This is a genomic window from Pseudomonas sp. LS44, assembly GCF_024730785.1.
Taxonomy (GTDB): Bacteria; Pseudomonadota; Gammaproteobacteria; order Pseudomonadales; family Pseudomonadaceae; genus Aquipseudomonas.
Genome location: NZ_CP102830.1, coordinates 1,149,634 through 1,206,234, shown reverse-complemented (window position 1 = coordinate 1,206,234; position 56,601 = coordinate 1,149,634). Strand labels below are relative to the sequence as shown.

Sequence of the window (56,601 nt, the reverse complement as noted above, 5' to 3'; positions counted from 1 at the left end):
AGTTGATCGGGCACCAGACATCGCCGGTAATGATCAATGTTTCGCCCCAGGCCGGCGCGCCACTCGCGGCCATCAGCAGCAGAGCTGCCCATCCCTTCCGAAAGTTGCGCATCCTGCGTGACCTCTTCGTCGAACTCGTCTTTCAGGCGCCGCTGCGGACCCGTTGCACCGCATCCAGCCAGCCGGCATACAGCTTGTCGCGGTGCGCCTCCGCCATGCGCGGGGTGAACCGTTGTTGACGATGCCAATGACTGGCGATCTGCGCCAGGTCGGCATACAGCCCGGCCTGCAGGCCGGCCAGGTAGGCCACGCCCAGCGCGGTGGTTTCGGTCACTTCCGGGCGCTCGACCGGCACGCCGAGAATGTCAGCGAGGAACTGCATGACCCAGTTGTTCTCCACCATGCCGCCGTCGACCCGCAACGCGCTGGGCGCGGCGGCGCCGTCCTGACGCATGGCTTCGAGCAAGTCGCAGGTCTGATAACAGACCGATTGCAGGCCAGCGGTGACGATTTCCTTGATGCCCGTGTCGCGGGTCAAACCGAAAATCGCTCCGCGCGCCTTCGGATCCCAATAGGGCGCACCCAACCCGGTGAAGGCCGGCACCAGATACACGCCGCAGGCATCGCCGGTCTGCTCGGCCAGCGCCTCGCTGTCGCGCGCATGGGTGATCAGCTTGATGCCGTCGCGCAGCCACTGCACCGCCGCGCCAGCGACGAAGATGCTGCCTTCCACTGCGTAGGTAACCTCACCATTCAGGCGATAACCGACCGTAGTGAGCAGCCGATGCCGCGAAGCCACCGGCTGACTACCGGTGTTCTGGATCATGAAGCAGCCGGTGCCATAGGTGCTTTTGACCATGCCCGGCTGAAAGCACGCCTGGCCGATCAGTGCGGCCTGCTGGTCACCGGCCATGCCCAGCACCGGAATACTCGCGCCCAGCAAATCGGCTTGCGTGTGACCAAACTCGGCGGCGCAATCGAGCACTTCGGGCAGCAGGCTGCGCGGGATGTCGAACAGAGCGAGCAATTCATCGTCCCACTGCTGCCGATGGATATTGAATAGCAAGGTGCGCGAAGCATTGGTCGCATCAGTGCGATGCACCTGGCCGCCGGTCAGGCGCCACAGCAGAAAGCTGTCGACGGTACCGAAGCGCAGCTCACCGCGCTCGGCGCGCTCGCGAGCGCCGGGAACGTTGTGCAAAATCCAGCGCAGCTTGGTGGCCGAGAAATATGGATCGATCAGCAGGCCGGTTTTGCGCGCCACGCTCGCTTCGTGGCCGGCAGCCTTGAGTTCGGCACAGTAATCGGCCGTGCGGCGATCCTGCCAGACGATCGCCGGATGGATCAGCGTGCCGGTCTGCACATCCCATACCAGCGTGGTTTCGCGCTGGTTGGTGATGCCAATGGCGGCGATCTCGGCGACATTCAGACCGCTGTGTTCGATCGCCTCGCGACAGACCTTGAGGGTCGTCAGCCAGATTTCCTCACCGTCGTGCTCGACCCAGCCGTCTTTCGGGAAGTACTGCTTGAACTCCTGCTGGGCGCGTGCCACCGGCAAACCCTGAGCACTGAAGACGATCGCCCGAGAGCTGGTGGTGCCCTGGTCGATGGCGAGCAGGTATTGAGACATGGCGCATTTCCTTATTGTTATCGGCTGGCAGGCCGTTGAAAAACTACTGCGCTCGGCTATACCGCGTTGAAATCAGGCTCAAAATGCTCATTTACCACTCGTAAACTGCGCTTTTTCGCCTGATTTCGCCTTGTCTAGCCTTCGCTCGCTACCTTTTTCAACGGCCTGCTAGCGCGCTGCAGCGGGGTAAAGCGTTTACGAAGTGCCCTGCTCAGCCGCGGCCGATATCGGCGAAAGCGGCTTGAGTGTGCTGGGCCAGGAGGGCGGCGGTCAGCTCCACTTCCAGGCCACGGCGACCGGCGCTGACATAGATGCTCGGCTGATGCTGCGCCGAACTGTCGATAAAGGTCCGCAGGCGTTTCTTCTGCCCCAGCGGGCTAATGCCGCCGAGCAGATAGCCAGTGGCGCGCTGGGCCGCGGCGGGGTCGGCCATATCGGCTTTCTTCACTCCGGCGGCATGCGCCAGCGCTTTCAGATCGAGACTGCCGGCAACCGGTACCACGGCTACCAGCAACTCGCCCTTCTCGCTCGCCGCGAGCAGCGTCTTGAACACCCGCGCCGGCTCCAAACCGAGCTTTTCCGCAGCCTCCAGCCCATAGGACGGCGCCTTCGGGTCGTGGGTGTAACTGTGCACGCGGTGCTCAGCCTTGGCTTTCTTTAACAGGTCGATGGCAGGAGTCATGTTCGATAGTGAAAACAAAATGGTGATTTCGGCTTACCTTAGCGGCAAATCGCTGGCAACGACAGCCTATAATCCGGCAAAAATCTGGATACTTTTATGAATCTGGCACCCCGACAGCAGAGTATTCTCGAACGTGCGCGCGAACGCGGCTACGTCAGCATCGACGAGTTGGCCCAGAGCTTTTCCGTCACCCCGCAGACCATCCGCCGCGACATCAACCAACTCGCCGAACAAGGCCTGCTGCGCCGTACCCACGGCGGCGCGGCGAGCGAGGCATCGAGCATCCACAACACCGCCTACGCCATGCGCGCCGGCCTGATGCGCGATGAGAAGCAGCGGATTGCCGAGGCGATTGCCGCCCAGATTCCCGACCACGCCTCACTGTTTATCAATATCGGCACCACCACCGAAGCCATCGCCCGCGCGCTGCTCAACCATCGCGGATTGAAGGTCATCACCAACAATCTGCATGTCGCTGCGCAACTCAGTAGTAAGGCTGATTTCGAGGTGCTGGTGGCCGGTGGGACCGTGCGTGACGACGGCGGCGTGGTCGGCCAGAGCGCGGTGGATTTCATCCAGCAGTTCAAGGTCGATTTCGCCGTGGTCGGCATCAGCGGTATCGATGAAGACGGTAGCCTGCTCGATTTCGACTATCAGGAAGTTCGGGTTTCCCAGGCGATCATCCACAATGCGCGGCAGGTATTACTGGCCGCCGACTCGAGCAAATTCGGGCGCAATGCGGTGGTGCGCTTGGGCGCCATTGAACTGGTCGACCAGCTGTTCACCGACCGCGCGCCACCCGCCGCCCTCGCCCGCCTACTGAGCGAACAGAAGATTCAGCTGCATCTGGCCTGATGCGCCATGCAGCCCCTTTGGGGATCGCTGCACTCGACCTGCGCGGCCCGGCCCACGCCGCCCAATCCTCCTACATTTCAAAGAACTGCGCTGGCCGATGGCCGGGCTAGCCAGCGCTCTTTTGCCGGGCTACTATTTTCGTAAATGAACATCATCACGTTCACTTCCAACCACCAAGGACCGCGATGCCAGCCCAGCAAACCCCTACCGCGCCATTGGCCGAAGTCTACGATCTCGCTGTGATTGGCGGCGGCATCAATGGTGTCGGGATTGCCGCGGACGCCGCCGGGCGTGGCTTGTCAGTGTTCCTTTGCGAACAGGATGATCTGGCCAGGCACACCTCGTCCGCCAGCAGCAAGCTGGTTCACGGAGGCCTGCGCTATCTCGAACATTATGAATTCCGCCTGGTGCGCGAGTCGCTGGCCGAGCGCGAGGTGCTGCTGGCCAAAGCACCGCATATCGTTCGGCCGCTGCGCTTCATTCTTCCCCATCGCCCGCACCTGCGCCCGGCCTGGATGATCCGCGTCGGCCTGTTCCTTTACGACCACCTGGGCAAACGCGAAAAGCTGCCGGGCTCTCGCGGGCGACGACTGGGCGCCGGCAGCCCGCTGAAGGCGGAGATCACCCGCGGCTTCGAGTATTCCGATTGCTGGGTCGATGACGCTCGCCTGGTGGTGCTCAACGCCATGGCCGCCCGCGAACAGGGCGCACATATCCATACGCGCACCCGCTGCGTGAGCGCGCGGCGCCGCAAAGGGCTCTGGCATGTCCATCTGGAGCGTGCGGACGGCAGCCTGTACTCGATCCGTTCTCGGGTGCTGGTCAACGCCGCCGGCCCGTGGGTCGCCAGCCTGCTCGAAGACAACCTGAAACTGCCCTCGCCCTACGGCATCCGCCTGATCCAGGGCAGCCACATCATCGTGCCGCGCGTGCACGACGGCGAGCAGGCCTACATCCTGCAAAACGAAGACCGGCGCATCGTCTTCGTCATCCCCTATCTCGAGCGCTTCAGCCTGATCGGCACCACCGATTGCGAATACCGCGGCGATCCGGCGCGCGTGACGATCAGCGACACGGAAATCGATTACCTGCTGCAGGTGGTCAACGCCCACTTCAAGCGCTCCATCGCCCGCGCTGACATCCTGCACAGCTTTGCCGGGGTGCGGCCTCTGTGCGACGACGAGTCGGACGACCCGGCGGCAGTGACCCGCGATTACACCCTGGCGCTGGTCGGCCAACTTGGCGAAGCGCCGCTCCTGTCGGTGTTCGGCGGCAAGCTGACCACCTACCGCAAACTCGCCGAAACGGCGTTGGCGCAGCTCGCGCCGTATTTCCCGCGCATGCGGCCGGCCTGGACGGCCACGGCGCCACTCCCCGGCGGCGAACAACTGAGCGATCCAGAGCGGCTCACCGAGATCTTGTGTCAGCGTCACGGCTGGCTCGAGCGCAGCCTCGCCCGGCGCTGGGCACACAGTTATGGCAGTCGCTGCTGGCGCCTGCTGGAAGGCGTACGCGGGGTGACCGATCTGGGCGAAAACCTCGGCGGTGGACTCTACGCCCGCGAGGTCGACTACCTCTGCGAACAGGAATGGGCTGTCGACGCCGACGACATCCTGTGGCGCCGCACCAAGCTCGGTCTGCTCCTCAGCCCCGGCCAGCAGGCCCGCTTACGCGCTTACCTGGCCGCCGAGCGCCCGCAGCACATGCAAACCGCCTGACCCCAGCCCATCACAACTGCGCCACCCCGATCGGTCGCCGATGGGCCGCCAGATAAGGCAGCACGGCGCCCAGCAGCGGCGCCTTGAAGGCCTCCTGAAAGCGATGCGCCAAGCCCGGAATCAGGCGTAGCTGGCTGCCTCTGATGTGCGCAGCGACATGCACGCCGTGCATCACCGGCAGCAGCGGATCGGCAGTGCCATGCACCACCAGAGTCGGCACCTGCAGGCGATCCAGCAAGGCCACGCGACTGGGCTCGGCGAGGACGGCGAGCAACTGGCGCTGCGCTCCGTCGGGATTGAAGGCCCGATCATAGGCGGCGCGCGCCTGGTACAGGAGCTGCGCGCGATCGTCATGAGTCGCCGGACTGCCTAACGCGGCGAGCAAGTCGGCCTGCTGTTCGATGGCCAGCTCGCGGTTAGCGGCCTCGCGCCGGCTTAGCAGTGCCAGCAAGGCCGGGCTCGGGGCTGGCAAACCCTGGGCGCCGGAGCTGGTCATCAACAGGATCAGACTGAGCACCCGCTCGGGAGCCAGATCGGCCAGGTGTTGGGCGATCATGCCGCCCATGCTCACGCCCAGGACGTGGAAGCGCGAAACCTCCAGATGATCCATCAACGCCAGGGTGTCGCCAGCCATGTCGCGCAGACCATAAGGCGCGCTGACGCTCAGACCGAGCCGATAGCGCAGCGCTGCATAGGTCAGATTGGTTGCGGGTGCTTGCTGCACCCAGGTCGACAAGCCAACGTCGCGGTTGTCGAAACGGATCACCCGGAAGCCCTGCGCGCACAGCGCCTGGACCACTTCATCGGGCCAGTCGATCAACTGCCCGCCGATGCCCATGACCAGCAGCAAGGCCGGATCCTGCACCCGACCGATGCTCTGGTAGGCCAGGCGCACCTCACCCACTTCGGCCATTTCGGTCGGTACGGCGACATCACAACGGTTCGCCGCAAAGGACGACAGGCCGCACAACCAGGCGGCGAGCAACAGCAACAGGCGCATCGAAATTCCAGAACGCAGATCCCCAGTAGACAGAGATTCGCAGACATTCATACGAGCGCGCCGCCACAGTTCGGTGACAATTTGATGAAGAACGCCGAACGGTCGTTCGGCGCAGTTTTCACGCCGAGGATTGCGTAGGGCGGGACTCAGGAGCGTCAGCGAACAGTCCGCCATCGGCCTGGGTCCACGGCGTACTGCTGCGCGAGTACGCCCTACGCGGGTTGCGAATCTGGGCAGCTCCCATCGCGAATGAATTCGCTCCTACACGAGGCCAACCGACGCTCAGGCCAACTCGCGGCGCAGCTGCCGCGCCGCCGCCACCATGTTCACCAGCGCCGCCTCGGTCTCCGCCCAACCACGGGTTTTCAGGCCGCAGTCGGGGTTGATCCACAGGCGCTCGGCGGGAATCCGGCGTGCCGCCTTGTTGAGCAGATTGACCATCTCAGCGGTATCCGGCACCCGCGGCGAATGGATGTCGTAGACGCCCGGGCCGATCTCGTTGGGATATTCGAAGGCCTCGAAGGCGTCCAGCAGCTCCATGTCCGAACGTGAGGTCTCGATGGTGATCACGTCGGCATCCATCGCGGCGATCGACTCGATCACGTCGTTGAACTCGCTGTAGCACATGTGCGTGTGGATCTGCGTCTCGTCGCGCACGCCGCTGGCGCACAGGCGGAACGCTTCGGTGGCCCAGTCCAGGTAGGGCTGCCAGTTGGCACGGCGCAGCGGCAGCCCTTCGCGGAACGCTGCCTCGTCGATCTGCACAATCTTGATCCCGGCCGTTTCCAGGTCGACCACCTCGTCGCGAATCGCCAGGGCCAGCTGGCGCGCCTGCACCTCGCGGCTCACGTCCTCGCGCGGGAAGGACCACATCAACATGGTCACCGGGCCGGTGAGCATGCCCTTCATCACCTTGGCGGTGAGGCTCTGCGCGTAGGCGATCCACTCCACGGTCATCGCCTTGGGCCGACTCAGGTCGCCGTAGATCACCGCCGGTTTCACGCAGCGAGAACCGTAGCTCTGCACCCAGCCGAAGCGGGTGAACAGATAGCCATCCAGCTGCTCGGCGAAGTACTCGACCATGTCGTTGCGTTCGGCCTCGCCGTGCACCAGCACGTCCAGGCCGAGGCGCTCCTGCACGTCCACGGCGTGGCGGATTTCCGCGTGCATCGCCTCGGTGTACTCGGCCGCCGACAGCTTGCCCTGCTTGAAGGATTGCCGGGCCAGACGGATCGCCGCGGTCTGCGGGAACGAGCCGATGGTGGTGGTCGGGAATGCCGGCAGTTGCAGGCGCGCACGCTGTTGCTCGATGCGCTGGGCGAAGGGCGACAGACGCTGGCTGTCCTGCGCCTTGACCGCCGCCAGCCGCGCCCGCACCGCCGGCTTGTGGATGCGCGGCGAGGCGGCACGGCCGGCCTGCACCGTGCGGCTCGCGGCCAGGGCGGCCTGCACTGCGGCACTGTGCGGATCGTTGAGCGTGGCACTGAGCACGGCGACTTCGCCGCACTTCTGCACGGCGAACGCCAGCCAGCTGTGCAGCTCGGCATCCAATTGGTCTTCGCGGGCCAGGTCGACCGGGCTGTGCAGCAGCGAGCAGGACGGCGCCACCCACAGGTTGGCGCCGAAGCGCTGCTCGGCCTCGCGCAGCTGTTCCAGGGCCTGGTCGAGATCGCAGCGCCACACATTGCGGCCGTTGACCACGCCGAGCGACAGCACCTTGTAGGTCGGCAGGCGGTCGAGCAGCAACGGCAACTGCTCCGGCGCGCGCACCAGATCGACGTGCAGGCCATCCACCGGCAGGCCGACGGCCAGGCCGAGGTTGTCCTCCAGACCGCTGAAATAGGTGGCGACCAGCTTCTTCAGCGGCGCGTACTGCAACAGGTGGTAGGCGCGCTCGAAGGCGTTCTTCCAGGCCTGCGGCAGGTCGAGGGTGAGGATCGGCTCGTCGATCTGCACCCACTCGACGCCCTGAGCGGCCAGGCGCCCGAGGATTTCGCCGTAGATCGGCAGCAGGCGTTCGAGCAGGTCGAGCTTGTCGAATGCATCGCCCTTGGCCTTGCCCAGCCACAGGTAGGTCAGCGGGCCGATCAGCACCGGCTTGACCTTATGGCCCAGTTCACGGGCCTCGGCGACTTCCTCGAACAGCTGCTCCCAGCTCAGCTGGAAGCGCTGGTCTGCGGAAAATTCGGGGACCAGGTAGTGGTAGTTGGTATCGAACCACTTGGTCATTTCCTCCGCATGCGCACCACCACAGCAACCCTGGCTGACGCCGCGGGCCATGCCGAACAGGGTGTCGAGGCTCGGCTGGCCGCTGTGCGGGCGGAAACGCTCGGGGATCACGCCGAAGGTCAGCGAATGAGTCAGCACCTGGTCGTACCAGGCGAAGTCGCCGACCGGCAGCAGCTCGATACCAGCGTCCTTTTGCAGCTGCCAGTGGACGGCGCGCAGCTGGCGGCCAACGGCGCGCAGGCCGGCCTCATCGAGATCGCCTTTCCAATAGGCTTCGAGCGCTTTTTTCAGCTCGCGGTCGCGACCAATGCGGGGGAATCCGAGGTTATGGGCCAGGGCCATGGCGTTGTCTCCTTCTGATCAATGAATGGCCGCCATTCTCGACACCCATCGCATCATGAGACAAACTCAACATATTCTTGATGATCACAAGGTTTTCTCATGATCGTCTTGTAGGAGCGAATTCATTCGCGATGACTATCTCCGCCGATCGCGAATGAATTCGCTCCTACCCCAACCTATATGTAGGGCGGGTGAAACCTGCGGGTTGCACCCGCCCTACATCATTGATCGCCAATGAACTCGCTCCTACTCATCACCGAACGCCATGAGGTTGCCCATGCTGGAAATTCGCCATCTGAAAACCCTGCACGCTCTGCGCGAGGCCGACAGCCTGGTGGAAGCCGCCGAGCGCCTGCATCTGACCCAATCGGCGCTGTCCCATCAGTTCAAGGAGCTGGAAGAGCGCCTGGGTATGCCGCTGTTCGTACGCAAAACCAAGCCGGTGCGCTTCACCAGCGCCGGCCTGCGCCTGCTGCAACTGGCCGACAGCCTGTTGCCGCAACTGCGCACCGCCGAGCGCGACATGGCGCGCCTGGCCGGCGGCACCGCGGGCCGTTTGCACATGGCGATCGAATGCCACAGCTGCTTTCAATGGTTGATGCCGACCATCGACCAGTTCCGCGATGCCTGGCCGGAAGTCGAACTGGATCTGGCCTCGGGCTTTTCCTTCGCCCCACTGCCGGCCCTGGCGCGCGGCGATCTCGACCTGGTGGTGACTTCCGACCCGGTCGAGTTGGCCGGCATCACCTATGTGCCGCTGTTCACTTACGAGGCGCAACTGGCCGTGGCCAACCAGCACCCGTTGGCCAGCAAGCCCTACGTGGTGCCGGAAGACCTGGCCAGCGAAACACTGATCACCTATCCGGTGGAGCGCGACCGCCTGGACATCTTCACTCGCTTCCTCGAGCCGGCCGACGTCGAGCCGGCGCAAGTGCGCACCTCGGAACTGACGGTGATGATGATGCAGTTGGTGGCCAGCGGACGGGGCGTCTGCGGCCTGCCCAACTGGGCCATGCACGAGTACAGCGCCCGCGGCTATGTGACGGCCAAGCGGCTCGGCGACAAGGGCTTGTACGCCACGCTTTACGCCGGAATCCGCGCCGACATGCTCGACGCGCCGTTCATGCGCGACTTCTTGCTGACCGCTAAGGACACTTCATTCGCCACACTGGAAGGGGTGAGCGCGGCGCGTGGCTGACCACATACCGGCGGCTCAGCGCGTAGAAAAATGCTGCGGATGGCCGCCGGTTGCCCTTGGCGGCTTTTGCCAACCATTACTTGGCGCCAGCCGAACACAGCAAAGCGCAGAGCAAACCGGATATTTCGATTTAAATTTTCACACAGACAAATATGCCGTTCCCTGACACTTTGTCCCACGGCACTATCTTTTCGTAGTCATGTTCAAAAACATGGACTTCGAAATAAGGTTGCAATAACTCTTGCCACTCATCAAAACCTAAAGCCACCATGGCATGTTCATCTTCCCATGACTGTTTAACATCCAAAGTGGTTTTCTCAATACTGAGTCGTAGTGATTGTTTCTCGCCATGACCGCAGTAGTTCCATCCCGAGCTGAAAGCAAAGTGACTGCCGCCATGCTCTACCGTATGCCGGGCGAATGAATTGTTATCGATCTTATGTTTATCCACAGCATTAAAGCAGAACACGCCATCGGCTTTTAGCGCCTTGTGGACGCTGGCGATGCACGCTTTCAGCCTGTCAATCTCGCCACTGTAATGAATGGAGTAGAGGAAACAGGTGACCAGATCGACCGGTTCATCCACGCTAAAAGCACACATATCCTGCAAGGTAAATTGGGCTTCCGGGCAGCGCAGTTTAGCGATGTCCAACATGGGTTGATTAATATCCAGCCCACTACTGCTGTAGCCAAAGTCTATGAAATACCGAACATGTGGCCCGGTGCCACAGGCCAAATCGATATGATCCTTGCCTGCACTGCCGAATAGCTGATGAAACCTACGCACACTATTGCTTTGCGCTTGGTAGTCGATGTCAGCACACATCAAATCGTAATAGCCGGACAGATCGGTATATAAAGCATTGGTGGACATAGCAACCCTAACAACCCAAACAAGAATTTCGATAATTCATGAAGCAATCAGTGTATTCATGAGCGCTAGCATAAAAACACGTCTGTGCTATGACCCTACTAGAAAGCAATGAGCGCTAGTGTACAGAAACAATATTCCACCTTAACGCCAGGTACTCGCGGAGTCCCCATGCCACTGGTCACCGTCACCGTTCGCAAGCCGAAATCGACAGCATTCAAGGCCACCGTAGTCGACGCCGTGCATGCGGCTCTGGTGTCCTCGGGCGTGCCGGCCACCGACAAATTCCAGCGTGTGTTGGAACTCGACACCGAGGACTTCCGCTTCGACCCCAGTTATCCAGATTTGCAGAACGAGCGCGGCGAGAGCTTCGTGCTGATCGAAATCCTCTGGTCGGTGGGGCGCAGCGTGAAGGTGAAGAAGAAACTCCTCGAAGAACTGATGACCACGTTGGCCAAGGCCAACTTCGACACGGAGCAGATCATGGTCTGTTTCAAGGAGACGTCGTGGGAGAACTGGTCGTTCGGCGGTGGACGGCTCATCCACACCTGATCCCCTTCGCTGGCCGCCCCGCCTCACACGGTTTAGGCTCTAAGCGGCCGATCTCCGGCGAGGAGCTTTCATGAATCTGTCCCTGCTCAGCCGCTACGCATTCTTCGCTTTCTGCGTGTTATTCACCCTATTCAGCCTGCCCTTTCTAGTCGCCCACGACTGGCTGTGGCCACTGACGCTGCTCACCGGGGTGCTGAGTCTGATTGGTCTCGGCGATCTGTTGCAGACGCGCCAGGCAGTGCGGCGCAACTATCCGATTCTCGGCAACATCCGTTATCTGGTGGAGGGGATCCGCCCGGAGATCCGCCAGTACCTGCTGGAGGGCGACGCCGAACAGCTGCCGTTTTCCCGCGCACAACGCTCGCTGGTGTATGCGCGGGCGAAGAATGAGAGCGCGGACAAGCCGTTCGGCACCCTCACCGACGTGTATCAGAACGGTTTCGAGTTCATTGGCCACTCGCTGCTGCCGGCCGATCACGCCGACCCGAGCAGCTTCCGCGTGACCATCGGCGGGCCGCAGTGCAAGCAACCCTACTCGGCCTCGGTGTTCAATATTTCGGCAATGAGTTTCGGCTCGCTGAGCGCCAATGCGATCCGCGCGCTGAACCAGGGCGCCAAGCTTGGCGGTTTCTACCACGACACCGGCGAGGGCAGCATCAGCCTCTACCACCGCGAACATGGCGGCGATCTGGTCTGGGAGCTGGGCAGCGGCTACTTCGGTTGTCGCGATGACGACGGCCGTTTCGACCCGGCGCGCTTCAGCGAGCAGGCCAGCAACCCTCAGGTACGGATGATCGAGATCAAGCTGAGCCAGGGCGCCAAGCCCGGCCACGGCGGCATCCTGCCCAAGCACAAGGTCACCGCGGAAATCTCCCTGACCCGCGGCGTGCCAATGGGCCAGGACTGCATCTCGCCGGCGCGGCACAGTGAGTTCTCCACCCCGGTCGAGATGATGGCTTTCATCGCCCGCCTACGCGAGCTATCCGGCGGCAAGCCGGTCGGCTTCAAGCTGTGCCTGGGCCATCCGTGGGAGTTCATGGGCATCGCCAAGGCCATGCTGGCGACCGGCATCCTGCCGGACTTCATCGTCATCGACGGCAAGGAAGGCGGCACCGGCGCGGCGCCGCTGGAGTTCACCGACCATATCGGCGTGCCGCTGCGCGAGGGCCTGCTGTTCGTGCACAACACCCTGGTCGGACTCAACCTGCGCGACAAGATCAAGCTCGGCGCCAGCGGCAAGATCGTCAGCGCCTTCGACATCGCCAGCGTGATGGCCCTGGGCGCAGACTGGGCCAACTCGGCGCGCGGCTTCATGTTCGCCATCGGCTGCATCCAGTCACAGAGCTGCCATACCAACAAATGCCCGACCGGCGTGGCCACCCAGGACCCGCTGCGCCAGCGCGCCCTGGTGGTGCCGGACAAAGCCCAGCGGGTGCACAACTTTCACCGCAACACCTTGAAGGCGCTGAGTGAAATGATTGCCGCCGCCGGCCTCAGCCATCCGTCGCAGATCGAGGCCAAACACCTGGTGCGGCGCCTGTCGGCCAGCGAGATCAAGCTCTACTCGCAGGTGCACGTGTTCCTCAAGCCGGGCGAGCTGCTCAGTGGCGAGATTTCCGGCGAGTTCTATCGACGCATGTGGCAGATGGCGCAGGCCGAGAGCTTCGACGCCCTGCCGATCTAAGTTCTGGCAAAAATGGTTCCGGCAGAGGCGCCGCGGGCTGGACTAAAGTGAAGGTCAGCCCCGCCAGAGGAAACCGCCATGCGTCCACTTAACTGCCTGTCGTTACTGATCTGCCTGTCGCTCGCGAGCGTCGCGGCATCCGCCGCCGATCGCGGCCTGATCCAAGAGCGAATACAGGAGCATCTGCAAGCGCGTATCAAAGCCATGGACAGTAACGGCGACGGGGCTATTTCGCGCGAGGAATATCTGACCAACGCCGAGAAGCAATTCCAGCGGTTGGATAGCAACCACGATGGCAAGATCACTCAGGAAGAAATGGCCACCACCGGGCAAAACCTGCTACCACACGACGAACGGGAACCTGATTAAAGCCCTGAAGGCGCGCTTGCGCGGCGATGCGGGGGCTTTTGCTTTTTATCCCCTCGCCCCTCCGGGGAGAGGGTTAGGGAGAGGGGACGTGCCGACCACGCTGTTCCTGCCTGCCCCCCTCTCCCCCACCCTCTCCCATAAATGGGAGAGGGAGTCAGAACGGCGTGCAGCAAATATCTCCATATTGCCCTTCGTGGCGAGCCAACCGACACCGCGAACACCTTCCGCAGCACCTTAAGTTTTACCCATCCGGGTCGACATAGTCGGTGACAGAGCCTGCCGACTGCCAACCGCCTTCCGATAATAAGATCCGGAGTAACACCAATGCCCAGCCTACGTGCCATCAGTATTCGCAAACGACTTTGGCTGATCCTCGCCGTGGCCTTGGTGATGCTCGTGCTGCAAGGCGGCTTGATGCTCAAGCAGCTCTATACCGGCCTCTACCAGGGCAAAATCGAGAAAACCCAACATCTGGTGGAGAACACCCAGGGGGTTTTGCAGTACTTCCATGGCCTCGAACAAGCCGGCACGCTGTCGCGCGAAGAGGCGCAGAAGCAGGCGCTGACGGCGGTGCGCGGGCTACGTTATGCACAGAACGACTACTTCTGGATCAACGATCTGGAACCGCGAATGCTCATGCATCCGACCAATCCGAAGCTCGACGGGCAACCGCTGGCCAGCCTGAAAGACCCGGATGGCAAAGCCCTGTTCAAAGACATGGTTCGACTGGCGAAAAGCCAAGGCCATGGCTCACTGGACTATCGCTGGCCCAAGCCGGGCGCCAGCGAGCCGGTGCCCAAGGTTTCCTACATCGCGCTGTTCGAGCCGTGGGGCTGGGTGCTCGGCTCAGGTATTTATATCGACGACATGCTCGCCGAATTCCGCGCCCAGGCCATGCAAGCCATCGGCATTGGCGTGCTGATCATCCTGCTGATGGCCGCGCTGATCATGCTGATTACCCGCAGCATCAGCCAACCGCTAGATACCGTGGTGCGCGCCATGGCCGACATCGCCCACGGCGAAGGCGACCTGACCCGCCGCCTGGAAGCCCACGGCCATGACGAACTGACCGCGCTGAGCGAGCACTTCAACGGCTTCACCCAGAAGCTCAGCCAGGTCATCCGCAAGCTGCTCGAAGCCACCGCCGGCCTGCAACAAGCGGCCGGCGAACTGGGCGGTATCGCCAGCAATGCCCAGCAGTCCAGCCAGCGCCAGTCCGAGCAGATGGAACTGGTGGCCACGGCGATCAACGAAGTCACTTACGGCGTGCAAGATGTAGCGAAGAACGCCGAACATGCCTCCGGCGAAGTGCATTCGGCCGAAGGTCAGGCGCAACAAGGCCAGAGCAATATCGACAGCAGCCTGCAGCAGATCGACCAGCTGTCGACGACCATCAGCCAGGCGGTGCAGGTCATGCAGTCGTTAGCCGAGGAAAGCACCCAGATTGGCGGCGTACTCGAGGTGATTCGCTCGATTGCCGACCAGACCAACCTGCTGGCCTTGAACGCCGCCATTGAAGCCGCCCGCGCCGGCGAACAAGGCCGCGGCTTTGCCGTGGTTGCCGACGAGGTGCGCCTGCTGGCGCAGCGCACGCAAAAATCCACGGCGGAAATCCAGGTGATGATCGAGCGCCTGCAGAACAATTCCGGCGCCGCGGTGAAAGTCATCAACGAAAGTAGCCGCAATTCGCAGCTGACCGTGGAGATGGCCGGTCAAGCCGGTCATAGCCTCGGCCAGATCGCCCAGTCGCTGCGCACCCTGACCGGCCTGAACGCCTCGATTGCCAGCGCGACCCTGCAGCAATCGCACGTGGTCGAGGACATCAACCAGAACGTCACCGCCGCCGCCGGCCTGGCCCGCGAAAACGCCGACGCCGCCGAAGCCACCGCCGCCGCCAGCCAACGGCTGGGCGTGCTGGCCGGGCAATTGGGCGGTTTGATCGGGCAGTTCAAGGTGTGATGGAAGGGGCGCATGTAGCCCGGATGCAATCCGGGGAGGTCGGAGATATTCCCTCCCGGATTGCATCCGGGCTACGTCCCTGCATCCACCTGCCAACACCGGTAGGCGCAGGCTTTATCGGCGAACAGCGACAACTCCGCGCATCCCATCGCGAATGAATTCGCTCCTACTCGTCCTGCGCGACTCGTCCCCTAAACCATCTCCAGGGCGAGCTTGCGATGCGCTGGCGGGTAGGCGGCGTCGATCAGGGCCAGGTCGTCGGCGCTCAGGCGCAACGCGGCTGCCGCGGCGTTTTGCCGGACATGGTCGGCGTCTAGCGCCTTGGGAATCGCCAGCACCCCGTCACCGCGGATCACCCAGGCCAGCGCGACTTGCGCCGGGGTTGCTTGATGGCGATGGGCAACCTCGAGCAAGGCCGCATTCTCCAGCAGCTCCCCGCCCTGGCCGATGGGACAGTAGGCCATCAGCGGCATGCCTCGGCCGCGTTGCCACGGCAGCAGGTCGAACTCGATAGCGCGCGCCTCGGGGTTGTAGAGCACTTGGTTGGCCGCGCAGGCGTTGTCGCCGAGTTCGTGCAGATCGTCGACATCGAAATTGGATACGCCCCACTGGCCGATCTTGCCCTGCTCGCGCAGTCGCTCGAAGGCTTCGATGGTTTCCGCCAGCGGGTGAGCACCGCGCCAATGCAGGAGATACAGGTCGATCCGTTCCGTGCCCAGGCGCCGCAAGCTGCGTTCGCAGGCGGCCGGTACGCCTTGGCGACTGGCGTTGTGTGGATAGACCTTGCTAACCAGAAACACCTCGTCGCGGCGACCCTGAATCGCCTCGCCGACCACGTCCTCGGCACCTCCTTCGCCATACATCTCGGCGCTATCGATCAGGCTCAGGCCCTGCTCAATGCCCAAGCGCAGCGCCGCTACTTCACGCTTGCGCGCGCTGCGGTCCTCGCCCATCCGCCAGGTGCCCTGACCTATCACCGGCACGTGGGCGCCGGCCAATTCCATTGTGCGCATGTCATTCCTCGTCTATTCGATGCCGCAAATCAGACTTCCACCCAGGGATCGTAACTGCCAAAGCTCCACACATGCCCTTCCAGATCGAGACAGGTGAAGCCGCGGCCACTGTAGTCTTCATCCTTGATGTCGATGACGATCTGCGCGCCGGCTGCCTTGGCCCGCGCATACAGCTCGTCGACCCGTTCGACCACCCGATACACACTCTGGGTGTTACCGCCCGCCTGATCTGACTGGCGCATCAGCTTGCCGTAAGCCGATTGTTCGTCGAGCGAGCCGAGCATCAGCATGCCGGTGCCGCAGTCGAGCTGGGCATGGGCGATACCGCCGTACTCGCTGGGCACTACCAAATGCTCGCTGAAGCCAAAAGCCTTACACAGCCAGGCGATGGCCGCTGGCGCGTTGCGGTAGCGCAGACAGGGAATCAGGTTGGAGCGGGTGTTGTGGGCATGATTGATCATGATGGCCGGCCTCAAGCAGGAGCGTCGCAGACCTCAGCGTAGCCCCGACCTTGCCATTGCAGCAGGCAGAAACCGTGGCCGAACGGGTCGGCGTACTGGGCGATGCGCCCCCAGACTTGACTGCGGATGGCCGGCTCGCAGCAGATCGTAAACAGGCTCTTAGCGGGGCGCGGAGTGCAGCAGCAACAGCAGCGAAACCGGTTGCTCGCTCTCCGGGTGCAGCGGTTCCTGCATCCATTCCAGGCGCCAGCCGGTTTCATGCAGCAAGGCCAGCCAGGATTCCAGGGTGCGGAAGAACCACGGCATCGGTTCCTGGAAGCCTTCACCGAAGCCGGCGAAGGTCTCGACCCGCCAACCGTCCTGATAAGGGCCAGTCCCCCGCGCGCTCCACGGATGCAACGTTTGGATCAGCAGCGAACCGTGCGGCGCCAGAAGACCGTGCAAGGTCTCAAGCATCGGCGCCAGCGGCTCTTCGAGCAGGGCGAAATTGCACACCAGCATGTCAAATTGACCGAGCAGATCGGCCTGGTTATCCAGCTCGGCATAGCCGCATACGCGGTATTGCGCAGAACCGGCGGCACGCGCCACCTCGATCAGCGGCGCGGATGCGTCGACGCCGACCGATTGGATGCCATGCGCCGCCAGCCCGCGACACAGCCATCCTTCGCCACAACCGATATCCAGCACGCGCTTGGGCGCACAGGCGAGCACCGCGCGTAAAATCGCCGCATCGGTGACCAACCGGCGACTTTCGATACGTTGCTCGCGCACCGCCGCGGTCCAGGCATCGGCGTTGGCCTGCCAGCTGTGTTTTAGCTGTTCGCGATGATCGTGCTGCATAGCCTGTCCAAATGGGTTCTGGGCCTGATCGAATAGATCTATTTCAGCCGTTGTCGGGGCAAACTGACAAGATGACCTTAGCGATTCTAGGCTAGGAGTGGCACCTCGGGAGAATCTTGTCAGGAGCTTCGCAGAGACCGACAAGAGCCTCTACGCTCTAGGTAAAGGCATCAAACGTGTAGCCAGGATCACCTCCCTATGGGCGCACTATGGCAATCCGATGCACAACAGACCGCTCCAGCTGCGAGCGGGCTCCCAGAACCTCATTCCCCTAAACCCGCCCCCCGTTCCCAGCTACGTCGCTACTTCTGGTTTCTCTTGTTGCTACTCGCTATTGGCCTTGGCGTGCTGCTGTACGGCGAGGTGCGCACGGCGCGCCTGCAGTCCAGCGAACTCAGCAATTACGCGCAACGCCTCGATTACCGCGTAGAGAGCGGCCCGAGCAGCGCTATCGAGTTTCCCGACGCGGGACCGTTCGACCGCCGCCTCGGCTATGCCTACCTGCCGCAACTACTCGACCGACTGCAGAGGCGCGGCTATCTGATTCTCGCCCAGGCCCAATTTTCCCCGGCGCTGCTTAATTACAGTCAGCGCGGCCTGTTCATTCCCTACCGCGAGAAAATTCAGGCCGGCCTGGCGATTGCCGATTGCAGTGGCGTACCGCTGTACGGCTTCAGCTACCCGCAACAGTTCTATCCGAACTTTGCCAGCATTCCGCCGTTGGTGGTGGGCAGCCTGCTGTTCATTGAAAACCGCGAGCTGCTGGACGAGAAACAACCGCTGGCCAACCCAGCCGTGGACTGGCCGCGCTTCCTCCTGGCGGCCTGGAGCCAGGTCGGCAAGCACGTCGGCCTGGCCGGCCAGTCCGCCGGCGGCAGCACACTGGCCACGCAACTGGAGAAATACCGCCACTCGCCGGAAGGTCGCACCGGCTCGGCCGGCGAGAAGCTCAAGCAGATGATGTCCGCCAGCGTACGCGCCTATCAGCAGGGGCCACAGACATTGGCGGCGCGCCAGGACATCATCCGCGACTACCTCAACAGCGTGCCGCTATCCGCCGCACCGGGGCATGGCGAAATTCATGGTATGGCCGATGGCTTGCGCATCTGGTACGGAGCCGGTTTCGCCCAAGTCAACGCCGCGCTCGCCGATGAGCGCGCCGCCAACCTACCCGCCCGCGCCCTGGCGCTACGGCAGGTGCTGTCGCTGATGATCGCTCAGCGCCGCCCGTCCTATTACTTGGCCCGCGGCCGCGACGAGCTGAACCAGCTAACCGACAGCCACCTGCGCATCCTCGCCAATGGCGGGGTGATCGACAGCGCGCTGCGCGATGCCGCGCTGGCCAGCCAGCTGCGTTTCCGCAACTTGCAGCAGGAGCCGGCGCTGCAGGCCAACGAGATCAACAAAGGCATCAGCGTGGCTCGCAGTCGCCTGTCAGCGATGCTCGACCGGCCGCTATACGACCTCGACCGCCTCGATCTATCCGCCACCACGACGCTCAATGGCACCCTGCAGCAGCAAGTCAGCGAATACCTGCGGCGTCTCGCCGATCCGACCTTCGCCGAGCAGATCGGTCTGTATGGCGAACGCCTGCTGTCACCGGAGAAAACCGCCGAGGTCAATTACAGCTTCACCCTGTTCGAACGCACCACCGACGGTTCACGGGTGCGCGTGCAGACCGACAGTACGGTGCAGCCGTTCGACATCAACGAGGGCAGCAAGCTGGAACTCGGCTCCACCGCCAAGCTGCGCGTACTCACCACCTATCTGGAAGTTATCAACGAACTGCATACGCGCTTCGCCGCCGTGCCGGCAGCCGAACTGCGCAAGGTCGAAGTCGCCGATCCGGATCACTTGACTCGCTGGGCCGTCGACTACCTGATCGATGCCAAGGACCGCAGCCTGCCAGTGATGCTCGAGGCGGCCCTGGAACGCAAATACTCAGCCAGCCCCTATGAAGGCTTCTTCACCGGTGGCGGCATGCACACCTTCAATAACTTCCGCAAAGAAGACAACGGCCGCCGGCCGACCCTGCGCGAAGCCCTGCGCGAATCGATCAACCTGCCGTTCATTCGCCTGCTGCGCGATCTGGTGCGCTACAGCACCTATCAAGGGTCGAACAACAGCGCCGAGCTGCTCAAGGACGATAGCAACCTACGCCGCCAGGAGTATCTGGCACGCTTCGCCGACCGCGAAGGCCGCGTATTCCTGCTGCGCTTCTGGCGCAAATATCAGGGCAAAAACGCCGCCGAACGCCTCGAGACCTTTCTCGACGGCCTGCGCCCAACGGCCTCGCGGCTGGCCGCGGTACACCGCTACCTGATGCCGGGAGTCGACGAACAAACCTTCGGTGCGTTCGTCAATGCGCATCTGCCGCAGGAGAAGATCGGCGAAGAACGCATTCACGAGCTGTATATGAAGTACCGGCCCGGCGCCTTCGATCTGCCTGACCAAGGCTATATCGCCCGCGTGCACCCGCTGGAGCTGTGGCTGCTCGGCTACCTGCTGGAGAACCCGCAAGCCAGTTACAAGGACGCCGCCAACGCCAGCGAATTCGAGCGCCAGGAGGTGTATGCCTGGCTGTTCAAGAGCCGCCACAAAAGCGCACGCGACAGCCGCATCCGCACCATGCTGGAGGTCGAGGCGTTTCTCGATATCCACAGCCGCTGGCAGCGCGTCGGCTACCCGTTCGACCACTTGGTGCCGTCGCTGGCCACCGCCATCGGCAGCTCCGGCGACCGCCCCGCCGCGCTCGCCGAGCTGATGGGAATCATCCAGAACGATGGCGTGCGTCTGCCCACCGTGCGCATCGACAGCCTGCAATTCGCCACGGACACCCCCTACGAAACGCGCCTGGGTATCGACCCGGACCGCGCCGAGCGGGTGCTGCCCAGCGCGGTGGCCGCGGCCCTGCGCGGCGCCCTCGCCCAGGTGGTGGAAGCCGGTACGGCACGCCGTTTGGTCGGGAGTTTCACCCAGGCCGACGGCCAGCCGCTGGTGATGGGCGGCAAGACCGGCACTGGCGACAACCGCATCGAGAGCGTCACCCGCGGCGGCTGGGTGAAGAGTTCGAAGGCGATGAACCGCACCGCGACCTTCGTGTTCTACCTCGGCGACCACCACTACGGCACGCTCACCGCCTTCGTCCCCGGCCGTGCGGCGGAAAACTTCCGCTTCACCTCGGCGTTGCCGGTGCAGGTGCTCAAAGGCATGGCACCGATTCTCCAGCCCTATCTGCAAGGCAGCAGCCCTGGCCAGTGCATGACGCCGAATTCGGGCATGCAGGTCAGCCATCGATAAGTGTTGTAACGCTCCCGCCAGCCCGGTAGCCCGGATGCAATCCGGGGGAAAGCAGGCAACCCCGCTCCCCGGATTACATCCGGGCTACGAACTCAGAGTACGCAGCGGCTAATCCGCAGCCACTAAGGCATGTTGCCGATGATTTTCCTGATCTCCTGCTCGGAGAACCCACGCAGTGTCTGCGTCCGCACATTGCCGAGCGAGCCGGCTTTCAACAGCACGGTGGTTGCGGCCTCGTCGCTCCCCTCGGTGACCACCAGCAGGTCATAGCTGCCAACGGTCCAGTAGACGGCCTTGACGGCCACCCCCAGCCCCTCGGCCATCGCCTTGAAGGCTTGGAAACGATCGGGTGACTCTTTGACCGAGCGAATGCCCTGGTCGGTGAAGTTCAGTAGCGAGATGAAGGTTGCCATGGTCTTACCTCTGGCGAGGTTGATTGATGGCGGTCAGCGAGTCGGCCGCGATTGCCTAGAGGAGGGCCGCCATTCCTCCGAATCCGCGAGTCCGACCGAACGTTGCGCGTACTTGCCATATCACCCTGCGGACGCAGCATGGCTGCTTCGCTGCGGCAGAGAGTCTTGGTAGGCATAGCAGCAGACTGCGACCTGCACATGACCGGTGATCCGCTAAAAAACCGGCCTGCTCAGAGCACGGCAGTGGAGGGCCGCAGCGCGGCCGCCAGCAGGCGGGGTTGCGCGCGGCACCTCCCACGGGGGCCGACAGCCGGCTCCTCCCCAGCCGGCCCGTCACCGCTCAAAAAAATGGCGAGCATCACTACAACCCCGCCACTCCCGCTACGATCAGGGCGACGGCGACCAACTTGGTCGCCGTCAACGCCTCGCCCAGCAACAGCACGCCGAGCGCCGCGGCGGCGACCTCCAGCACGCTCGGCAGCGGCCGGCTGAAAACCTCGGCGTATGGCGAACAGCACCTCGAACGCCGCGCCAGCAGCAGAAACAACCAAGCCATCTCAGAAGCTCCCGGCCAGCTCGGCCAAAGCGCGCTCGGCGCGGGCGTAAGAGTCGGCGAACGACTGGCCGCCGTATTCGTCGTCCTCCACTGCGATCACCGTTACGTCGTCGATGCCGATGAACTCGAGCACCGTGCGCAGGTGGGTGTCGGCGTGGTTGCGCGCGGCGTAAATTGCACCCGGCCCGTAGCCGTGATCGCCACGGGTGGTAACGATCAGCGCCTTCTTGCCGAGCAGACGCGGCGTATAGGGGCTGCGGGGGTTCCCCGGATCGAAATCGAAGGTGCGGCCGATGCGCACCACCTGGTCGACCCAGGCCTTCACCCCGCTGGGCACGCCGAAGTTGTACATGGGCGTGGCGATCACCAGGCGGTCGGCGGCGAACAGCTCATCCACCAGCGTTTCGCTCAAGGCCAAGTCGGCCTGCATCACCTCGTCACGCTCGCCCTCTGGCTGGAAGGCCGCGGCTATCCAACTCTCGTTGATCGGCGCAATGGCCACCCGGCCGACCTCGCGGCGCAGCACCGCGCGCTCACGGTCCTGGGTCTGCCAGGCCAGCAGGAAGGACTCCAGCAGACGCCGGGAATGGGACCGTTCGCCTCGCGGGCTGCCTTGTACGGCAAGAATCTGACTCATCTCAAGCTCCTCTTTCCACGTGATTCGACAAGCGTTTCGTTTGGATGAAACTCAGGAGCTAAGCTATTGCCAGCCGTAACAGCGGACAAATGAGGATTAGTTCACCAAGGTGAATTCAACTCACCCATGGAGCCACGATGTTCGCCAACCTACCGCTCACCGCCCTGCGCACCTTCGAGTCCGCCGCGCGCCTGTCCAGCTTCAAGGCGGCGGCGGCGGAACTGGCGGTGACGCCTACCGCCGTCTCGCACCAGATCCGCAGCCTGGAAAGCTGGCTCGGCGTGCCGCTGTTCGAGCGCCTGCCGCGCAGCGTGCGCCTGACCGCCGGCGGCCAGCGGTTGTTCGACAGCCTGCACGGCGCCTTGCTGGACGTGACCCAGACCCTCGACCAGTTGCGCCCGCAACGCAGCGCCGGCAGCCTGACGCTGTCCACCACCCCGGCCTTCGCCGCGCTGTGGCTGATCCCGCGGCTCGGCCGCTTCTACGCCGAATACCCGGACATCAACCTGCGTCTGGATGCCAGCACGGTGCTGGTCGACCTGCAGCAGGACGCCAGCGTCGACCTGGCGATCCGCTACGGCGTCGGCCAGTACCCGACCCTGCACAGCCAGTGCCTGCTCAACGAGCGCTTCGCGGTCTATGGCTCGCCGACGCTGGTGGCCGGCCTCGGCGACGAGCTGCCGACGCTGATCACCCTGCGCTGGCGCAGTTCGGGCCTGTATGCCTTGGGCTGGCAGGCCTGGTGCGCGGCGGCCGGCGCCGAGCATTGGCTGGTCGGGGCACCGCAGCGCGAGTACGACGAGGAGCACTACGCGCTGCAGGCGGCCATTGCCGGCCAGGGCCTGGTGTTGGCCAGTTCGATCCTAGTGTCGGAGTCGGTGGCGAGCGGCCTGCTGGAGCAATACCGGCCGGAAATCAGCGTGCCCGGCGCGGGCTATTCGGCGTTGTGCGTGCCGGGGCGGGAACGCCATCCGCCGGTCAAGGCCTTCCTCGCCTGGCTCGGTCGCGAGGTGGGCTGAAGCGGCGGCACCCCACCACCCGTAGGAGCGAATTCATTCGCGAATTGGGCAACTCCGTGCGACTCCATCGCGAATGAATTCGCTCCTACAAATAATCGCGGGCCGCTTTACCAGTGCGATCCGGGCAAAAAAAACCGGCCCAGGGGGCCGGTTGAAGCACATCGGGTCGCGGAGGGAGAGTCCCGGAACCAGGCATGAAGGACCTCGTTCCAGGCCGTCAGCCGCGGTGCGACCAGGCCGCGGCGACGGTTGTAGCCACAGAGCGCACTCAGATATGCGCGTCCTGGTATTCCTGCTCGGCCTCGTCGAAGTTCTTCAGCATGGTCGGCGACGGGCCGTTGCCGATGCGGCTGAAGATCAGGATGGCGAGGGTGGCGAGGATGAAGCCGGGGATGATTTCGTACAGGCCCAGGCCGATCCAGTTCTTCCACACGATCACGGTGACCGCGCCGACCAGCATGCCGGCCAGCGCGCCGTTGCGGGTCATGCCCTTCCACAGCAGGGAGAGGATCACCACCGGGCCGAAGGCGGCGCCGAAGCCGGCCCAGGCGTAGGACACCAGGCCGAGCACGCGGTTATCCGGGTTGGCGGCCAGGCCGATGGCGATCAGCGCGACCAGCAGGACCATGGCGCGGCCGACCCAGACCAGCTCGGTCTGGCTGGCGTCCTTGCGCAGGAAGGATTTGTAGAAGTCCTCGGTCAGCGCGCTGGAGCACACCAGCAGCTGGCAGCTCAGGGTGCTCATGATCGCGGCGAGGATGGCGGACAGCAGGATGCCGGCGATCCACGGGTTGAACAGGATCTTGGCCAGTTCGATGAACACCCGCTCGGGGTTCTCGCCCACCGCGCCAGCCTGATCCGGATGCGCGGAGAAGTAGGCGATGCCGAAGAAGCCCACGGCCACGGCGCCGGCCAGGCAGAGGATCATCCAGGTCATGGAGATGCGCCGGGCGGCCGGGATGGCCTTCACCGACTCGGCGGCCATGAAGCGCGCGAGGATGTGCGGCTGGCCGAAGTAGCCCAGGCCCCAGGCCATCAGCGAGATCACGCCGACGAAGCTGGCGCCCTTGAGCATGTCGAGGTTGGCGGCGTCCTTCAGCTCGATGGCGGCAATGGTCGGATCGACGCCGCCGGTGGCGAGCAGCACGATGACCGGGGTGAGGATCAGGGCGAAGATCATCAGCGTCGCCTGCACGGTGTCGGTCCAGCTCACCGCCAGGAAGCCGCCGATGAAGGTGTAGGCGATGGTCGCCGCGGCACCGGCCCACAGCGCGGTCCCGTAGGACAGGCCGAAGGTGCTCTCGAACAGGCGCGCGCCGGCGACGATGCCGGAGGCGCAGTAGATGGTGAAGAACACCAGGATCACCACCGCGGCGAAGATGCGCAGGATCTTGCTGTTGTCCTCGAAGCGGTTGGTGAAGTAGTCCGGCAGGGTCAGGGCGTTGCCGGCGTGCTCGGTCTGCACGCGCAGGCGACCAGCGACGAACAGCCAGTTGAGGTAGGCGCCGACGATCAGGCCGATGGCGATCCAGCTTTCCGAGATACCGGCGAGGAAGATCGCGCCGGGCAGGCCCATCAGCAGCCAGCCGCTCATGTCGGAGGCGCCGGCGGACAGCGCGGTGACGAAGGCACCGAGGCTGCGGCCGCCGAGGATGTAGTCGGACAGGTTCTTGGTGCGCAGATAGGCGTACAGGCCGATGAGAACCATCGCGGCGATGTACACCACGAAAGTGATCAGCATGGGGGTGCTGGCTGTCATGGGGGGATTACCCTCTCGAGTTGTTGTTATTGCGCCGCGACGGATAGTCCGCGACATGGGTTGGCACAAATGCCCGCTTGTGGCGGGCTAACCCCCCTCGCCCATGAATGGGAGAGGGGCCGAAGGAAAGGGTAAAACGCCCCTCTCCCTAACCCTCTCCCGTAAACGGGAGAGGGGACAAAAAGCGTCGATCTGGCCGCTTTGGTGGCTTAGCCGCGTAGCGGCGTAATCCACCGGCGTCCAGCAAAGCTGGTGGGTTACGCCTACGGCTAACCCACCCTACGAATCGGATACCAATCAGTCAGGCCCCGATGCCATCCGGGCTACAGATTAACCCTCTCCCGTAAACGGAAGTGGGGGGACAAAAGCCAAGGCATCCTGCCAGGCACTCCCCTCTCCCACTTGTGGGAGAGGGGCCGGTGAGAGGGAAAACCGGCAGCACCGCCCTCTCCCGCCAGGTCCTTCCAACTTTACAGCGCTCGCTTGCGTAGCCCGGATGCAATCCGGGATTTCTCGGAACCGCTGCCCCGGATTGCAATCCGGGCTACTACTTACGACTCCGCGTCGCCCAGCGACAGCAGCGAGGCGTTGCCACCGACCGCGGTGGTGTTCACCGAGGTGCTGCGTTCGTTGACGAAGCGCAACAGGTAGCTCGGCCCACCGGCCTTCGGCCCGGTGCCGGACAGGCCGCAGCCGCCGAACGGCTGGACGCCGACCACCGCGCCGATCTGGTTGCGGTTGACATAGAGGTTGCCGACCCGCGCCAGCGCCTCGATGCGCCGCGCGGTTTCCTCATTACGGCTGTGCACGCCGAGGGTCAGGCCGTAACCGGTGGCGTTGATCGCCGCGACCACCTGCTCCAGCTCGCTGGCCTGGAAGCGCACGAGGTGCAGTACCGGGCCGAAGTTTTCCTTCTTCAACTCGTGAATGCCAGCGATCTCGAACGCCACCGGGGCGACGAAGTGGCCGTCCAGACCGGCCGGCAGCTCGGCTTCGGCAATCAGCTTGCCCGCGCCTTTCAGCTGCTGGATATGCGCCAGCAGGCCAGCGCGGGCTTCGGCGTCGATCACCGGGCCGACGTCGCTTTCACGCAGGTGGGTCGGGCCGATCTTCAACTCGGCCATGGCGCCCTTGATCAGGTCGATGACCCGCTCGGCGATGTCCGCCTGCACGTACAGCACGCGCAACGCCGAGCAGCGCTGGCCGGCGCTGGTGAAGGCCGACTGCACGGCGTCCTTGACCACCTGCTCGGGCAGCGCGGTGGAGTCGACGATCATGGCGTTCTGGCCGCCGGTCTCGGCGATCAGCGCGGCGATCGGGCCGTCTTTCTCGGCCAGTTGGCGGTTGATGACCCGCGCGGTGTCGGTGGAGCCGGTGAAGCACACCCCGGCCAGACGCGCGTCGCGGCAGAACACGCCGCCGAGGGTGGCACCGTCGCCGGGCAGGAAGGCGATCACGTCCTGCGGCAGGCCGGCTTCGAACAGCAGTTCCAGGGCGCGCGCGGCGATCAGGCTGGTCTGCTCGGCCGGCTTGGCCAACACGCAGTTGCCGGCCACCAGCGCGGCGCTGATCTGCCCGAGGTAGATGGCCAGCGGGAAGTTCCACGGGCTGACGCAGGCGAACACGCCGCGACCTTCGTGGAACAGCTCGTTGCGCTCGCCGGTCGGCCCTTGCAGCTCCTCGCGGCCGAGGCGCAGGCGCGCCTGCTGGGCGTAGTAGCGGCAGAAGTCGACCGCCTCGCGCACTTCGTCGATGCCATCCTGCAGGCTCTTGCCGGCTTCCAGGGTGCACAGCGCCATCAGCTCGGCACGATAGCTTTCCAGCAGGTCGGCCAGACGTTCGAGGATCGCCGCGCGCGCATCGACCGGGGTGGCATTCCAGCGCGGCCAGGCGGCGCTCAGCGCCTCCATGGCCTGCTTGGCCTGGGCGGCACTGGCGAACTGCGCGGTGCCGACCAACCGGCTCAGCTCATAAGGGCAGCGCACTTCTTGCGCGGTGCCAGGCAGGGCCTGCCCATTGATCACCGGCGCGGCTTGCCATTGACGATTGAGGTGCGGCTGGTAGGCGCGCTCCAGTTCGGTCCACTGGGTCTGGATGTTCATGTTGAGGCCTTGGGAGTTTTGCCGCGCCGCGCCGAACAGCTCTGCCGGGAGCACGATCTTGTCATTAGCGAGGGTTGTGAACTTGCGCAGTTGCGTCACCGGATGATCGATCAGGGACGCCACCGGCACGCTGGGGTCGACCAGCTGGTGGACGAACGACGAGTTGGCGCCGTTCTCCAGCAGGCGGCGGACCAGATAGGGCAGCAGGTCCTTGTGCGCGCCGACCGGGGCGTAGATGCGCACGTTCTTGCGGTGTTGCTCGAGGATGGTGTCGTACAACGCATCGCCCATGCCGTGCAGGCGCTGAAACTCGAAATTACGCTCCTCACCGGTGCGGCCCTTGGCCTCGGCGGCCATGGCCAGGATGCAGCTGACGGTGTGGGCGTTGTGGCTGGCGAACTGCGGGTAGATCACCCCGCGGGTGAACTCCGAGAGCAGGTAGCGCGCGCAGGCCAGATAGGAGGTGTCGGTGCCTTCCTTGCGGGTGAACACCGGGTAGCCATCCAGGCCCCACTGCTGGCACTGCTTGATCTCGCTGTCCCAGTAGGCGCCCTTGACCAGGCGCAGCGGCATCTTGGCGCCGAGCTCCTTGCCCAGCAGGGTCAGCCACACCAGCACCGGCAGGCAGCGCTTGGAATAGGCCTGCACCACCAGGCCGAACTCGCCCCAGCCGGCGATGGCCGGGTCGCGCATGAGCTTCTCGTACAGCTCCAGCGACAGCTCCAGGCGATCGGCTTCCTCGGCGTCGACGGAGATGCCGACATCCAGCTTGCGCGCGCGGATCGCCAGCTCGCGGACGTTGGCGAACAGCTCGGTGAGCACACGCTCGCGCTGCGCCACTTCGTAGCGCGGGTGCAGGGCGGACAGCTTGATCGAGATCGACGGCCGCGGGCCGGGGCCGACCTGCGGCTCGGCGCCGACGGTGTCGATGGCCTTGCGGTAGTCGGCCATGTACTTCTCGGCGTCGGCGGCGGTCAGCGCCGCTTCGCCGAGCATGTCGAAGGAATAGGTGTAGCCCTGCTCGCGCTGCGGGCGGCCGTTCTTCAGCGCTTCGCTGATGGTGCGGCCGAGCACGAACTGCTTGCCCATCAGCTTCATCGCCTGGTTCATGGCGGCGCGGATCACCGGCTCGCCGGAGCGCTGGAGCAGCTTGCCGAGCACGTTCTTCGGCCGGCCATCGGCGGTTTCCGGGTCGACCACCTTGCCGGTCATCACCAGGCCCCAGGCGGCGAAGTTGACCAGCACGTTGTCGCTCTTGCCGAGGTGGCGCTCCCACTCGGCGGCGGAGAGCTTGTCGCGGATCAGCGCGTCGGCGGTGGCGGCGTCCGGCACGCGCAGCAAAGCCTCGGCCAGGCACATGAGCATCAGCCCTTCCTGGGTATCGAGGCTGTACTGACGCAATAGGGCGTCGAGGGTATCGACGGCGTTGTCCCGGCTACGGACGTCTTCGATCAGGGTCCGGGCCTCTTGGCGGATGGCCTCGATGCCGGCGTCACCGGGGTCGGCGAGCTGCAAGAGTTCTTGGAGATAGGCGGCCTCGTCAACGTTGTAGTTGGCGCTGATCTGGGGAAAGAAATCGGCTGCCTTTTGGGACGCGATCCGGGTCAGGAAATCGGCCTGCAAGACGTGACTGGCTTTGAACATCACGCCCATCCTCTTGTGGAGTCTGTTGTTATGGGTCTAGCAGTAATTTCAACGACCTACCCATAACTGTTCGGCTTAAGTGGCCTGGCATTCAAACGGATGGGGAATTTACTGAGGAAAGACGGCTAGCTCTTGCGACCTGGCGCCGCTGCCGACAAGCTAGTCGCCTGTTTTCAAGGATTAGGAAGTCGCTATGCGCATTCTGGTAACCGGCGGCGCCGGGTTTATTGGCTCGGCGGTGGTTCGCCACTTGATTCAAGACACCGCCAACGAGGTCGCCAACCTCGACAGCCTGACCTATGCAGGCAATCTGGAATCACTGGCGGAGTCGGCCAATTCACCGCGTTATCGCTTCTATCAGGAGGACATCTGCGACGCCCCCGCGCTACAGCGGGTGTTCAGCGAATTCCAACCCGACGCCGTGATGCACCTGGCCGCCGAGTCGCATGTCGACCGCTCGATCGATGGGCCGTCGGAGTTTATCCAGACCAATATCGTTGGCACCTACACCTTTCTGGAGGCGGCTCGCCAGTACTGGAACGGCCTGGATGCGCAACGCAAAACCGACTTCCGCTTCCACCACATTTCCACCGATGAGGTGTATGGCGATCTGCAAGGCACGGATGATTTGTTCACCGAAACCACACCGTATTCGCCCAGCTCACCATACTCGGCCTCCAAGGCCAGCTCCGACCACTTGGTGCGCGCCTGGCAACGGACTTACGGCTTGCCGGTACTGATCACCAATTGTTCAAACAATTACGGGCCGTACCATTTCCCGGAAAAACTGATCCCGCATGTGATCCTCAACGCCCTGGCCGGCAAACCCCTGCCGGTGTATGGCGATGGCTCGCAGATTCGCGACTGGCTCTATGTGGAAGACCACGCCCGGGCGCTGGTGCAAGTGGTCAGCCGTGGCCAGGTTGGCGAGACGTACAACATCGGCGGGCACAACGAGAAGCGCAATCTCGAAGTGGTGCAGAGCATCTGCGCTCTGTTGGATGAGTTGGTGCCGCTGAGCCAGGCAAGCACCGGGCAGCGTTCGTACCAAGAACTGATCACCTTCGTGAAAGACCGCCCCGGCCACGACCGCCGCTACGCCATCGATGCGTCGAAGATCGAGCGCGAGCTGGGCTGGGTACCGCAGGAAAGCTTCGAGACCGGGCTGCGCAAAACGGTGCAGTGGTACCTGAACAACCGTCAATGGTGGCAGCGGGTATTGAGTGGCGACTATCGACTAGACCGCCTCGGCGAGCACGCCTGAGCAAACCCCTGGAATTAGTAGAGGCAGGAGAAAACATGAAAGGAATAATTCTGGCCGGCGGCTCCGGTACCCGTCTGCACCCCATCACCCGGGGCGTGTCGAAGCAGCTATTGCCAATCTATGACAAACCGATGATCTATTACCCGTTATCGGTGCTGATGCTGGCGGGAATTCGCGAAGTCCTGGTGATCTCCACACCCGAGGACCTACCCAGCTTTCGCAATCTGCTCGGCGATGGCAGCGAGTTTGGCATCTCTTTGAGCTATGCCGAGCAGCCATCCCCGGACGGGCTGGCTCAAGCCTTTCTGATTGGCGAAGAGTTCATCGGCGACAGCAGCGTGTGCCTGGTTCTGGGCGACAACATTTTCTATGGCTATGGCTTCAGCGCCATGCTGCGCGAGGCCGCCAATCGCCCTAGCGGAGCCACGGTGTTCGGTTATCACGTCGCCGACCCGGAACGCTTCGGCGTGGTCGAGTTCGATGGCGCCGGCAAAGCCATCTCGATCGAGGAGAAGCCCAAGGCGCCGAAGTCCCACTATGCGGTCACCGGGTTGTATTTCTACGACAACTCGGTGGTGCAGATCGCCAAGCAGGTGCGGCCCTCCGCGCGCGGCGAGCTGGAAATCACCGATGTGAACAATGCCTATCTGCAGCGCGGCGATCTGCATGTCAGCCTGCTCGGCCGTGGCTTCGCCTGGCTCGACACCGGCACCCATGACTCGCTGATGGAAGCCGGCCATTACGTGCAAACCATCGAAACCCGTCAGGGCCTGAAAGTCGCCTGCCTGGAGGAGATCGCCTACCACCAGGGCTGGTTGTCGGCAGAGCAGCTCGGCCGCCAGGCTAAAGCCTTGAGCAAGACCGGTTATGGCCAGTATCTCCAGCGCCTGCTGGAAGAGGAGAGTACGCAGTGAAGGTGATTGAAACGGTTCTGCCGGGCGTGCTGATCATCGAGCCGAAAACCTTCGGCGACGCGCGCGGCTTTTTCCTGGAAAGCTTCCAGGTCGAGCGCTACCGCGAGGCCGGTATCGACCTGCCGTTCGTCCAGGACAACCACTCGCGCTCGCAACGCGGCGTACTGCGCGGCCTGCATTTTCAGCGCACGCGGCCGCAGGGCAAGCTGGTCAGCGTCAGCCGTGGCGCGGTGTATGACGTGGCGGTGGACGTCGACCCGGCCTCACCCACCTGCGGGCGCTACGTCGGCGTCGAACTGAATGACGACAACCACCGCCAGCTGTGGGTGCCGCCAGGCTATGCGCATGGCTTCTGCGTGCTCAGCGAAGTCGCCGACTTCCAGTACAAGTGCACCGATCTGTATTTCCCCGAGGATGAAGGCGGATTGCTCTGGAACGACCCGGACGTGAACATCCCCTGGCCGATTACCGAACCCTTGCTGTCCGAGAAGGATCAGCGCAATCCCCGTCTGCGCAACCTCACGGGCAGGGAATGACGATGAAGGTATTGATCACCGGCGCCCACGGTCAGGTCGGCCATGAACTGCTGCGCCACGCACCGGCTGACTTCGAAGTCCACGGGCTGGGCTCGGCCGAGCTGGACATCGCTGACGCCGCGCAGGTGCAAGCAGCCGTCGAACACCTGCGCCCGCAACTGATCATCAACGCCGCCGCCTACACGGCGGTGGACAAGGCCGAGAGCGAGGCCGAGCGCGCCTATGCGGTCAACCGCGACGGCGTGACCCATCTGGCCCGCGCCGCAGCCGAACTCGGCATTCCGGTTCTGCACATCTCCACCGATTACGTGTTCGCCGGTGACGCCGAGCAGCCCTACCGGGAAACCGATGCGACCGCGCCAAGCGGCGTGTACGGCGCCAGCAAGCTGGCTGGCGAGCAGGCGCTGAGTGAACTGTGTCCGCAGCATCTGATCCTGCGCACCAGCTGGGTGTTTGGCGCGCACGGCAACAACTTCGTCAAAACCATGCTGCGCCTGGGCCGCGAGCGGGACACGCTGGGCGTGGTGGCCGACCAGCGCGGCGGCCCGACCCCGGCCGCCGCCATCGCCGACGCGCTCTGGCAGCTGGCGACGCGCTATCGCGAGCAAGGCGCTCTGCACTGGGGGATTTTTCACTTCAGCGGCACGCCAGCCTGCACCTGGCATGCCTTCGCGGTGGAGATCTTTCGCCAGGCCGCCGAACTGGGTTTGCTGGAGCGCGAGCCACAGGTCAATGCGATCAGCAGCGCGGCCTACCCGACTCCAGCCAAGCGACCGGCCTGGTCGGTGCTCGACGGCGAGCGGCTGCGGCAAGCCCACGGCATTGGCGCGCCGGACTGGCGGCTGGGTCTGCGCGAGGTATTGCTAGAGCTGGCGGAGCGCTATTGATCAGGCCCGCTGAAGTTTGAACTTTCAGCCGGCAGTCCGCAGTCGTAGGGCGGGTTAGCCTCGTAGCGGCGTAACCCGCCATGGATGTCGGCAGGCATCCCAGTGGCCGGCCCTGCGACCAGTCGGTGGGTTACGGCCTGCGGCCTAACCCACCCTACGAAAATCAAGAAATCAAAGGGCCGGATCAATAACAGGCCGCCTGCTAGGTCGGAACCGACCAGCGTCTCGCGAGATCGTCACCATTGAAATCACTCGTGGGTCGACCCATCTACAAGGGAGACCATTGAGCGCAAGGTGCCGAATGAGCGATCAGGAATCCAATCCAGACGTCCTCGAAGAGACTTCTGTCCGTTATCCGAAAGGTTTGACCCTGCATGCGCAAACGCTGCCGGATCGTCTGCACGTCATCCCGATTCACAACCGCCCGTTCTTTCCCGCCCAGGTGTTGCCGGTCATCGTCGACGAGAAGCCCTGGGCCGAGACGCTGGAGCGCGTGGCCAGCACCGAACACAAGTGCTTGGCGCTGTTTTTTGTCGATGAACCGTTCACCACCGAGGCGCACTTCGACCCCGACGCCTTGCCTACCCACGGCACCCTGGTGCGCGTTCACCATGCCTCGAAGGAAGGTGGCAAGCTGCAATTCGTCGCCCAGGGCCTGCAGCGGGTGCGCATCCGCAACTGGTTGAGCCGCAAGCCGCCCTATCTCGCGGAAGTCGACTATCCCGCCAGCCCGGTGCAATCCAAGGACGAAGTGAAGGCCTATGGCATGGCACTGATCAATGCGATCAAGGAGCTGCTGCCGCTCAACCCGTTGTACAGCGAAGAACTGAAGAATTACCTGAACCGCTTCAGCCCCAACGACCCGTCGCCGCTGACCGACTTCGCCGCCGCGCTGACCACCGCGCCGGGCGCCGAGCTACAGGAGGTGCTGGACTGCGTGCCAATGCTCAAACGCATGGAGAAGGTCCTGCCGCTGCTGCGCAAGGAGGTCGAGGTCGCGCGCCTGCAAAACGAGCTGTCCGCCGAGGTTAATCGCAAGATCGGCGAACATCAGCGCGAGTTCTTCCTCAAGGAACAGCTGAAGATCATCCAGCACGAACTGGGTATCACCAAGGACGATAAAAGCGCCGACGCCGATGAGTTCCGCGCTCGTTTGGAGGGCAAGACCCTGCCGGCGCAGGCACAGAAGCGCCTCGATGAAGAGCTCAACAAGCTGTCGATCCTCGAGACCGGCTCGCCGGAATACGCCGTCACCCGCAATTATCTGGACTGGGCCACCGCCCTGCCCTGGGGTGTGTACGGCAAGGACAAGCTCGATCTCAAGCACGCACGCAAAGTGCTCGACCGGCACCACGCAGGGCTTGGCGACATCAAGGATCGTATCCTCGAATTCCTTGCTGTCGGCGCCTTCAAGGGCGAAATCGCCGGTTCCATCGTGTTGCTGGTCGGGCCGCCCGGGGTGGGCAAGACCAGCATCGGCAAATCCATCGCCGAATCGCTGGGTCGGCCGTTCTACCGCTTTAGCGTCGGCGGCATGCGCGATGAGGCAGAGATCAAGGGCCACCGCCGCACCTACATCGGCGCCCTGCCCGGCAAGCTGGTGCAGGCCTTGAAAGAGGTCGAAGTGATGAACCCGGTGATCATGCTCGACGAGATCGACAAGCTCGGCGCCAGCTATCAAGGCGACCCGGCCTCGGCGCTGCTGGAAACCCTCGACCCCGAACAGAACGTCGAATTCCTCGACCATTACCTGGACCTGCGCCTGGACTTGTCCAAGGTGTTGTTCGTCTGCACGGCCAACACTCTGGACTCGATCCCCGGGCCGCTACTCGACCGCATGGAGGTGATTCGCCTGTCCGGCTATATCGCCGAGGAAAAGCTCGCCATCGCCAAACGCCACCTGTGGCCCAAGCAATTGGCCAAGGCCGGGGTGCCCAAAGAGCGCCTGGCGATCAGCGATACCGCACTGCGGGCGGTGATCGAGGGCTACGCTCGCGAGGCCGGGGTGCGCCAGTTGGAGAAGCAACTGGGCAAGCTGATTCGTAAGTCGGTTGTTCAGTTACTGGAGAATCCCGAGACCAACGTGAAGATCGGCGCCAAGGATCTGGAAAGCTATCTCGGCGCACCGGTGTTCCGCACCGAACAGGTGCTTTCCGGCGTCGGAGTGATCACCGGGCTGGCCTGGACCAGCATGGGCGGCGCGACCCTGCCGATCGAAGCGACGCGCATCCACACCCTCAATCGCGGCTTCAAGCTCACCGGTCAACTGGGCGATGTGATGAAGGAGTCGGCGGAAATCGCTTACAGCTACATCAGTTCGCACCTCAAGCAGTACAAGGGCGACCCGACGTTCTTCGACCAGGCGTTCGTCCACTTGCACGTACCGGAAGGCGCGACACCAAAAGACGGCCCCAGCGCTGGCGTGACCATGGCCAGCGCCCTGCTGTCGCTGGCGCGCAACCAGGAGCCGAAGAGGGACGTGGCGATGACCGGCGAGTTGACCCTGACTGGTCAGGTGCTGCCAATTGGCGGCGTTCGGGAAAAAGTCATCGCCGCGCGGCGCCAGAAGATCTTCGAATTGATTCTGCCGGAGCCCAATCGCGGCGACTTCGAGGAGCTGCCCACCTACCTCAAGGAAGGCCTGACCGTGCATTTCGCCAAGCGCTTCAGCGATGTCGCCAAGGTGCTTTTCTAAGAACCTGCTTACGATCTCGCGAGCTAGAGCCAGACAAGGCGAAATCGGGCGAAGAAGCGCAGTTTACGCGTTGTAAATGAGCATTCTGAGCCCGGTTTCAACGCCGTATGGCCGACGCGCAGCAGATCGTAAACAGGTTCTAAGCCATCGCCCTGCCCCGGACGCCAAGTGCAGGGCGCAACACCCGCCAATCAGGTTATTCTCGGCCACTCGAACGATGGATAAGGACTTGCCTGTGACCGCTGCCCGCCTGTTATTGCCCATTGGCCTTGCCCTGCTCGCCGGCTGTGCGCAGCACTCGGCGACCGTGTCGCTGCAGGAAGACCAGCAAAGCAAATGCCCGCTGCAGTTACACGACGGCCAGACGCTAGTTCTGAGCCTGCCGAGCAATCCGACCACCGGCTATCGCTGGGAGTTGAAGGACGCCGCCTCACAGGTGCTGCGCAGCCTCGGCCCGGAGGTCTACAGCAACCCGGAAGATGTCGGCCTGGTCGGCGGCGCGGGTCTGTCGACTTGGCGCTTCTTCGCCAACATTCCTGGCGATGGCCGCTTGCTGTTGGTCTATCAGCGCCCGTGGGAAGCTGATGTAGCACCGGCAAAAAGCTTCGATTGCGCGATCAGCGTCAAGTAAGCCGGGCGCCAGTGGCCGCTCCAGCGAATGGCGCTCCCTGAGCCATTCGCGGCCACCGGCGCCAAGTGAAGACCGTCAAGCCTGTTCACTCCGAAAGCCGCTCTCGTCGACCTGCCGCTCGCCTCCCGACTTCCAGCTTCCTCCACCGCCCCGGCGCCATATGCGCGTTGTTTTGGCACCCGCTGCCTGGGCGAACCCACTCGTGGCGGGGCATAGTGCCCGCCATTCATTAAGGAGGAGGACGAATATGCGCTGGCTGATTCTGGCAGTACTGGGTGGTGGGGTGTTTCTGTTTAGCCGCGCGAGCGGAATGGAATGGCTCGGCCTGTTGAGCAAACCGCTGCCGGTCATCGCCCTGCTGCTGTGGCTGCGCAGCGCGCCCAGCGGCCAGTATCGACGCTGGATCAGCCTCGGTCTGGTGGCATCGTTGGCGGGCGACATCCTGCTGCAGTGGCCGACCGATTTATTCGTCTTCGGCCTAGGCGCATTCCTGCTCGCCCACCTCGCCTATCTGGTTGCCTACCTGGGCGATAGTCGCCGGTTGGCGCTCGCCGCGTTAGTGCTGGCCGTCGTCGTCGGCGTGGCGATTTTCAGCCTGCTGGCCAGTCGCGGTCTGGGGCCGTTGCTGATACCGGTCGCACTGTATGCCCTGACCATCAGCGCCATGCTCTGGCGGGCTCTGGGTAGACTTGGCAGCCCGCTGATCAGTGCCCGTTCAGGCTGGTTGGCCGCCGGTGGCGCGCTGCTATTCGTGCTGTCCGACAGTCTGATCGGCATCAACCGCTTCGTCGTGCCGTTCGAAGCGGCACCCTACGCAATCATCCTCACCTACTGGCTGGGTCAATGGGGCATCGCCGCTTCAGTGATCTATCGCCAGCCGATTACGCAAGCCAATTCGTAACGCCGCCGGCAAAGCGCCGACAAATCGTCTATAGGAGTAAGACGGCCAACGGAGAGTACGTGATGAGCGGTGGACTACGCGGCGGTTGGATGATGTGTGTATGCCTGTTCCTCTCCGCCTGTGGCAGCCTGCTGCCCAGCGAACGCGACGAGGTGATGTCACCTTTTAATGACTATCTGGACACCGAGGGGCGCTATTCGCAGGTGATCCTGGGTAAAACCACGCGCTCGGAATTGTTCGCCCTGGGCTTCGATCCGCTGGCCGAAGGCAACGGCCGCATGCTGTCGTTCGTCGACGTGCGGCTGCTATTCATCCAACCGAATATTCCCATCGCCTACCTGCCGGATGGCTTGGTGACGTGCCTGGAGGCGAAGGATCGCTGCATCGCCTACTCCTTCGAATTCTCCAAGACCGATACCCAGCGGGTCGGCAGCTTCTGGGCCGACGTGCTGAATTTCAGCAAGCGTCGCGAGGTCAAGGGCTGGTCGTTTCGCACCGTGTTCGTGCTAGTTGACGACGTGCTGGTGCACAAGGTCAGCAATGGCGAGCCAAACATCCGACGGATGATGGTGAAGAAGAATCCGCTGGGGCCGATTCAGGGCGCCGGCGAATTCTTCTCCGACCAGCTGAAGTGATCACGGTTTGGTTCGCCGCGAGGCCCGGCTAGAATAGGCGGCTTCCCACTCTGCGCCCGAACCACCGTGACCAAAGAATCCGATCGCCTCTTCGCCCAGCCCCTCGCCCAGGTGCCTGACTTCGTGTTCAACGAGGCCGTGGTGCGGGTATTTCCCGACATGATCAAGCGCTCGGTCCCGGGTTACCCGACCATCGTCGAGAACATCGGCGTCCTCGCTGCCCAGTTCGCCCAACCGCACAGCGTGCTCTACGACCTGGGCTGCTCGCTTGGCGCCGTGACCCAGGCGCTGCGCCGCCATGTGCAAAGCGCAGACTGCCGGGTGATCGCGGTGGATAACTCCCGCGCCATGGTCGAGCGCTGCACCGAATACCTGCATGGCCAGGACTCGATGTTCCAGGAGTTGTTGCCAGTCGAGATCATCGAGGCCGACATCCTCAGCCTTGAGTTGCAGCCGGCCTCGCTGGTAGCGCTGAACTTCACCCTGCAATTTATTCAGCCGGAACAGCGGCTGGCGCTGCTCAGCCGGATTCGCCAGGCCTTATTGCCCGGCGGCGCGCTGATCCTCTCGGAAAAACTGCGCTTCGAGGATGCCGAAGAACACGCCCTGCTCGGCGACCTGCATATCGCCTTCAAGCGCGCCAACGGCTATAGCGAGCTGGAGATTGCTCAAAAGCGCAACGCCATCGAGAACGTGATGAAGCCCGACAGCCTCGAACAGCACCGCGAGCGCCTGCTGGCCGCCGGTTTCAGCAAAGTGGTGCCGTGGTTCCAGTGCCTGAATTTCGCCTCGCTGATCGCCCTGCCATGATCTCGCGCCTTGACCTCGACAGCCTGCAACAACGCCTGGCCGGCACACCCTTGCAGGAGTGGGCCGCCGATCTGCCGGGCCAGCTCGATGAGAAACTCACCATCGGCCATGGCGACCTCGAACGCTGGGGCGCAGCATTGAATGGCCTGCCGCCGCTGAGCGCCACGCAGATCGATCTACTGCACGGCTTGAGTCTCGACGGTCAGAGCGATGAGAGCAGCCGCGCCGCGTTGAAAAGCGCTCTGCAAGGGTTGATCCCCTGGCGCAAAGGGCCGTTTGACTTGTTCGGCGTGCACATCGACACCGAATGGCGCTCAGACTGGAAGTGGACGCGGGTCGCGCCGCACCTCGATCTCGCCGGTCGCCGCGTGTTGGATGTCGGCTGCGGCAACGGGTATTACCTGTGGCGCATGCTCGGCGCCGGCGCCGACAGCGTGGTCGGTGTTGATCCCAACTGGCTGTTCCTCTGCCAGTTTCTCGCCCTCAAGCAGTTCCTTCCTGAACTGCCAGCCTGGCACCTGCCGCTAACGCTGGAAGAGCTACCAGAACGCCTGGAAGGCTTCGACACGGTGTTTTCCATGGGCGTGCTGTATCACCGCCGCTCGCCCATCGACCATCTGTTCGCGCTCAAGGATTGCCTGCGCCGCGGCGGTGATCTGGTGCTGGAAACCTTGGTGGTCGAAGGCGATGGACAGCAGGTGCTGGTGCCCGAAGATCGCTACGCGCAGATGCGCAACGTCTGGTTCCTGCCGTCGGTACCGGCGTTGGAACTCTGGTTGCGGCGTGCCGGTTTCGTCGACGTGCGCTGTGTTGACGTGAATGTCACCAGCGTCGAGGAGCAGCGCAGCACCGAGTGGATGCGCTATCAATCGTTGCCCGAGTTCCTCGATCCGCGCGACCACAGCCGCACCGTTGAAGGCTTGCCGGCACCGGCGCGGGCCGTGCTGACCGCCAGAAAGCCTTAAACCACGACCGGTAAGGCGGACTCGCACAGCAGTCCGCCGCTAGCGGCTAACCGCGCGCTGCCGCCGCGACGATCAGTGCCTTCATTTCCGCCACCGCGGCTTTGAAGCCGACGAACAGCGCGTGCGCAACGATGGCATGACCGATGTTCAGCTCGTTGATACCGGCAATCGCCGCGACCGGCTCGCTGTTGTGGTAATGCAGGCCATGGCCGGCATTGACGATCAGGCCGTGCGCCAAGCCACAGGCCACGCCATCGCGGATGCGCGCCAGCTCGCGGGCAGCCTCCGCCGGCGTATGGGCGTCGGCGTAACGCCCGGTATGCAGTTCGATGGCCGGCGCACCCACCCGCTTGGCGGCTTCGATCTGCTGCTCATCGGCATCGATAAACAGCGATACCTCGCTACCGACCCGGCTCAAGCGTGCGACCGCAGCACGAATCCGCGCCTCCTGACCGAGCACATCCAGCCCCCCTTCGGTGGTCAACTCGGCGCGGCTTTCCGGCACCAGACAGACGTGTTCGGCGCGCATGCTTTCGGCAAAAACGAGCATCTCTTCGGTGACGCCCATCTCGAAGTTCATTCGCGTTTGCAGGGCTTCTTTGAAGCGGCGCACGTCGTGATCCTGGATATGCCGGCGATCTTCGCGCAGGTGCAGGGTGATGCCGTCGGCACCGGCTTCCTCGGCATCCAGCGCGGCCTTCAGCGGATCGGGATAACGCGTGCCACGGGCTTGCCGCAAGGTGGCGACATGATCGATGTTCACGCCGAGGAGAATGCGGTTGGCGTCAGTCACTTGGGTGTCTCCTTAAGCGTCATGAAGAGTTCGCGGCTGACCAGCGGGCGGCCGCCCAGATGCGGGGCGAGGGCTTGGCGCATCAGGCGTTTGGCCGCGGCCAGCGCGCCGGGCGCGGACCAGTCGGCATTGGCCAGGGCCAGCAAGTCGGCACCATGAAAGACTCCGGGTTGGAATTGACCGACCGGTTCCAGCCCCGCGTCCGACCGCAGGCGATAAAGCCCGTCGGCGGCGACAGGCTGACCCTGCAGGTCGCGGTCCAGAGCGAAACCATAGCCCAACTCGTCGAGCAATCGCCACTCGAAGGCACGCAGCAACGGCTCCAGCGGCCGGCCGAGCGCCAGGGCCTGGACGGTCAGATCGTAATGCTCGAAAACGGCGGGATGCGGGTCTTCCGCCGGCAGCAGGCGGATCAGCAGCTCATTCAGATAGAGGCCGCTGAACAGCGCCTCGCCGGAAAGCAAATTGGGGATACCGGCACTTTCCAGACGGGCGACATTCTTCAGCTCGCCGCGCCCGCGCAACTCGAGATCCAGCGGCACGAACGGGCGTGCCAGGGTGCCACTGCGGCCCCGCGCATTGCGCAACACGGCGCGCAAGCGGCCCTGCGGGGTGAGGAAATCCACTAGCGCGCTGCTTTCCTTGTAAGCTCGGCTATGCAGTACGAAAGCCGTACAGGCGCTGGTTTGCATCGATCAGATGTCGGTGTAGCCCAGTGAACGCAGGGCGCGCTCATCGTCGGACCAACCATCCTTGACCTTGACCCAGAGGTTGAGCATGACCTTGCTGTCGAACAGCACTTCCATGTCTTTGCGCGCTTCGGTGCCGATGCGTTTGATCCGCTCGCCCTTGTCGCCAATGATGATTTTCTTCTGCCCGTCACGCTCGACCAGAATCAGCGCATGGATATGCAGCGTGCGGCCGTCCTGCTTGAACTCCTCGATCTCCACCGTGATCTGGTAAGGCAGTTCCGCACCCAGCTGGCGCATGATCTTTTCGCGCACCAGTTCGGCGGCCAGAAAGCGGCTGGAACGGTCGGTGATCTGATCATCGGGGAAAAAGTGCTCGCCTTCCGGCAGATGCCCGGCGACGACCTTCTCCAGCGTGTCGAGGTTGTACCCCTGCTGCGCGGAAATCGGCACGAGCTCGGCGTTCGGCAGCTGTTGTTGCAGCCACTGCAGATGCGGGACGAGATCGGCTTTGTCCTCGATGCGATCGGTCTTGTTGATCGCCAGCAGCACTGGCCCCTGCACGTACTGAATGCGCTCGAGGACCATCTGATCCTCTTCGGTCCAGCGTGTACGGTCGACCACGAAAATCACCACATCGACGTCTTTCAATGCCGCCGAAGCCGTTTTGTTCATGTAGCGGTTGAGCGCTTTGTCGCCATGTTTGTGCAGGCCAGGAGTATCGACGTAGATCGCCTGCACGGCGCCTTCGGTCTTGATCCCAAGCATGTTGTGGCGGGTGGTCTGCGGCTTACGCGAGGTGATCGCCAGTTTCTGCCCCAGGATGTGGTTAAGCAGCGTGGATTTACCCACGTTGGGACGGCCAACGATGGCGACATAGCCACAGCGGGTTACCGGTGAATCAGTCATGGCCATTCTCCACGCCCAGGGCGATCAGGGCGACGGTAGCGGCGACCTGCTCAGCAATACGCCGGCTGGCGCCTTGCCCCTGGGTCTTGTCAGTTAACAGAGCGATTTCGCATTCCACCACGAAGGTGCGGCAATGCGGTTCACCCTGGATATCCAGCACGTTATAGCGCGGCAGTTCACAGCCGCGCGACTGGAGGAATTCCTGCAGACGGGTTTTCGGGTCCTTGTTGGTATCGACCAAGGTCAAACCATCCAACTCGCCAGTCAACCAGGCCAACACGCGCTGACGCGCGACATCCATACCGGCGTCCAGATAGATCGCACCGATCAACGCTTCAAGAGCATCAGCAAGAATCGACTCGCGACGAAAGCCGCCACTTTTCAATTCGCCGGAGCCCAAGCGCAGGTATTCACCCAGATCGAAGCCGCGCGCTAGACGAGCTAGAGTCTCGCCTTTGACCAGGCGCGCACGCAGGCGCGATAGCTGCCCTTCGCGGGCCTGCGGAAAACGCTCGAACAGTGCTTCCCCGGCAACGAAGTTGAGGATCGCATCGCCGAGGAACTCCATGCGCTCGTTGTTACGCCCGGCGAAGCTGCGGTGGGTTAGCGCCAGGACCATCAGGTCCTGGTTAATGAAGGAATGGCCGAGCTGACGCTCTAGACGACTTAAGGGTGAGCTCACGGCATACGCACACGGAATTCTTTGTCGAACCGGGCGACCAGATCGAGATTCTGGATCAGCGGTTCGCGCTTTTCATATTTAAGGTGCGCGCGGAACTCATTGTTCTCGAACTTCACCACCAGAATTTTTTCCAGCTCCAAATCGCGGATGCTATTGACCTGCATGGACTTGCTCATATGGCTGTAGAAGTCCGGCACGGTACGGATATCAGCGGCCCTGTCGGTTTCTACCGAGGTAATGGCTTTCTCCAGCGACATGAAGTCGAGATAGTGCGGAAGCATTTTGAATACCGCGCTGGCGACAAAAGCCACCACAGCCAATGCCATCAACCAGCCGAGAAGCGACAACCCTTTCTGCGAACGCACAAACGCCATGATCGACCTCAATGTCTGTTTTTATAGGAAAGTCCCGCCAATCTGTAGCGAGACTATATATAGCCCGTGGCGCTGAAATGAACAGCGCCACGGTTTTCAAAAAGCCCGCCTGATCAGTGGATCAGACCAACTCGGGAGAAGTCCGGCACATTGCGCAGTTTAGGCTCGGACCAGCTGAGCCAGACGGCGAAGGCTTTGCCGACGATGTTCTGGTCCGGCACCATGCCGAGCAGATCCTTGGGGATCTTCGGATCATTCCAATAGCGGCTGTCGTTGGAGTTGTCGCGGTTGTCGCCCATCATGAAATAGTGCCCGGCTGGCACCTTCCACTGGCGACCCGGCTCGATCCGGTAACGGCTCAATTCCTGGCGAATCAGATGTTCTACTTCGCCAAGCTTTTCCTTGGACAGCACCGCGGTGCCCAGCGAGCCCGGTTCTGACCCCAGCAGCGCGGTGGCGACCGGCTTGCCGTTGATGATCAGATGCTTGTCACTGGTATAGCGAATCTCGTCGCCAGGCAGACCAATCACCCGCTTGATGTAATTGATGTTCGGATCGCTCGGATAGCGGAACACCATGACATCGCCGCGCTGCGGGTCACCGACTTCGATCACTTTGGTATCCAGCACCGGCAGGCGGATGCCGTAGGCAAATTTGTTGACCAGGATGAAGTCGCCCACTTCCAGAGTTGGCTTCATCGACCCGGAAGGAATCTGAAACGGCTCGACCAGAAACGAGCGCAGTACCAGAACAATCGCCAACACCGGAAAGAACGACTTGCCGTATTCGATCAGCAATGGTTCTCGATTCAATTGCTCGAGCACGACTTCATCGGGCTCGCCGACCTGCCCCGCGTATGTCGCAATCGCTACCCGGCGACGAGGCGCCAGCACGAGCAGATCGACCAGCGCCAACACACCGCAAACCGCCACGGCAATGACTAACAACAACGGAAAATTGATCGACATAGCCTCTACTTTTCCAAGTCCTTAACTGTCCAGCCTGAGTACGGCGAGGAAGGCGTCTTGTGGAATTTCCACGTTGCCGACTTGCTTCATCCGCTTTTTACCGGCTTTCTGCTTCTCCAGCAGCTTGCGCTTACGGCTCACGTCACCGCCATAACACTTGGCCAGTACGTTCTTGCGCAGCGCTTTGACGGTAGTGCGCGCGACAATCTGACCGCCGATCGCCGCCTGAATGGCTACGTCGAACATCTGTCGAGGAATCAGTTCTTTCATCTTCTCGGTCAGCGCGCGGCCTTTGTAATGGGCGTTGTCGCGGTGCACGATCAACGCCAGCGCATCGACCTTATCGCCATTGATCAGCACGTCCAGCTTGACCAGATTGGCCGACTGGTAACGGTCGAAGTGATAATCCAGCGAGGCATAACCCCGACTGACCGACTTCAGACGATCGAAGAAGTCCAAAACCACTTCGTTCATCGGCAAGTCGTAACGTACTTGTACCTGGGTGCCGAGGAATTGCATGTCGCGCTGTACGCCGCGCTTTTCGATGCACAAGGTGATGACGTTGCCCAAGTGCTCTTGCGGGACCAGGATATTGGCCTGAACGATGGGCTCGCGCATATCCTCGATAGAGGAGAGATCCGGCAACTTCGATGGGTTATCGACGTAGATTGTCTCGCCGTTCTTCATCACCACTTCGAAGATAACGGTCGGCGCCGTGGTGATCAGGTCCAGATCATATTCACGCTCCAAGCGTTCCTGGATGATCTCCATGTGCAGCATGCCAAGGAAACCGCAGCGGAAACCAAAGCCCAGCGCATCAGAACTTTCTGGCGAATACTGCAGCGACGAATCGTTCAGGGTGAGCTTTTGCAGGGCTTCGCGGAAATCTTCAAAGTCATCAGAACTGACCGGGAACAGACCGGCGTAAACCTGCGGCTGAATACGCTTGAAGCCTGGCAACACTTCGACATCGGGGGTACTGCTGAGGGTCAGCGTGTCACCGACCGGCGCACCATGAATGTCCTTGATGCCGGCGATGATGAAACCCACCTCACCAGCCTTGAGATCCGCGGTTTCGAAATGCTTCGGGGTGAATACACCGACGCTGTCGACCAAGTGGATCTTGCCGGTGGACTTCACCAACACTTTGTCGCCTTTCTTGATCCGGCCGTGGCGCACACGCACCAACGAGACAACGCCCAAGTAGTTGTCGAACCAGGAGTCAATGATCAACGCTTGCAGAGGCGCGTCGATATCGCCGGTTGGCGCGGGAATGGCCTGCACCAGACGCTCCAGCACCTCATCGACGCCCATACCGCTCTTGGCGCTGCAGGCCACGGCATCCGTGGCATCGATGCCGATGATATGTTCGATTTCCTCTTTGACGCGATCCGGATCGGCTTGTGGCAAATCCATTTTGTTCAGCACCGGCATGACCTCAAGACCTTGCTCGATGGCGGTGTAACAGTTGGCCACCGACTGGGCTTCCACCCCTTGACCGGCATCGACGACCAGCAAGGCACCCTCGCAAGCCGCCAGGGAACGACTGACTTCATAAGTGAAGTCGACATGCCCGGGGGTGTCGATGAAGTTCAGTTGATAGGTTTTGCCGTCTTTGGCTTTGTAGTGAAGAGTGACGCTGTGGGCCTTGATGGTGATCCCGCGCTCGCGCTCGAGATCCATGGAGTCCAGTACTTGTGCCTCCATTTCACGCTCACTGAGGCCACCGCACATCTGGATGAAGCGATCAGCCAGAGTCGACTTGCCATGGTCGATGTGCGCGATGATGGAGAAATTGCGGATATGACTCAGGTCACTCACGGATCAACACTCAAAAAGACCGCGGGCAGGCTGCCCAGCGAAAAATAGCCGGGAAGTTTAACCGATGGTCCCTAATGCGTCACGCGCAGGCGCTGATCGGCAGGCATGAAAAAAGGCGGTAAAAACCGCCTTTTTACTTACCCGGCGCGTTACTCAGCGAGCTTAAAGGTAATAAAGCTGGCCCGACCCTCGCGCAGCACACGCATGGAGACCGAGCGATTCTTCGGTAACGCCTGGGCAACCTTGGTGAATACAGCAATCGAGTCAATGGCCTGATTATTCAAATGGGTAATCACATCGCCCGGGCGCAAGCCAATCAGCGCCGCCGGACCATCGAGCACCTCTTTGATCACCACGCCGCCCTTGATATCGAGCGTCTTCTTGTCCTCATCGCCCAACTCAGCGACTGTCACACCCAGGCGGTTATTGCTGCGCTCCATGCCAGGGGTTCCGCTGGCAGCCAATTCCTCACCCTCGGCCGGCAATGTACCGACAGTTACCTGTAGGGTCTTACGCGCCCCCTCACGCACCACCTCCATGCTGGCCTTGTTGCCCGGCTTCATACCGCCAACCAAATGAGGCAGATCGGCGGACATGATGATCGGCTGGCCGTTCAGACTGAGGATCACATCACCTACCTGCAGACCGCTCTTGGCTGCCGGACCGCCTTCCATGATCTGCGCGACCAGCGCACCAGCCGGCTTATCCAGACCGAACGACTCGGCCAGATCTTTGTTCACTTCCTGAATCACCACTCCCAGCCAACCACGACTGACCTTGCCATCGCTCTTCAGCTGATTGGCAACGTCCATCGCCACATCGATCGGAATGGCGAACGAAAGCCCCATGAAGCCGCCGGAGCGAGTGAAGATTTGCGAGTTGATACCGATCACTTCGCCATCCAGATTGAACAGCGGCCCGCCGGAATTACCCGGATTGATCGCAACGTCGGTCTGGATGAACGGCACATAACTTTCATTCGGCAGGCTGCGGCCTTTGGCGCTGACGATACCGGCGGTTACCGAATGGTCGAAGCCAAAGGGCGATCCAATGGCCAACACCCACGCACCCACTTTCAGATCTTCCGATTTGCCGAGCTTGACGGTCGGCAAACTCTTGCCCTCGACCTTGAGCACCGCCACATCGGTACGCGGGTCAGCGCCAACCAGCTTGGCCTTCAGCTCGCTACGATCCGACAAACGCACGATGATCTCGTCGGCATCGGCAACCACATGATTATTGGTCAGGATGTAGCCATCCGCGGAAATGATAAAACCCGAGCCAAGCGATTGTGCCTCACGCTGACGACCACCGGGGCTGCGCGGCTGCTGTGGCATATTGCGCTCGAAGAACTCACGAAACATCGGCGGCAATCCTTCCAGATCGGGCATCGCCGACTGCCCACCCGCCATGCGCTCGGGCATTTTTTGACGGGTGCTGATGTTCACGACCGCAGGTGCCGCTTGCTCGACCAGTGGAGTGAAGTCGGGCAACTGAGCATTGGCAGTCAAGGACTGACCGAGCAGGACCAGACCCGCTACGAGAGACATATAAGACTTCAGGCTAGCTATCGACATACCACTCCCCGTCAATTCAAGCGAATAGAACTCAAGACAGACGCGCTGAGCCAGCCAGCATGGCGCGAAGCACCACCGGCTGCAACGCAGGATCATGCGCCTTATAGCGGCTATACCAACGCACGACAATACCGGCCAAGGCGAGACCGCCCAAACCGCAAACAATAATCAACGGCTCACTGAAGGCCAACCACTGAGCAAACATCGCAAAGGCGAAAAAAATCAGAAGTGGCAGCAGATAGACCAATAGCGAGGCGCGCAGCAGATGATCTTCGCGCACGCCAATGATCACCGAATCGCCCACTGCAAGCTGTAGATTGCACAACGCCCGCACATAACCGCGACGCGCACCAATACCCAACTTATCCATCAACCCTTGGCCGCAGCCACTATTCGCGGAACAGTTGGAGCAAGTGCTTTTGCGCAACGTCTCGACCCAAACCGCATCGAGATCAACGGCAACCACCCGCCCCACCTGTTCGATCATTGCTTTACTGGACTCTGGTTTTCGCCCGCGCGCATCGACAACGCCACTCTTTCGGCTGTGCCTAAGGGTATTTCACCAACTACCGTGACCATCACATCACCATCGTTAGTCGTCATCCGCTTCGCTACCGCCACGGTGGGGCCAAACTGGGTCCGCGCATCTTCCACGGTAACGCCGTGCAGTGGCTCAAGGAAGACTGAGAAACGTGCCAGTCCGTCGCCATAAATCAAACAAACAACAGGCTCACTGGACACAGCACTCTTGCGCTCAAGGATCCGATTCAAGCTGAAGCCGGGCGGCAGCCATTCCGAGCGCCATGCGTCGGGTAGCGTCTTCGTAGCCTCTACAACCTTGACTGGGCTGCAGGCTGATCCTGGCTTGAGTTCGTCGTCGCTAGGAGCAGTGGTTTCTAGATGGGAAAACTGAAAGCGTTCGAGCAGCTGACCCTTTTCGTTCAGCAGTAACGACTTCAGCACCAGCCCGCTTTCACGATCGAGATGCAGCTCGAAACCGTAGCGATGCTGGTCGCGCGGAGTAACCGCCAATACGATCGCCGGCCGACCGGCAACGCGCGAATCGCCCATTACACGCAAGTCGTACCAGGCTTCCAATTGTTTAGGATCGAAACTGCGGGAAAGCCACGGCTGACCATCGGTCAACTGATCAGCTAAAGCGCCGCTCACACATTGCACCTGCGAATCGACCCGGACAACCTCCTGGCTTGCGCCGTCTAGCTGCAACAAGCGCTCACGCACCTTGCCACCCCCTTCGACCCGATGCCAGATGCTATGGGTCGAGAAGCTGCCGTTACGCTCGTAAACGAAGGTGCCCTGGAAGCTCTGCTGGCGCTCCGCCTCATTCATGCGGAGCAACCAGTCTTGTGCGTCTGTGGCGTGGGCCGGCAGTGCCAACCATGTACCCAACAGAAAGGATAAAGGGATGGCGCGCATGTCTCTCCTTAGCGACCTTCCAAACTAGCAGCTCGCGCGTATGGTAGAGCGCCTTCACCAGCACTCATCGCAGCCTGCTGAGCATGCTGGCGCAGATAAGAAGGCAGACGCTGCTCATGCCAGCTCGCTTGGCCGTCTACACCTTGGGAAAGCATCGGCGACGGCGCTTTCTCGACACCCTCGGTGTAACCCGCCAAAACTGCCGAGCCATGCACCGACGGTGCACTCACCGAAGGCTGTGGCGCTTGCTGAGCCAATTGATTGCCACCAATGGAGTCCTGATTGTAAAAACGCACACCTGCCAACACGGCCAACGTGACCGAGGCCGCTACCGCCACACGACCTAGCGTGCGCCAGCGCTTGGCGAGAGTTTGCGGAGCGTCCATCGAATGGGGCGGCTCGCCAGACAGCGCTGCCGAGACAGCAGACGCGATATCCAGGCGAGGTATCAACAGCTCTTTATGCATCACTGCACGAGCGATCTGATAACGCGACCAAGTGGCACGCAATTCAGCATCGTCACAGGCATTTAGCACACGACGCAATTCAAGCTCGTCCGCCTCGTTATCCATCACCGCGGACAGCGATTCATGCAGGGCTTCACGACTCATGGCGTTTCCTCTCTTGGCTTTCGCCGCTGTCTCAGTCTTCTTGCAACAACGGTTGCAGGGTTTTATCTATGGCCTCTCGCGCACGGAAAATCCGCGAACGTACGGTGCCAACAGGACACTGCATGACATTGGCAATATCCTCGTAACTCAAGCCGTCGAACTCTCGCAACGTCAAAGCCGTGCGCAAATCCTCCGGCAATTGCTGAATGGTGCGATGGACAGCACCTTCGATCTCATCCCGCAGAACCAACCGTTCCGGCGATTCGATATCCTTGAGGTAATGATCACCCTCGTAGAACTCGGCATCCTCGGTACTTACATCGCTATCCGGCGGGCGTCTGCCCCGCGATACCAAATGGTTCTTCGCCGTATTGATGGCAATACGATATAGCCAGGTATAAAAAGCACTATCACCGCGAAAATTCGGCAGTGCTCGGTAAGCCTTGATAAAAGCCTCTTGAGCAACGTCCTGGGCTTCGTGGGAGTCGTGTACAAACCGTACGATCAACCCGAGAATCTTGTGCTGATACTTCAGTACCAGCAGATCAAAAGCTCGCTTGTCGCCACGCTGTACCCGCTCGACCAGTTGCTGATCATCTTCCTGGGTTAGCATGAACTCTCCTCGATAAGCCTGGAGGGTTGCCGCACCAGCAAGACAGTCTTCCTGCCAAAATAGACTCGCGACTCATGCAAAAGTTCTCCCCTCCACGCAAGCTTCTTGCAGAACATTTCTGTCACCGCACGAAACGGCGCAACAAAGCCTCTGGCCTTGCTGCGCAGATAATCTTATCGCCTGACTCTGTTGATAGATGGAGACTCCGAGCGAGCCCCCATGACACACCGACTTAGCAGACGCCGCCTCTTAGTTCCAGCGACCTGTTATTGAGCATCGGAGCTAAGAAAAGTTCCAATGCCCCAGGTTCCGGCATAGCTGTTGCTGCTGTTGCTATTGTGCCGCTGCCCCCCTCTATATACTAGGTTGCCTTCTAGTGGGATCCGACATGAGCCAACACCATCAGCACGACGTTCTGGTCATCGGCAGCGGCGCAGCCGGTCTAACGCTCGCCCTTACCCTGCCGCAGCACCTGCGTATCGCAGTGCTTAGCAAAGGGGATCTAGCCAATGGTTCGACCTACTGGGCGCAAGGCGGTGTCGCCGCGGTGCTCGACGATACCGACACAGTCGAATCACATGTCGAAGATACCCTGAATGCCGGTGCCGGCTTGTGCCAAGAAGACGCCGTGCGATTTACCGTTGAGCATAGCCGCGAGGCGATCCAATGGCTGATCGACCAGGGCGTCCCCTTCACGCGCGACGAGAAGAACTCGCCGGAAGATGGCAGTTTTGAATATCACCTGACGCGTGAAGGTGGCCATAGTCACCGCCGCATCATTCATGCCGCCGATGCCACTGGCGCAGCGATCTTCAACACCCTGCTGGCCCAGGCCAGACAACGCGGCAATATCGAACTGATTGAGCAACGGGTCGCAGTCGACCTGATCACCGAGCAGAAACTGGGGCTGACTGGCCAGCGATGCCTGGGCGCATACGTGCTGAACCGCGCCAGCGGTGAGGTCGACACCTATAGCGCGCGCTTTACCGTGCTGGCTTGTGGCGGCGCAGCCAAAGTATATCTGTACACCAGCAATCCCGATGGTGCCTGCGGGGATGGTATCGCCATGGCTTGGCGAGCAGGCTGCCGAGTGGGCAATCTGGAATTCAACCAGTTCCATCCCACCTGCCTCTACCACCCGCAAGCCAAAAGCTTTCTGATTACCGAAGCTCTGCGCGGCGAAGGCGCGCTCCTCAAGCTGCCGAATGGCGAACGCTTCATGCCGCGCTTCGATTCGCGCGCCGAGCTCGCCCCGCGCGATATCGTCGCCCGCGCCATCGACCATGAAATGAAGCGCCTCGGCATCGACTGCGTCTATCTGGACATCAGCCATAAACCCGCGGAATTCGTCAAAGCGCACTTCCCCACGGTTTACGAACGCTGCCTGGAGTTCGGCATCGACATCACCCGCGAGCCGATCCCCGTGGTCCCGGCGGCCCATTACACCTGCGGCGGCGTAGTGGTCGACCCGCACGGACGCACCGACGTGCCTGGCCTGTACGCGATTGGCGAAACCAGTTTCACTGGCCTGCACGGCGCCAATCGCATGGCCAGCAACTCGCTGCTGGAATGCTTCGTCTATGGTCGCTCGGCAGCCGCCGACATCATCGATCAACTCCCTAAGGTACCGATGCCGGGAGCGCTGCCCGATTGGGATGCCAGCCAGGTGACCGACTCGGATGAAGACGTGATTATTGCGCACAACTGGGACGAATTACGCCGCTTCATGTGGGACTACGTCGGCATCGTGCGCACCAACAAGCGCCTGCAGCGCGCCCGTCATCGGGTACGCCTGCTGCTGCATGAAATCGACGAGTTTTACAGCAACTACAAGGTCAGCCGTGACCTGATCGAGCTGCGCAATCTAGCGTTAGTCGCCCTACTGATGATCCGCTCAGCCATGCGCCGCCATGAAAGTCGCGGCCTGCATTACACGCTGGATTACCCGGAGCAATTGCCTGAGGCACGCGACACCATACTCACCCCACGGCAAACCGACGCTTAGAGCCTGTTCACGATCTGCTGCGCGTCGGCCGTACGGCGTTAAAAACCGGGCTCAGATGCTCATTTACAGCGTGTAAACTCCGCTCTTCGCCCGCTTTTCGCCTTGTCCAGCTCTAGCTCGCGAGATCGTGAACAGGCTCTTAAACAGGACTGGCCCAGCGCCGCCGGCTGAACTTCAAGCGCACCCGCAAGCGCCGGTGCAGCTCAGCCGGCAACGCATCACGCGGGATACACAAAGCGCGTGTGCGCCGCTCGTCACGCAGGCGAAAGCGCAGCACCACCATCAGCGGCAAGGCCAGGCTGTCTGGACGCAACTGCACCGCGCGCCAGCCGTCTCTCGGAGTCCACAACTGCCAGCCCAAGGCATCATGCCGCAGGCCTCGGAAAGCGCCGCCGTCGGCGAGCAACACATGCCGCGGCAGCGTCCAGACGGCATGCCCGATACAGAGCAATAACCCGATCACTCTGCCAGCGAGCGGTATATCCGCCAGCAACAACGCGAACCAAGCCAATATCTGGGCGCATAGGTACGCCACCAACAAGCCACGAGACGCCTGCCAGCGGCATTCGAAGGTTTTACTTGGGTTGGACACGATCCAGAATCATGCGGACGATGCGGCGCAGATCGGCGTCTTCCGGCTCGCAGCGCTGCATGAACCAGCCGAACATGTCCTGATCCTCGCACTCCAAGAGCTTGCGGTAGCGCTCCTGATCTTCCGGATCGAGGTTCGAGTACACCTCTTTGACGAAGGGCACCAGCAGCACATCCAGTTCGAGCATGCCGCGGCGGCTGTGCCAAAAGAGTCGATTCAGTTCAGTATTGTCGGCCATTGGACGGCTCCTTGATTCAGGCCGGCAGTATAGCGGCGTCGCCCGCTTGCCGGCACCCGCTGACAAGCTACCGGGCTCGGCTCTATGATGACGCCCCTAACTTTCTTCCAGCGACTCCCGATGGCCGACTCCGCACTTTTCTGCACGCTTTCCCATGAGGGCGTTCTAGCCGTTCGCGGCCCCGACGCCAGCAAGTTCCTGCAGGGTCAATTGACCTGCAACCTCGACTACCTGAATGACGCCAACGCCGGACTTGGTGCTCGCTGCACCCCCAAGGGCCGCATGCTGTCGAGCTTTCGCATTCTCAGTACCGCGGACGGCTACCTGCTGGCCATGGCCAATGAGCTGCTGGAGCCCCAGCTCAGTGAGCTGAAAAAATACGCCGTGTTTTCCAAGGTCACGCTGGCCGACGAGAGCGCCCAATGGCAGCGCTTCGGCTTGCTCAATGCCGATCAAGCGCTCACTGCCTTAGGCCTGGAGCCGCCCTGCGAGGTCAGCCAGATCTCTCGCCATGATGGATTGATCGCCATCCGCCTGAACGCTGGCCACACCGAGCTATGGGCGCCGGTCAGCGCCGCTCAAGCCGTCAAGGATCAACTGAAAACAGTCGCAGCCGAAGCGCCCCTCAACGAATGGCTGCTCGGGCAAGTACGCGCCGGCATTGGCCAGGTGTTCGGCGCCACGCGCGAGCTGTTCATCCCGCAGATGATCAACTTGCAGGCGGTCGGCGGGGTTAGCTTCAAGAAAGGCTGTTACACCGGCCAGGAAATCGTCGCGCGCATGCAGTACCTGGGCAAACTCAAACGCCGCATGTATCGCCTGAGCCTGCCCAGTGGCGAGTTGCCGGCACTGGCCTGTGAACTGTTTTCCCCGGTGCACCGCTCGAGCGTCGGCGAAGTGGTGCTTGCCGCGCAGGCCGAGCAAGGCATCGAATTGCTCGCTGTGTTGCAGGAAGACGCCGCCAGCGATGGCCGCATCCATCTGGGCAGCGAAGATGGGCCACTGCTGAGTTTGCTCGAATTGCCTTACGTCCTGGATCGCGACCGTGAAATCCAGCGCTAACCATAACTACTCCAACTGCGCCATTTACCGAGACCCGACATGAGCAAACTTGCTGAGAAAGTCCAAGAGGAGCTGATCCAGGCCATCGACAACGATGAGTTGGTGCTGCCCACCCTGCCGGAAGTGGCCCTCAAGGTGCGCGAGGCAGCTGAAGACCCGGACGTCAGCATTGCCGCTTTGAGCAAGGTAATCGGCAACGATGCGGCCCTGACCGCGCGCATCATCAAGGTGGTGAACAGTCCGCTGCTACGCACCAGCCGCGAGATCACCGACTTGCAGATGGCAATCAGCCGCCTGGGTATCAACTACACCTGCAACCTGGCTACGGGCCTGGCCATGGAGCAGATGTTCCAGGCCACCTCCGATGTAGTCGATCGCAAAATGCGTGAAGTCTGGAACAAAAGCACGGAAATCGCCGGCATCTGCCATGTTCTGTGCAAAAGCTATACACGCCTGATGCCCGATCAGGCAACCCTCGCTGGCCTGGTGCATCAGATCGGTGTGCTGCCGATTCTCACCTATGCCGAAGAGAGCACCATGCTGCTGTCGGATTCGATCAGCCTCAATCACGTCATCGAACGTATCCATCCGATCATCGGTGAAAAAATTCTGCGCGCCTGGGACTTCCCGGAACAGATCGCCTGCATCCCCAACGAGCATCTGAATTTCAGCCGCAACTCGGCCAAGGTCGACTATGTCGACATCGTCCAAGTCGCCACACTGCAGAGCTACTTGGGCAGCGAGCATCCCTACACCCAGCTGGACTGGAGCACGATTCCGGCGTTCGCCAAACTGGGCCTCGATCCGAGCACGGACCTGCATGCCGACGAAGATCTGTCGGCAGCCATGGAAGCGGCGATGAGCATGCTTCAGTAGTCCACCTGCAGAAGTCGCCGGCGGCTGCGCTGGTGATTTCGCACGACCAACCTGCACTTTATCGAAGCGGCGCAACGTCGCTTCAGCCATCTCCTCTTGGCAATCAGCCATCCCCGGCATTCCGCCATCCGCACATCTCGACAGACGGTCAGGCTTCGCTCAAGCTCCGATCACCAGGGCGCGGCCAGCGCCTGGCGACCTCCCAACCGGACTGGAGCATTGCAATGATTGCGTACGTAACCCTTGGTACCCGCGACATGGAGAAAGCCAAGACTTTTTATGGCGAACTGCTCGCCTCGATGGGCGCCAAGTTGACGGTCGATATGGGCCGTCTCGCCCTGTATGGCCAGGAGCGCGGCAAGCCGATGTTCGGCATCTGCTCGCCTTATGACGGCCAGCCGGCACAAGCGGGCAACGGCACCATGGTCGCCTTGCCAGTGTCCACTACCGAAGAAGTCGATGCCTTGTACGCCCAGGCCCTGGCTCTCGGCGCCACCGACGAAGGCGCGCCAGGGCAACGCATGCCAACCTTCTACGGCGCTTATGTGCGTGACCTGGATGGCAACAAATTGGCTTTCTGCAAACTAGGCTGAGCCGCCCGCAACACCGCGACCGGGCGCGCCAAGGCGCCGGTCGCCACAGCCACGCGATCGCGGACCGTCAGGAAGGGATGTCCATGCCCAACATCCGTATCGCGCTGCCCCTGCTGCTCATCCTGGCGCTGACCAGCTGCAGTCGCCTGGACTTGGCCTACCGCAATCTCGACCGCCTGACGCTCTGGTGGCTCGACGACTACCTAGACCTCACCAGCACACAGAAACGCTGGCTGGAACCGCAGATTCAGGCCGATCTGCAATGGCATTGCCGCACCCAACTACCCGCCTATGTCGACTGGTTTGGCGAACAGCAACGCCTGCTCGCCCTAGGCCCGCTGCAGCCGGAGGAGATCGAAGCGCAATTTTCCGTGCTCAACCACGCCTCACGGGCCATCGCCGAACGCATCACCCCAAGCAGCGTCGAGTTGCTGCGCGGACTCAGCGCCGAGCAGATGGAAAACCTCGATCAGCGGCTCGAAAAAGACATTCAGAAACTCCACGAGGAATACCTCGAGCCGCCGGCGCAAAAGCAAATCGCCACCCGCGTCAAACGCATGGAGAAGCGCCTGCGCCCATGGTTCGGCAGCCTGAGTGATGCCCAACAAGCGCGTGTGCAGGAATGGGCCGCGCAGACCAATGCCACCACGCCGATCTGGATAGACAATCGCCAACGTTGGCGAGATGCCTTTATGGCAGCGGTAGACACCCGCGCCGCGAAGGATTTTCCGCAGCGCCTGAGCAACTTGATCCAGCAGCGCGACAGCCTGTGGACGCCGGCTTACCGCGAGTCATTCCCGGACATGCAGCGCAAGCTGGCCGAACTGCTCGCCGATCTGCTGAATGGCGCCAGCGACAGCCAGCGCGCCCATCTGCTTACGCGTCTCGGCGCGCTGCGCGACAAGATCCACAGCCTCGATTGTCAGGGCTGAGCGGGAAGGCGCCAGTCGATCGGAGCTAACCCCTGCTGGGCGAGGAATTTGTTGGTGCGACCGAAGTGGCCGTTGCCGATGAAACCGCGGTGCGCCGACAGCGGCGAGGGATGCGGTGAGCGCAGAATCAAATGCTTGGTCGGGTCGATCAAACGCTCCTTGCTTTGCGCATGCGCACCCCAGAGCAGAAACACCAGATGCTCGCGCTGCTGACTGACCAGCTCGATCACCCGATCGGTAAAGTGCTGCCAGCCGGCCTTGGCGTGTGAGGCGGCATTGGCCTGCTCGACCGTCAGCGAAGTGTTGAGCAACAACACACCCTGATCCGCCCAATGCTGCAAATAACCATGCGCCGGCGGATCGATATTCAAGTCGCGCTTGAGTTCCTTGTAGATGTTCTGCAACGACGGCGGCACCGCCACGCCCGGTTGCACGGAAAAACACAGGCCATGCGCCTGGCCGGGTCCGTGATACGGGTCTTGGCCGATGATGACGACCTTGACGTCATCCAGCGGCGTGGAATTCAGCGCGTTGAAGATCAGCGGTCCAGGCGGAAAGATCACCTTGCCGGCGGCTTTTTCGCGCTGCAAAAAGGCCCGTAACTCGTGCATATAGGGCTGCTCGAATTCCCCGCGCAGGGCTTCTTTCCAGCCTGGCTCGAGCTTGATGCGTTCGTCGGCGCTCATATCTGGCCCCCTGCGGAAAACGGAAACGGCACGCTAAGGAAGCCCCACCGGCAAGTCAAGCGCGGGCCGGCG

The 56,601-nt window shown here is 62.2% G+C and carries 53 protein-coding genes and 2 pseudogenes (2 of these 55 cut by a window edge); 25 read left to right on the top strand and 30 right to left on the bottom strand.

What is annotated here, in order from left to right; all coding sequences use genetic code 11:
• From NVV93_RS05345 to ybaK, 3 genes are all read right to left on the bottom strand, one after another.
• Positions 1-112: the 5' end (the start) of an ABC transporter substrate-binding protein gene (locus NVV93_RS05345; RefSeq protein WP_258253411.1), read on the bottom strand. It extends 665 nt beyond the left edge of the window; only the first 112 of its 777 coding nucleotides appear in the window; its start codon is at positions 110-112; the stop codon falls past the left edge of the window.
• A gap of 30 nt (positions 113-142) precedes the next feature.
• Complete coding sequence (gene glpK, locus NVV93_RS05340) at positions 143-1,630, bottom strand: glycerol kinase GlpK (RefSeq protein WP_258253410.1); 1,488 nt, start codon at positions 1,628-1,630, stop codon at positions 143-145.
• A gap of 211 nt (positions 1,631-1,841) precedes the next feature.
• A complete protein-coding gene (gene ybaK, locus NVV93_RS05335; protein ID WP_258253409.1) occupies positions 1,842-2,312 on the bottom strand; it encodes a Cys-tRNA(Pro) deacylase in 471 nt (156 codons plus the stop codon).
• A gap of 96 nt (positions 2,313-2,408) precedes the next feature.
• Between ybaK and NVV93_RS05330 the strand changes: the two genes are divergently transcribed.
• Positions 2,409-3,167, top strand: a complete 759-nt coding sequence (locus NVV93_RS05330; RefSeq protein WP_258253408.1) for a DeoR/GlpR family DNA-binding transcription regulator — start codon at positions 2,409-2,411, stop codon at positions 3,165-3,167.
• Between the two features lie 185 nt (positions 3,168-3,352).
• Positions 3,353-4,885 carry a glycerol-3-phosphate dehydrogenase gene (gene glpD / locus NVV93_RS05325; protein WP_258253407.1) on the top strand — a complete coding sequence of 511 codons (1,533 nt, stop codon included), beginning with the start codon at positions 3,353-3,355 and terminating at the stop codon, positions 4,883-4,885.
• Positions 4,886-4,895: 10 nt separating this feature from the next.
• On the opposite strand, the gene NVV93_RS05320 is transcribed toward glpD, so the two are convergent.
• Positions 4,896-5,885 (bottom strand): alpha/beta fold hydrolase, encoded by a 990-nt coding sequence (locus NVV93_RS05320; protein ID WP_258253406.1) that lies wholly within the window; start codon positions 5,883-5,885, stop codon positions 4,896-4,898.
• A 282-nt stretch (positions 5,886-6,167) separates the two neighbouring features.
• Positions 6,168-8,456: a 5-methyltetrahydropteroyltriglutamate--homocysteine S-methyltransferase gene (gene metE, locus NVV93_RS05315; protein WP_258253405.1), complete on the bottom strand. Its 2,289-nt coding sequence runs from the start codon at positions 8,454-8,456 to the stop codon at positions 6,168-6,170.
• Between the two features lie 277 nt (positions 8,457-8,733).
• Between metE and metR the strand changes: the two genes are divergently transcribed.
• Positions 8,734-9,654, top strand: coding sequence for a transcriptional regulator MetR (metR, locus tag NVV93_RS05310; RefSeq protein ID WP_258253404.1), 921 nt, complete (start codon positions 8,734-8,736; stop codon positions 9,652-9,654).
• A gap of 130 nt (positions 9,655-9,784) precedes the next feature.
• Here the strand turns inward: metR and NVV93_RS05305 are convergent, their stop codons facing one another.
• Positions 9,785-10,528 (bottom strand): class I SAM-dependent methyltransferase, encoded by a 744-nt coding sequence (locus NVV93_RS05305; protein WP_258253403.1) that lies wholly within the window; start codon positions 10,526-10,528, stop codon positions 9,785-9,787.
• A 168-nt stretch (positions 10,529-10,696) separates the two neighbouring features.
• Here NVV93_RS05305 and NVV93_RS05300 point away from each other — a divergent pair, with 168 nt between their 5' ends.
• The 5 genes and pseudogenes from NVV93_RS05300 (at position 10,697) to NVV93_RS20145 (ending at position 15,089) form a co-directional block, all read left to right on the top strand.
• Entirely contained in the window at positions 10,697-11,077 is a 381-nt protein-coding gene (locus NVV93_RS05300; RefSeq protein WP_258253402.1) for a tautomerase family protein, read from the top strand.
• Between the two features lie 70 nt (positions 11,078-11,147).
• A complete protein-coding gene (locus tag NVV93_RS05295; protein WP_258253401.1) occupies positions 11,148-12,761 on the top strand; it encodes an FMN-binding glutamate synthase family protein in 1,614 nt (537 codons plus the stop codon).
• 78 nt (positions 12,762-12,839) lie between these two features.
• Positions 12,840-13,130, top strand: a complete 291-nt coding sequence (locus NVV93_RS05290; RefSeq protein ID WP_258253400.1) for a hypothetical protein — start codon at positions 12,840-12,842, stop codon at positions 13,128-13,130.
• 324 nt (positions 13,131-13,454) lie between these two features.
• Positions 13,455-14,183: pseudogene (locus NVV93_RS20150) on the top strand (cache domain-containing protein); the annotation flags it as partial.
• Positions 14,184-14,354: 171 nt separating this feature from the next.
• Positions 14,355-15,089 carry a methyl-accepting chemotaxis protein gene (locus tag NVV93_RS20145; RefSeq protein WP_375162925.1) on the top strand — a complete coding sequence of 245 codons (735 nt, stop codon included), beginning with the start codon at positions 14,355-14,357 and terminating at the stop codon, positions 15,087-15,089.
• A 191-nt stretch (positions 15,090-15,280) separates the two neighbouring features.
• Here the strand turns inward: NVV93_RS20145 and NVV93_RS05280 are convergent, their stop codons facing one another.
• From NVV93_RS05280 to NVV93_RS05270, 3 genes are all read right to left on the bottom strand, one after another.
• On the bottom strand, positions 15,281-16,102 hold the full coding sequence (locus tag NVV93_RS05280; RefSeq protein ID WP_258253398.1) for an aldo/keto reductase: 822 nt from the start codon (positions 16,100-16,102) through the stop codon (positions 15,281-15,283).
• Positions 16,103-16,131: 29 nt separating this feature from the next.
• Positions 16,132-16,563 (bottom strand): VOC family protein, encoded by a 432-nt coding sequence (locus NVV93_RS05275; RefSeq protein WP_258253397.1) that lies wholly within the window; start codon positions 16,561-16,563, stop codon positions 16,132-16,134.
• Positions 16,564-16,722: 159 nt separating this feature from the next.
• Positions 16,723-17,403 (bottom strand): bifunctional 2-polyprenyl-6-hydroxyphenol methylase/3-demethylubiquinol 3-O-methyltransferase UbiG, encoded by a 681-nt coding sequence (locus tag NVV93_RS05270; protein WP_258253396.1) that lies wholly within the window; start codon positions 17,401-17,403, stop codon positions 16,723-16,725.
• A 198-nt stretch (positions 17,404-17,601) separates the two neighbouring features.
• Here NVV93_RS05270 and NVV93_RS05265 point away from each other — a divergent pair, with 198 nt between their 5' ends.
• On the top strand, positions 17,602-20,703 hold the full coding sequence (locus tag NVV93_RS05265) for a transglycosylase domain-containing protein (RefSeq protein WP_258253395.1): 3,102 nt from the start codon (positions 17,602-17,604) through the stop codon (positions 20,701-20,703).
• A gap of 122 nt (positions 20,704-20,825) precedes the next feature.
• Here the strand turns inward: NVV93_RS05265 and NVV93_RS05260 are convergent, their stop codons facing one another.
• From NVV93_RS05260 to NVV93_RS05250, 3 genes and pseudogenes are all read right to left on the bottom strand, one after another.
• A complete protein-coding gene (locus NVV93_RS05260) occupies positions 20,826-21,116 on the bottom strand; it encodes a GYD domain-containing protein (RefSeq protein ID WP_258253394.1) in 291 nt (96 codons plus the stop codon).
• Between the two features lie 361 nt (positions 21,117-21,477).
• Positions 21,478-21,567: pseudogene (locus NVV93_RS05255) on the bottom strand (QacE family quaternary ammonium compound efflux SMR transporter); the annotation flags it as partial.
• 106 nt (positions 21,568-21,673) lie between these two features.
• Positions 21,674-22,309 carry an FMN-dependent NADH-azoreductase gene (locus tag NVV93_RS05250; protein WP_258253393.1) on the bottom strand — a complete coding sequence of 212 codons (636 nt, stop codon included), beginning with the start codon at positions 22,307-22,309 and terminating at the stop codon, positions 21,674-21,676.
• Positions 22,310-22,446: 137 nt separating this feature from the next.
• Between NVV93_RS05250 and NVV93_RS05245 the strand changes: the two genes are divergently transcribed.
• The gene (locus NVV93_RS05245) at positions 22,447-23,328 is read left to right on the top strand and encodes a LysR substrate-binding domain-containing protein (RefSeq protein ID WP_258253392.1); all 882 of its coding nucleotides are present in this window, start codon (positions 22,447-22,449) and stop codon (positions 23,326-23,328) included.
• A gap of 268 nt (positions 23,329-23,596) precedes the next feature.
• Here NVV93_RS05245 and putP read toward each other — a convergent pair whose 3' ends face one another.
• Complete coding sequence (gene putP / locus NVV93_RS05240) at positions 23,597-25,087, bottom strand: sodium/proline symporter PutP (RefSeq protein WP_258253391.1); 1,491 nt, start codon at positions 25,085-25,087, stop codon at positions 23,597-23,599.
• A gap of 551 nt (positions 25,088-25,638) precedes the next feature.
• Positions 25,639-28,833: a bifunctional proline dehydrogenase/L-glutamate gamma-semialdehyde dehydrogenase PutA gene (gene putA, locus NVV93_RS05235; protein WP_258253390.1), complete on the bottom strand. Its 3,195-nt coding sequence runs from the start codon at positions 28,831-28,833 to the stop codon at positions 25,639-25,641.
• A 193-nt stretch (positions 28,834-29,026) separates the two neighbouring features.
• On the opposite strand from putA, the gene rfbB reads away from it, so the two are divergent.
• From rfbB to cmoB, 10 genes are all read left to right on the top strand, one after another.
• Positions 29,027-30,097 (top strand): dTDP-glucose 4,6-dehydratase, encoded by a 1,071-nt coding sequence (gene rfbB / locus NVV93_RS05230; protein ID WP_258253389.1) that lies wholly within the window; start codon positions 29,027-29,029, stop codon positions 30,095-30,097.
• Between the two features lie 35 nt (positions 30,098-30,132).
• On the top strand, positions 30,133-31,011 hold the full coding sequence (gene rfbA / locus NVV93_RS05225; protein ID WP_258253388.1) for a glucose-1-phosphate thymidylyltransferase RfbA: 879 nt from the start codon (positions 30,133-30,135) through the stop codon (positions 31,009-31,011).
• Complete coding sequence (gene rfbC, locus NVV93_RS05220) at positions 31,008-31,547, top strand: dTDP-4-dehydrorhamnose 3,5-epimerase (protein WP_258253387.1); 540 nt, start codon at positions 31,008-31,010, stop codon at positions 31,545-31,547. The genes rfbA and rfbC overlap by 4 nt, the downstream gene beginning before the upstream one ends.
• A gap of 2 nt (positions 31,548-31,549) precedes the next feature.
• Positions 31,550-32,434, top strand: coding sequence for a dTDP-4-dehydrorhamnose reductase (rfbD, locus tag NVV93_RS05215; RefSeq protein ID WP_258253386.1), 885 nt, complete (start codon positions 31,550-31,552; stop codon positions 32,432-32,434).
• 301 nt (positions 32,435-32,735) lie between these two features.
• A complete protein-coding gene (gene lon, locus NVV93_RS05210) occupies positions 32,736-35,129 on the top strand; it encodes an endopeptidase La (RefSeq protein ID WP_258253385.1) in 2,394 nt (797 codons plus the stop codon).
• Between the two features lie 235 nt (positions 35,130-35,364).
• Positions 35,365-35,760: a protease inhibitor I42 family protein gene (locus tag NVV93_RS05205; protein WP_258253384.1), complete on the top strand. Its 396-nt coding sequence runs from the start codon at positions 35,365-35,367 to the stop codon at positions 35,758-35,760.
• Positions 35,761-36,007: 247 nt separating this feature from the next.
• Positions 36,008-36,661 carry a lysoplasmalogenase gene (locus NVV93_RS05200; protein ID WP_258253383.1) on the top strand — a complete coding sequence of 218 codons (654 nt, stop codon included), beginning with the start codon at positions 36,008-36,010 and terminating at the stop codon, positions 36,659-36,661.
• A gap of 62 nt (positions 36,662-36,723) precedes the next feature.
• Positions 36,724-37,296, top strand: coding sequence for a hypothetical protein (locus NVV93_RS05195; protein WP_258253382.1), 573 nt, complete (start codon positions 36,724-36,726; stop codon positions 37,294-37,296).
• A 66-nt stretch (positions 37,297-37,362) separates the two neighbouring features.
• Positions 37,363-38,106, top strand: a complete 744-nt coding sequence (cmoA, locus tag NVV93_RS05190; protein WP_258253381.1) for a carboxy-S-adenosyl-L-methionine synthase CmoA — start codon at positions 37,363-37,365, stop codon at positions 38,104-38,106.
• Positions 38,103-39,071 (top strand): tRNA 5-methoxyuridine(34)/uridine 5-oxyacetic acid(34) synthase CmoB, encoded by a 969-nt coding sequence (gene cmoB, locus NVV93_RS05185; RefSeq protein WP_258253380.1) that lies wholly within the window; start codon positions 38,103-38,105, stop codon positions 39,069-39,071. The genes cmoA and cmoB overlap by 4 nt, the downstream gene beginning before the upstream one ends.
• Before the next feature lie 46 nt (positions 39,072-39,117).
• Here the strand turns inward: cmoB and pdxJ are convergent, their stop codons facing one another.
• The 12 genes from pdxJ to rpoE form a co-directional block, all read right to left on the bottom strand.
• Positions 39,118-39,864: a pyridoxine 5'-phosphate synthase gene (pdxJ, locus tag NVV93_RS05180; RefSeq protein WP_258253379.1), complete on the bottom strand. Its 747-nt coding sequence runs from the start codon at positions 39,862-39,864 to the stop codon at positions 39,118-39,120.
• Positions 39,861-40,556 carry a DNA repair protein RecO gene (gene recO / locus NVV93_RS05175; protein WP_258253378.1) on the bottom strand — a complete coding sequence of 232 codons (696 nt, stop codon included), beginning with the start codon at positions 40,554-40,556 and terminating at the stop codon, positions 39,861-39,863. The genes pdxJ and recO overlap by 4 nt, the downstream gene beginning before the upstream one ends.
• Positions 40,557-40,559: 3 nt before the next feature.
• On the bottom strand, positions 40,560-41,462 hold the full coding sequence (gene era, locus NVV93_RS05170) for a GTPase Era (RefSeq protein WP_258253377.1): 903 nt from the start codon (positions 41,460-41,462) through the stop codon (positions 40,560-40,562).
• Complete coding sequence (gene rnc / locus NVV93_RS05165) at positions 41,455-42,144, bottom strand: ribonuclease III (protein ID WP_258253376.1); 690 nt, start codon at positions 42,142-42,144, stop codon at positions 41,455-41,457. The genes era and rnc overlap by 8 nt, the downstream gene beginning before the upstream one ends.
• Positions 42,141-42,518, bottom strand: coding sequence for a DUF4845 domain-containing protein (locus NVV93_RS05160; protein WP_258253375.1), 378 nt, complete (start codon positions 42,516-42,518; stop codon positions 42,141-42,143). The genes rnc and NVV93_RS05160 overlap by 4 nt, the downstream gene beginning before the upstream one ends.
• A 113-nt stretch (positions 42,519-42,631) precedes the next feature.
• A complete protein-coding gene (lepB, locus tag NVV93_RS05155) occupies positions 42,632-43,486 on the bottom strand; it encodes a signal peptidase I (protein ID WP_258253374.1) in 855 nt (284 codons plus the stop codon).
• A 21-nt stretch (positions 43,487-43,507) separates the two neighbouring features.
• Positions 43,508-45,307, bottom strand: coding sequence for a translation elongation factor 4 (gene lepA / locus NVV93_RS05150; RefSeq protein ID WP_258253373.1), 1,800 nt, complete (start codon positions 45,305-45,307; stop codon positions 43,508-43,510).
• 149 nt (positions 45,308-45,456) lie between these two features.
• On the bottom strand, positions 45,457-46,857 hold the full coding sequence (locus NVV93_RS05145) for a DegQ family serine endoprotease (protein WP_375162908.1): 1,401 nt from the start codon (positions 46,855-46,857) through the stop codon (positions 45,457-45,459).
• 58 nt (positions 46,858-46,915) lie between these two features.
• On the bottom strand, positions 46,916-47,371 hold the full coding sequence (locus NVV93_RS05140) for a SoxR reducing system RseC family protein (RefSeq protein ID WP_258253372.1): 456 nt from the start codon (positions 47,369-47,371) through the stop codon (positions 46,916-46,918).
• Positions 47,368-48,321, bottom strand: a complete 954-nt coding sequence (locus tag NVV93_RS05135) for a MucB/RseB C-terminal domain-containing protein (RefSeq protein ID WP_258253371.1) — start codon at positions 48,319-48,321, stop codon at positions 47,368-47,370. The genes NVV93_RS05140 and NVV93_RS05135 overlap by 4 nt, the downstream gene beginning before the upstream one ends.
• An 8-nt stretch (positions 48,322-48,329) precedes the next feature.
• Positions 48,330-48,932, bottom strand: coding sequence for a sigma-E factor negative regulatory protein (locus NVV93_RS05130; protein ID WP_258253370.1), 603 nt, complete (start codon positions 48,930-48,932; stop codon positions 48,330-48,332).
• Positions 48,933-48,963: 31 nt separating this feature from the next.
• A complete protein-coding gene (gene rpoE / locus NVV93_RS05125; RefSeq protein ID WP_258253369.1) occupies positions 48,964-49,545 on the bottom strand; it encodes an RNA polymerase sigma factor RpoE in 582 nt (193 codons plus the stop codon).
• A gap of 388 nt (positions 49,546-49,933) precedes the next feature.
• Between rpoE and nadB the strand changes: the two genes are divergently transcribed.
• On the top strand, positions 49,934-51,550 hold the full coding sequence (gene nadB, locus NVV93_RS05120) for an L-aspartate oxidase (protein ID WP_258253368.1): 1,617 nt from the start codon (positions 49,934-49,936) through the stop codon (positions 51,548-51,550).
• 139 nt (positions 51,551-51,689) lie between these two features.
• On the opposite strand, the gene NVV93_RS05115 is transcribed toward nadB, so the two are convergent.
• Together NVV93_RS05115 and NVV93_RS05110 are read right to left on the bottom strand one after the other, a co-directional pair.
• The gene (locus NVV93_RS05115) at positions 51,690-52,142 is read right to left on the bottom strand and encodes a protein YgfX (protein ID WP_258253367.1); all 453 of its coding nucleotides are present in this window, start codon (positions 52,140-52,142) and stop codon (positions 51,690-51,692) included.
• Positions 52,126-52,380 (bottom strand): succinate dehydrogenase assembly factor 2, encoded by a 255-nt coding sequence (locus tag NVV93_RS05110; protein ID WP_258253366.1) that lies wholly within the window; start codon positions 52,378-52,380, stop codon positions 52,126-52,128. The genes NVV93_RS05115 and NVV93_RS05110 overlap by 17 nt, the downstream gene beginning before the upstream one ends.
• Before the next feature lie 120 nt (positions 52,381-52,500).
• Between NVV93_RS05110 and NVV93_RS05105 the strand changes: the two genes are divergently transcribed.
• The 4 genes from NVV93_RS05105 to NVV93_RS05090 all read left to right on the top strand — a co-directional run bounded on the left by NVV93_RS05105 (position 52,501) and on the right by NVV93_RS05090 (position 55,843).
• Entirely contained in the window at positions 52,501-53,442 is a 942-nt protein-coding gene (locus NVV93_RS05105) for a folate-binding protein YgfZ (RefSeq protein ID WP_258253365.1), read from the top strand.
• A gap of 39 nt (positions 53,443-53,481) precedes the next feature.
• The gene (locus tag NVV93_RS05100; protein ID WP_258253364.1) at positions 53,482-54,318 is read left to right on the top strand and encodes an HDOD domain-containing protein; all 837 of its coding nucleotides are present in this window, start codon (positions 53,482-53,484) and stop codon (positions 54,316-54,318) included.
• 224 nt (positions 54,319-54,542) lie between these two features.
• Complete coding sequence (locus NVV93_RS05095) at positions 54,543-54,911, top strand: VOC family protein (protein ID WP_258253363.1); 369 nt, start codon at positions 54,543-54,545, stop codon at positions 54,909-54,911.
• A gap of 83 nt (positions 54,912-54,994) precedes the next feature.
• Positions 54,995-55,843: a DUF6279 family lipoprotein gene (locus tag NVV93_RS05090; RefSeq protein WP_258253362.1), complete on the top strand. Its 849-nt coding sequence runs from the start codon at positions 54,995-54,997 to the stop codon at positions 55,841-55,843.
• Here NVV93_RS05090 and ung read toward each other — a convergent pair.
• Complete coding sequence (ung, locus tag NVV93_RS05085; protein ID WP_258253361.1) at positions 55,834-56,529, bottom strand: uracil-DNA glycosylase; 696 nt, start codon at positions 56,527-56,529, stop codon at positions 55,834-55,836. The two genes, NVV93_RS05090 and ung, sit on opposite strands and share 10 nt — an antisense overlap.
• A gap of 33 nt (positions 56,530-56,562) precedes the next feature.
• On the bottom strand, positions 56,563-56,601 hold the final stretch of the coding sequence (locus NVV93_RS05080; protein ID WP_258253360.1) for a hypothetical protein. It continues 597 nt past the right edge of the window; only the last 39 of its 636 coding nucleotides appear in the window; its start codon lies off the right edge, out of view — the gene reads right to left on this strand; it ends in the stop codon at positions 56,563-56,565.

Coding starts and splice junctions, on each gene's coding strand:
- NVV93_RS05330 (WP_258253408.1), top strand. CDS start 2,409: ATGAATCTGGCACCCCGACAGCAGAGTATTCTCGAACGTGCGCGCGAA.
- era (WP_258253377.1), bottom strand. CDS start 41,462: ATGACTGATTCACCGGTAACCCGCTGTGGCTATGTCGCCATCGTTGGC.
- NVV93_RS05245 (WP_258253392.1), top strand. CDS start 22,447: ATGTTCGCCAACCTACCGCTCACCGCCCTGCGCACCTTCGAGTCCGCC.
- rpoE (WP_258253369.1), bottom strand. CDS start 49,545: ATGCTAACCCAGGAAGATGATCAGCAACTGGTCGAGCGGGTACAGCGT.
- recO (WP_258253378.1), bottom strand. CDS start 40,556: ATGCAAACCAGCGCCTGTACGGCTTTCGTACTGCATAGCCGAGCTTAC.
- cmoB (WP_258253380.1), top strand. CDS start 38,103: ATGATCTCGCGCCTTGACCTCGACAGCCTGCAACAACGCCTGGCCGGC.
- glpK (WP_258253410.1), bottom strand. CDS start 1,630: ATGTCTCAATACCTGCTCGCCATCGACCAGGGCACCACCAGCTCTCGG.
- NVV93_RS05305 (WP_258253403.1), bottom strand. CDS start 10,528: ATGTCCACCAATGCTTTATATACCGATCTGTCCGGCTATTACGATTTG.
- rfbA (WP_258253388.1), top strand. CDS start 30,133: ATGAAAGGAATAATTCTGGCCGGCGGCTCCGGTACCCGTCTGCACCCC.
- NVV93_RS05320 (WP_258253406.1), bottom strand. CDS start 5,885: ATGCGCCTGTTGCTGTTGCTCGCCGCCTGGTTGTGCGGCCTGTCGTCC.
- NVV93_RS05300 (WP_258253402.1), top strand. CDS start 10,697: ATGCCACTGGTCACCGTCACCGTTCGCAAGCCGAAATCGACAGCATTC.
- putA (WP_258253390.1), bottom strand. CDS start 28,833: ATGTTCAAAGCCAGTCACGTCTTGCAGGCCGATTTCCTGACCCGGATC.
- ung (WP_258253361.1), bottom strand. CDS start 56,529: ATGAGCGCCGACGAACGCATCAAGCTCGAGCCAGGCTGGAAAGAAGCC.
- nadB (WP_258253368.1), top strand. CDS start 49,934: ATGAGCCAACACCATCAGCACGACGTTCTGGTCATCGGCAGCGGCGCA.
- NVV93_RS05140 (WP_258253372.1), bottom strand. CDS start 47,371: ATGATCGAACAGGTGGGGCGGGTGGTTGCCGTTGATCTCGATGCGGTT.
- lepB (WP_258253374.1), bottom strand. CDS start 43,486: ATGTCGATCAATTTTCCGTTGTTGTTAGTCATTGCCGTGGCGGTTTGC.
- lon (WP_258253385.1), top strand. CDS start 32,736: ATGAGCGATCAGGAATCCAATCCAGACGTCCTCGAAGAGACTTCTGTC.
- NVV93_RS05135 (WP_258253371.1), bottom strand. CDS start 48,321: ATGCGCGCCATCCCTTTATCCTTTCTGTTGGGTACATGGTTGGCACTG.
- NVV93_RS05195 (WP_258253382.1), top strand. CDS start 36,724: ATGAGCGGTGGACTACGCGGCGGTTGGATGATGTGTGTATGCCTGTTC.
- ybaK (WP_258253409.1), bottom strand. CDS start 2,312: ATGACTCCTGCCATCGACCTGTTAAAGAAAGCCAAGGCTGAGCACCGC.
- NVV93_RS05265 (WP_258253395.1), top strand. CDS start 17,602: ATGGGCGCACTATGGCAATCCGATGCACAACAGACCGCTCCAGCTGCG.
- NVV93_RS05270 (WP_258253396.1), bottom strand. CDS start 17,403: ATGCAGCACGATCATCGCGAACAGCTAAAACACAGCTGGCAGGCCAAC.
- NVV93_RS05250 (WP_258253393.1), bottom strand. CDS start 22,309: ATGAGTCAGATTCTTGCCGTACAAGGCAGCCCGCGAGGCGAACGGTCC.
- NVV93_RS05110 (WP_258253366.1), bottom strand. CDS start 52,380: ATGGCCGACAATACTGAACTGAATCGACTCTTTTGGCACAGCCGCCGC.
- NVV93_RS05090 (WP_258253362.1), top strand. CDS start 54,995: ATGCCCAACATCCGTATCGCGCTGCCCCTGCTGCTCATCCTGGCGCTG.
- NVV93_RS05295 (WP_258253401.1), top strand. CDS start 11,148: ATGAATCTGTCCCTGCTCAGCCGCTACGCATTCTTCGCTTTCTGCGTG.
- glpD (WP_258253407.1), top strand. CDS start 3,353: ATGCCAGCCCAGCAAACCCCTACCGCGCCATTGGCCGAAGTCTACGAT.
- putP (WP_258253391.1), bottom strand. CDS start 25,087: ATGACAGCCAGCACCCCCATGCTGATCACTTTCGTGGTGTACATCGCC.
- NVV93_RS05160 (WP_258253375.1), bottom strand. CDS start 42,518: ATGGCGTTTGTGCGTTCGCAGAAAGGGTTGTCGCTTCTCGGCTGGTTG.
- NVV93_RS05260 (WP_258253394.1), bottom strand. CDS start 21,116: ATGGCAACCTTCATCTCGCTACTGAACTTCACCGACCAGGGCATTCGC.
- NVV93_RS05280 (WP_258253398.1), bottom strand. CDS start 16,102: ATGCGCACAATGGAATTGGCCGGCGCCCACGTGCCGGTGATAGGTCAG.
- NVV93_RS20145 (WP_375162925.1), top strand. CDS start 14,355: ATGGAACTGGTGGCCACGGCGATCAACGAAGTCACTTACGGCGTGCAA.
- NVV93_RS05275 (WP_258253397.1), bottom strand. CDS start 16,563: ATGATCAATCATGCCCACAACACCCGCTCCAACCTGATTCCCTGTCTG.
- NVV93_RS05290 (WP_258253400.1), top strand. CDS start 12,840: ATGCGTCCACTTAACTGCCTGTCGTTACTGATCTGCCTGTCGCTCGCG.
- NVV93_RS05130 (WP_258253370.1), bottom strand. CDS start 48,932: ATGAGTCGTGAAGCCCTGCATGAATCGCTGTCCGCGGTGATGGATAAC.
- NVV93_RS05095 (WP_258253363.1), top strand. CDS start 54,543: ATGATTGCGTACGTAACCCTTGGTACCCGCGACATGGAGAAAGCCAAG.
- rfbD (WP_258253386.1), top strand. CDS start 31,550: ATGAAGGTATTGATCACCGGCGCCCACGGTCAGGTCGGCCATGAACTG.
- NVV93_RS05145 (WP_375162908.1), bottom strand. CDS start 46,857: ATGTCTCTCGTAGCGGGTCTGGTCCTGCTCGGTCAGTCCTTGACTGCC.
- NVV93_RS05100 (WP_258253364.1), top strand. CDS start 53,482: ATGAGCAAACTTGCTGAGAAAGTCCAAGAGGAGCTGATCCAGGCCATC.
- metR (WP_258253404.1), top strand. CDS start 8,734: ATGCTGGAAATTCGCCATCTGAAAACCCTGCACGCTCTGCGCGAGGCC.
- NVV93_RS05105 (WP_258253365.1), top strand. CDS start 52,501: ATGGCCGACTCCGCACTTTTCTGCACGCTTTCCCATGAGGGCGTTCTA.
- rfbB (WP_258253389.1), top strand. CDS start 29,027: ATGCGCATTCTGGTAACCGGCGGCGCCGGGTTTATTGGCTCGGCGGTG.
- metE (WP_258253405.1), bottom strand. CDS start 8,456: ATGGCCCTGGCCCATAACCTCGGATTCCCCCGCATTGGTCGCGACCGC.
- NVV93_RS05200 (WP_258253383.1), top strand. CDS start 36,008: ATGCGCTGGCTGATTCTGGCAGTACTGGGTGGTGGGGTGTTTCTGTTT.